Source organism: Pelagibius sp. (genome assembly GCF_965249265.1).
GTDB lineage: Bacteria > Pseudomonadota > Alphaproteobacteria > Kiloniellales > Kiloniellaceae > Pelagibius.
On sequence record NZ_OZ252224.1, the window covers coordinates 4,916,573 to 4,974,243 of the forward strand.

At 59.3% G+C, this 57,671-nt stretch carries 46 protein-coding genes and 1 tRNA gene (2 of these 47 running past the window's edge); 15 read left to right on the forward strand and 32 right to left on the reverse strand.

Annotated elements, in window-relative coordinates:
* From ACP146_RS22905 to ACP146_RS22940, 8 genes are all read left to right on the forward strand, one after another.
* Nucleotides 1–744 carry the 3' portion of an alpha/beta hydrolase gene (locus ACP146_RS22905; protein ID WP_422369071.1) on the forward strand. 420 nt of this gene lie to the left of the window's left edge, so 744 of the gene's 1,164 nt are visible here — the last part of the coding sequence; its start codon lies off the left edge, out of view; it ends in the stop codon at nucleotides 742–744.
* A gap of 104 nt (nucleotides 745–848) precedes the next feature.
* Nucleotides 849–925, forward strand: a tRNA-Arg gene (locus ACP146_RS22910).
* Nucleotides 926–1,179: 254 nt separating this feature from the next.
* Nucleotides 1,180–1,491: a hypothetical protein gene (locus ACP146_RS22915; RefSeq protein ID WP_422369072.1), complete on the forward strand. Its 312-nt coding sequence runs from the start codon at nucleotides 1,180–1,182 to the stop codon at nucleotides 1,489–1,491.
* Nucleotides 1,492–1,864: 373 nt separating this feature from the next.
* A complete protein-coding gene (locus ACP146_RS22920; RefSeq protein WP_422369073.1) occupies nucleotides 1,865–2,119 on the forward strand; it encodes a hypothetical protein in 255 nt (84 codons plus the stop codon).
* A 605-nt stretch (nucleotides 2,120–2,724) separates the two neighbouring features.
* On the forward strand, nucleotides 2,725–3,612 hold the full coding sequence (locus ACP146_RS22925; protein ID WP_422369074.1) for an endonuclease I family protein: 888 nt from the start codon (nucleotides 2,725–2,727) through the stop codon (nucleotides 3,610–3,612).
* A gap of 1,138 nt (nucleotides 3,613–4,750) precedes the next feature.
* Complete coding sequence (locus tag ACP146_RS22930) at nucleotides 4,751–4,954, forward strand: hypothetical protein (protein ID WP_422369076.1); 204 nt, start codon at nucleotides 4,751–4,753, stop codon at nucleotides 4,952–4,954.
* A 112-nt stretch (nucleotides 4,955–5,066) separates the two neighbouring features.
* On the forward strand, nucleotides 5,067–6,287 hold the full coding sequence (locus ACP146_RS22935) for a tyrosine-type recombinase/integrase (RefSeq protein ID WP_422369077.1): 1,221 nt from the start codon (nucleotides 5,067–5,069) through the stop codon (nucleotides 6,285–6,287).
* A gap of 19 nt (nucleotides 6,288–6,306) precedes the next feature.
* Nucleotides 6,307–7,560, forward strand: coding sequence for a helix-turn-helix domain-containing protein (locus ACP146_RS22940; protein ID WP_422369078.1), 1,254 nt, complete (start codon nucleotides 6,307–6,309; stop codon nucleotides 7,558–7,560).
* An 816-nt stretch (nucleotides 7,561–8,376) separates the two neighbouring features.
* Here ACP146_RS22940 and ACP146_RS22945 read toward each other — a convergent pair.
* The gene (locus ACP146_RS22945; RefSeq protein ID WP_422369688.1) at nucleotides 8,377–9,306 is read right to left on the reverse strand and encodes a tail fiber domain-containing protein; all 930 of its coding nucleotides are present in this window, start codon (nucleotides 9,304–9,306) and stop codon (nucleotides 8,377–8,379) included.
* Nucleotides 9,307–9,508: 202 nt separating this feature from the next.
* Complete coding sequence (locus ACP146_RS22950; RefSeq protein WP_422369079.1) at nucleotides 9,509–10,309, reverse strand: hypothetical protein; 801 nt, start codon at nucleotides 10,307–10,309, stop codon at nucleotides 9,509–9,511.
* A gap of 102 nt (nucleotides 10,310–10,411) precedes the next feature.
* Between ACP146_RS22950 and ACP146_RS22955 the strand changes: the two genes are divergently transcribed.
* Nucleotides 10,412–10,855, forward strand: coding sequence for a hypothetical protein (locus ACP146_RS22955; RefSeq protein ID WP_422369080.1), 444 nt, complete (start codon nucleotides 10,412–10,414; stop codon nucleotides 10,853–10,855).
* 205 nt (nucleotides 10,856–11,060) lie between these two features.
* On the opposite strand, the gene ACP146_RS22960 is transcribed toward ACP146_RS22955, so the two are convergent.
* A complete protein-coding gene (locus ACP146_RS22960) occupies nucleotides 11,061–12,002 on the reverse strand; it encodes an AAA family ATPase (RefSeq protein WP_422369689.1) in 942 nt (313 codons plus the stop codon).
* 774 nt (nucleotides 12,003–12,776) lie between these two features.
* Nucleotides 12,777–13,007, reverse strand: a complete 231-nt coding sequence (locus ACP146_RS22965) for a helix-turn-helix transcriptional regulator (RefSeq protein ID WP_422369081.1) — start codon at nucleotides 13,005–13,007, stop codon at nucleotides 12,777–12,779.
* A gap of 169 nt (nucleotides 13,008–13,176) precedes the next feature.
* On the opposite strand from ACP146_RS22965, the gene ACP146_RS22970 reads away from it, so the two are divergent.
* Complete coding sequence (locus tag ACP146_RS22970) at nucleotides 13,177–14,193, forward strand: hypothetical protein (protein ID WP_422369082.1); 1,017 nt, start codon at nucleotides 13,177–13,179, stop codon at nucleotides 14,191–14,193.
* 8 nt (nucleotides 14,194–14,201) lie between these two features.
* On the opposite strand, the gene ACP146_RS22975 is transcribed toward ACP146_RS22970, so the two are convergent.
* The 4 genes from ACP146_RS22975 to ACP146_RS22990 all read right to left on the reverse strand — a co-directional run bounded on the left by ACP146_RS22975 (nucleotide 14,202) and on the right by ACP146_RS22990 (nucleotide 17,771).
* Nucleotides 14,202–14,852 (reverse strand): hypothetical protein, encoded by a 651-nt coding sequence (locus ACP146_RS22975; RefSeq protein ID WP_422369083.1) that lies wholly within the window; start codon nucleotides 14,850–14,852, stop codon nucleotides 14,202–14,204.
* A gap of 2 nt (nucleotides 14,853–14,854) precedes the next feature.
* Entirely contained in the window at nucleotides 14,855–16,165 is a 1,311-nt protein-coding gene (locus ACP146_RS22980) for a hypothetical protein (RefSeq protein WP_422369084.1), read from the reverse strand.
* The gene (locus tag ACP146_RS22985) at nucleotides 16,162–16,416 is read right to left on the reverse strand and encodes a helix-turn-helix transcriptional regulator (RefSeq protein WP_422369085.1); all 255 of its coding nucleotides are present in this window, start codon (nucleotides 16,414–16,416) and stop codon (nucleotides 16,162–16,164) included. The genes ACP146_RS22980 and ACP146_RS22985 overlap by 4 nt, the downstream gene beginning before the upstream one ends.
* A gap of 104 nt (nucleotides 16,417–16,520) precedes the next feature.
* The gene (locus ACP146_RS22990; protein WP_422369086.1) at nucleotides 16,521–17,771 is read right to left on the reverse strand and encodes a tyrosine-type recombinase/integrase; all 1,251 of its coding nucleotides are present in this window, start codon (nucleotides 17,769–17,771) and stop codon (nucleotides 16,521–16,523) included.
* A gap of 557 nt (nucleotides 17,772–18,328) precedes the next feature.
* Between ACP146_RS22990 and ACP146_RS22995 the strand changes: the two genes are divergently transcribed.
* On the forward strand, nucleotides 18,329–20,467 hold the full coding sequence (locus tag ACP146_RS22995; RefSeq protein WP_422369087.1) for a DUF4114 domain-containing protein: 2,139 nt from the start codon (nucleotides 18,329–18,331) through the stop codon (nucleotides 20,465–20,467).
* A gap of 95 nt (nucleotides 20,468–20,562) precedes the next feature.
* Here ACP146_RS22995 and ACP146_RS23000 read toward each other — a convergent pair whose 3' ends face one another.
* From ACP146_RS23000 to ACP146_RS23030, 7 genes are all read right to left on the reverse strand, one after another.
* Nucleotides 20,563–22,509, reverse strand: a complete 1,947-nt coding sequence (locus ACP146_RS23000) for a hypothetical protein (RefSeq protein WP_422369088.1) — start codon at nucleotides 22,507–22,509, stop codon at nucleotides 20,563–20,565.
* A gap of 9 nt (nucleotides 22,510–22,518) precedes the next feature.
* A complete protein-coding gene (locus ACP146_RS23005; RefSeq protein WP_422369089.1) occupies nucleotides 22,519–24,021 on the reverse strand; it encodes an MBOAT family O-acyltransferase in 1,503 nt (500 codons plus the stop codon).
* 62 nt (nucleotides 24,022–24,083) lie between these two features.
* Nucleotides 24,084–25,286, reverse strand: coding sequence for a tetratricopeptide repeat protein (locus tag ACP146_RS23010; protein ID WP_422369090.1), 1,203 nt, complete (start codon nucleotides 25,284–25,286; stop codon nucleotides 24,084–24,086).
* Between the two features lie 4 nt (nucleotides 25,287–25,290).
* Nucleotides 25,291–26,568: a hypothetical protein gene (locus ACP146_RS23015; protein ID WP_422369091.1), complete on the reverse strand. Its 1,278-nt coding sequence runs from the start codon at nucleotides 26,566–26,568 to the stop codon at nucleotides 25,291–25,293.
* 188 nt (nucleotides 26,569–26,756) lie between these two features.
* Complete coding sequence (locus tag ACP146_RS23020) at nucleotides 26,757–28,379, reverse strand: glycosyltransferase (RefSeq protein WP_422369092.1); 1,623 nt, start codon at nucleotides 28,377–28,379, stop codon at nucleotides 26,757–26,759.
* A complete protein-coding gene (locus tag ACP146_RS23025) occupies nucleotides 28,363–29,976 on the reverse strand; it encodes an HlyD family secretion protein (RefSeq protein ID WP_422369093.1) in 1,614 nt (537 codons plus the stop codon). Before ACP146_RS23025 ends, ACP146_RS23020 begins: the two co-directional genes overlap by 17 nt.
* Before the next feature lie 27 nt (nucleotides 29,977–30,003).
* On the reverse strand, nucleotides 30,004–31,404 hold the full coding sequence (locus ACP146_RS23030; protein WP_422369094.1) for a nucleotide sugar dehydrogenase: 1,401 nt from the start codon (nucleotides 31,402–31,404) through the stop codon (nucleotides 30,004–30,006).
* Between the two features lie 482 nt (nucleotides 31,405–31,886).
* On the opposite strand from ACP146_RS23030, the gene ACP146_RS23035 reads away from it, so the two are divergent.
* Nucleotides 31,887–33,338, forward strand: a complete 1,452-nt coding sequence (locus ACP146_RS23035; RefSeq protein ID WP_422369095.1) for a mannose-1-phosphate guanylyltransferase/mannose-6-phosphate isomerase — start codon at nucleotides 31,887–31,889, stop codon at nucleotides 33,336–33,338.
* 10 nt (nucleotides 33,339–33,348) lie between these two features.
* Nucleotides 33,349–34,113, forward strand: a complete 765-nt coding sequence (locus tag ACP146_RS23040; protein WP_422369096.1) for an HAD-IIB family hydrolase — start codon at nucleotides 33,349–33,351, stop codon at nucleotides 34,111–34,113.
* Between the two features lie 6 nt (nucleotides 34,114–34,119).
* On the opposite strand, the gene ACP146_RS23045 is transcribed toward ACP146_RS23040, so the two are convergent.
* From ACP146_RS23045 to ACP146_RS23110, 14 genes are all read right to left on the reverse strand, one after another.
* Nucleotides 34,120–35,541: a sigma-54-dependent transcriptional regulator gene (locus ACP146_RS23045; protein ID WP_422369097.1), complete on the reverse strand. Its 1,422-nt coding sequence runs from the start codon at nucleotides 35,539–35,541 to the stop codon at nucleotides 34,120–34,122.
* Nucleotides 35,534–38,416 (reverse strand): PAS domain S-box protein, encoded by a 2,883-nt coding sequence (locus tag ACP146_RS23050; RefSeq protein ID WP_422369098.1) that lies wholly within the window; start codon nucleotides 38,414–38,416, stop codon nucleotides 35,534–35,536. The genes ACP146_RS23045 and ACP146_RS23050 overlap by 8 nt, the downstream gene beginning before the upstream one ends.
* A gap of 318 nt (nucleotides 38,417–38,734) precedes the next feature.
* Nucleotides 38,735–38,971 (reverse strand): hypothetical protein, encoded by a 237-nt coding sequence (locus ACP146_RS23055; protein WP_422369099.1) that lies wholly within the window; start codon nucleotides 38,969–38,971, stop codon nucleotides 38,735–38,737.
* 42 nt (nucleotides 38,972–39,013) lie between these two features.
* Nucleotides 39,014–39,295 (reverse strand): hypothetical protein, encoded by a 282-nt coding sequence (locus tag ACP146_RS23060; protein ID WP_422369100.1) that lies wholly within the window; start codon nucleotides 39,293–39,295, stop codon nucleotides 39,014–39,016.
* A gap of 306 nt (nucleotides 39,296–39,601) precedes the next feature.
* Nucleotides 39,602–40,285: a hypothetical protein gene (locus tag ACP146_RS23065; RefSeq protein ID WP_422369101.1), complete on the reverse strand. Its 684-nt coding sequence runs from the start codon at nucleotides 40,283–40,285 to the stop codon at nucleotides 39,602–39,604.
* A gap of 135 nt (nucleotides 40,286–40,420) precedes the next feature.
* Nucleotides 40,421–40,840 (reverse strand): hypothetical protein, encoded by a 420-nt coding sequence (locus tag ACP146_RS23070; protein WP_422369102.1) that lies wholly within the window; start codon nucleotides 40,838–40,840, stop codon nucleotides 40,421–40,423.
* A 50-nt stretch (nucleotides 40,841–40,890) separates the two neighbouring features.
* Entirely contained in the window at nucleotides 40,891–41,301 is a 411-nt protein-coding gene (locus tag ACP146_RS23075; protein ID WP_422369103.1) for a hypothetical protein, read from the reverse strand.
* A 28-nt stretch (nucleotides 41,302–41,329) separates the two neighbouring features.
* Nucleotides 41,330–42,232 (reverse strand): hypothetical protein, encoded by a 903-nt coding sequence (locus ACP146_RS23080; RefSeq protein ID WP_422369104.1) that lies wholly within the window; start codon nucleotides 42,230–42,232, stop codon nucleotides 41,330–41,332.
* A 414-nt stretch (nucleotides 42,233–42,646) separates the two neighbouring features.
* Entirely contained in the window at nucleotides 42,647–43,864 is a 1,218-nt protein-coding gene (locus ACP146_RS23085; protein ID WP_422369105.1) for a tyrosine-type recombinase/integrase, read from the reverse strand.
* Between the two features lie 270 nt (nucleotides 43,865–44,134).
* Entirely contained in the window at nucleotides 44,135–44,611 is a 477-nt protein-coding gene (locus tag ACP146_RS23090) for a hypothetical protein (protein WP_422369106.1), read from the reverse strand.
* Nucleotides 44,612–44,794: 183 nt separating this feature from the next.
* On the reverse strand, nucleotides 44,795–45,667 hold the full coding sequence (locus tag ACP146_RS23095) for a bile acid:sodium symporter family protein (RefSeq protein WP_422369107.1): 873 nt from the start codon (nucleotides 45,665–45,667) through the stop codon (nucleotides 44,795–44,797).
* 158 nt (nucleotides 45,668–45,825) lie between these two features.
* A complete protein-coding gene (locus tag ACP146_RS23100; RefSeq protein ID WP_422369108.1) occupies nucleotides 45,826–46,203 on the reverse strand; it encodes an iron chaperone in 378 nt (125 codons plus the stop codon).
* Between the two features lie 46 nt (nucleotides 46,204–46,249).
* Nucleotides 46,250–46,987, reverse strand: a complete 738-nt coding sequence (locus tag ACP146_RS23105; RefSeq protein WP_422369109.1) for a sulfite exporter TauE/SafE family protein — start codon at nucleotides 46,985–46,987, stop codon at nucleotides 46,250–46,252.
* Nucleotides 46,984–48,093, reverse strand: a complete 1,110-nt coding sequence (locus ACP146_RS23110) for a D-cysteine desulfhydrase family protein (protein WP_422369110.1) — start codon at nucleotides 48,091–48,093, stop codon at nucleotides 46,984–46,986. Before ACP146_RS23110 ends, ACP146_RS23105 begins: the two co-directional genes overlap by 4 nt.
* Nucleotides 48,094–48,294: 201 nt before the next feature.
* Between ACP146_RS23110 and ACP146_RS23115 the strand changes: the two genes are divergently transcribed.
* The gene (locus ACP146_RS23115) at nucleotides 48,295–48,939 is read left to right on the forward strand and encodes a cysteine hydrolase family protein (RefSeq protein WP_422369111.1); all 645 of its coding nucleotides are present in this window, start codon (nucleotides 48,295–48,297) and stop codon (nucleotides 48,937–48,939) included.
* Nucleotides 48,940–49,120: 181 nt separating this feature from the next.
* Here ACP146_RS23115 and ACP146_RS23120 read toward each other — a convergent pair whose 3' ends face one another.
* The 3 genes from ACP146_RS23120 to ACP146_RS23130 all read right to left on the reverse strand — a co-directional run bounded on the left by ACP146_RS23120 (nucleotide 49,121) and on the right by ACP146_RS23130 (nucleotide 52,731).
* Entirely contained in the window at nucleotides 49,121–50,275 is a 1,155-nt protein-coding gene (locus ACP146_RS23120; protein ID WP_422369112.1) for a helix-turn-helix transcriptional regulator, read from the reverse strand.
* 691 nt (nucleotides 50,276–50,966) lie between these two features.
* Nucleotides 50,967–51,980, reverse strand: a complete 1,014-nt coding sequence (locus ACP146_RS23125; RefSeq protein WP_422369113.1) for a DUF1612 domain-containing protein — start codon at nucleotides 51,978–51,980, stop codon at nucleotides 50,967–50,969.
* A gap of 157 nt (nucleotides 51,981–52,137) precedes the next feature.
* Entirely contained in the window at nucleotides 52,138–52,731 is a 594-nt protein-coding gene (locus ACP146_RS23130) for a transglutaminase-like cysteine peptidase (protein ID WP_422369114.1), read from the reverse strand.
* Nucleotides 52,732–53,124: 393 nt separating this feature from the next.
* Here ACP146_RS23130 and ACP146_RS23135 point away from each other — a divergent pair, with 393 nt between their 5' ends.
* A protein-coding gene (locus ACP146_RS23135) for a beta strand repeat-containing protein (protein ID WP_422369115.1) crosses the window boundary here: on the forward strand, nucleotides 53,125–57,671 show its 5' portion. The gene runs 1,186 nt beyond the window's last position; only the first 4,547 of its 5,733 coding nucleotides appear in the window; its start codon is at nucleotides 53,125–53,127; the stop codon falls past the right edge of the window.

The window sequence follows — 57,671 nt, forward strand, 5'->3', positions numbered from 1 at the left end:
GCCCTGCTGCGCCGCCGCCATCCGGGCCTGCCGCTGTTCCTGCTGGGCGAGTCCATGGGCGGTGCCGTGGTGCTCTCCGCCCTGGCCGGCCCCAGCCCCCCGTCAGCCGAAGGGGTGATCCTGGTGGCGCCGGCGGTCTGGGCCCGCTCGACCATGCCGCTCGGCCAGCGCATCGCGCTCTGGACCAGCGCCCACCTCTTTCCCTGGGCCCGTTTCAGCGGCAGCGGCCTGGGCATTCAGGCCTCCGACAATATCGAGATGCTGCGCGGCCTCGGCCGCGACCCGCTGTTCATCAAGAAAACCCGGGTCGATGCCGTCTATGGCGTGGTGAACCTGATGGACGCGGCCCTGCAGGCGGCCCCGCAGATCGACGGCGATGTGCTGCTGCTCTATGGCGCCCGCGACGAGGTGATACCGGCCGAGCCGACCTACAGCTTCTGGCGCAGCCTGCCGCCGGAAGCCGCCGGCCCCAAGCCCTCTGTGCAGCGCTTCGCCCTCTATGCCGAGGGCTGGCACATGCTGCTGCGCGACCTGCAGGCCCGGGTGGTGATCGAGGACATCGCCGCCTGGACCCGCGATCCCCAGGCGCCGCTGCCCTCCGAAGCCGAAGCCTACGCCGCCGAAGTGCTGGCAGGCCTGGCGCAGGAGAACACGGGAGAAAACGCTGGGGAAAACGCCGGAGACGGCGCCGAGGCAGAGGACGAAACCGCCGAAGCCGGGGTCTGCAGCCCGCCGGCCTGCTGAAAACCCGCGCAATGCCGCCGCAAAGCCCTTTGCGCCGGATGACGCAATGCAGTAAGGTCGCCGCGCTCAAAGCAGCGGGAAGCCCTATCTCCGCTTCCCCCAGAGGACCCGTAGCTCAGCTGGATAGAGCGCTGCCCTCCGAAGGCAGAGGTCACAGGTTCGAATCCTGTCGGGTCCGCCAGATTCTCACAATAACTAACTGTTTTTAAAGAAAAAACCGTTCATCCGGTGTGATGTACCTACGCTTATACCTACGTTCGAACTGGTCTGCCTAGGCGTTGAAGATGATGAGAAGCGTTAAAGTCGTTTAAACGCGCGGAACGTGACAAGGAGCATCTCAAGTTTATAACACTCTGATATAGAACACCTTTTAATTGGTCGCGCTGATCTGGCCGGTTAGTATCTGGCTTGTCGATCTTCCAGGAAGCCAGCGCGATGCCGAAGCCCGAGAAGCTCTATGTGTTCAAAGATCTGGTTGAGATGTTCCCGGTCAGCGAAAGGACGCTTCGCCGTGTTGTCGCCGAGCTTGGCTTCAAGCCACCGGTGGGTCGACAAAAACTCATTTTGACCGAGATACAGGTCGAGCGAGTACGAGAAGCTTTGACTTGGCGCTCACCTCCGAAGAAGCCTTCCGCACCTCCGAAAATCAAACTGCCTGTCTCTACCCGCATGGCACGATTGCGGGAGACAAGAGCGATTAGTGAAGAGGTGGTTCGGAGATTGAAGGCAAAATCCGGAAGAGATTAGATCACCGCGAGCAACATGCAGACGCTAGTCCTTGTTGCCACCAATGGTAATGACTATCTTCTTCGACATTGGAACAATGGACCGCGCGTAGTGTGCACAGAGGTAAGGCAGTCAGATGTCTCCCGATGAGTTACAAGAAATTGGCGAACAGCTTTATGGTAAGAACTGGCAAACTGAATTAGCCAAAGAGCTTGAGATTGAGCCGAGGACAGTTCGCCATTACGCTGCGGGAACCAGGGGCATACCCAAGCCCACCGCCAAGCTCATTAGGGTCATGCTGGCTATGAAACTGTAGTGCAATCCATTTCTTTCCATTGACATAGGAACAATGTTCCTACATACTCCTGCTCTGTTGATCGTAGGAGCCTCTCTCATGCAACTCCTTTTGGTAGACGACAACGAAACGACCTGGATGCTTGAAGATCACATTCCAAGCGACAGGGCGGCTTTGCTCTTGCGCCGCGCTGAAGTTTTAAACGCTGGGATCGAAGAGGCGATGCGCCGCGCCGATGCAGGCGATGAAACAGCAAGAGCCCTCTTAGGACATGCCCCACTTCAGCAGATCGCAAGCGCAATGGGTTTCCAGTCCAGCGCAGCGGAAGTCTTGCCGCTAAGCACAGCGAGCTAGGTGATGCCGCGACAACGCACAAAGCGGCGCTCCATCTGGCAAGAGCTTCTATTGCTGCTTGCTGTTCTGCTGACCGGGTACGCATAGACCAGTTTCCAGCGCTGCGGAACGGAGAGTTTAGAGCCGGGGCGGTTGCCGCAGCGATATGCCACCTAGCCCGCCCTGGCTTCCCCAATCACTAAAGCCATAATTCGCCGTTTCCGGCCCGCTGAGACGCAACGCGCTGCCTGCCTCTAGTTTCTCCCACTCACTCTACTCCCCCTGCATCTGAGAGAGCGCCGTAGGGTCAGCGCCGGCCATCCTGATACGCTCGCCCCTTGCCGATCAGCGACAGCCCCCGAGGGGGAGGGGAGACCCCCCGACGGGTCCCATCGCGGGACCGGCCGCAATCGCGGGACCCGCCGTAGGTCTCGTGGCAAGACCCGCAAAAGCCATAATTCGGAATTGGTCCCATCAGACACGGCCAGCGTGGAGGACCCATAAGCGTCAGAAATGTCTACAGAACCCTCGCGTGCTGTGGCAGATCGGAAAATCTACTTATAGACACAATCGGTATAGTCGAGTTGAATGGTTCTTGCTCAATTCATCTGGGCAAGGAGGGGGAAATGAGACTATTTGCACGGGCGGCATTCAGCATCGCTCTGGTCTTGTTGCTGCCGGATCTAGCAGCTGCCGATCAAACCAAAATCCCAAGCTACGCTGCTGCGAAGAAAACCTACTTCTACAAAAAACTCTATCCGGCCGGAGGGTGGACACTCTACTGCGGTGCTCGGTTCAAAGGGCGTAGCGGTATGTCTATAGAGCACATCTACCCCGCGTCTTGGATGAAGGTGACGGCGGGCTGTAAGAAGTCTGACAGGCGAGAAGACTGCCGAAAGAAGTCGAACCGCTTCAACCTCATGGAGGCCGATCTCCACAACCTTTATCCGGCAGTGCCCAGGATCAACAGCACCAGATGGAACCATTCGTTTGGGATAATCCGCGGCGAGGAACGTAAATACTCTACGCCAAGCGATCTGTCTGACATCGGGTCAGAACTCAAAGCCTGTGATTTTGAATTGGATACGGCAAAGGGAATTGTTGAGCCGCGGAAAATCGCACGCGGTAACATCGCTCGATCAGTTTTTTACATGCATCAAGAATACGACCTACCAATCGACAAGCGACTTGGTGTGCTCCTGAGGAAATGGAACGAGGCTGATCCGCCGAACGCTCACGAAACCCGACGCAACGCAAAGATCGAGCAACTTCAGGGTACGAGAAATCCGTTCATCGACAAGCCATCACTAGCAAACAATCTGCGGTTTGCATCAAACGAAGGTGACTTGCCTCCCATTGTCGAAAGAGTGCTAGCGGGACTCGACAAGACAAGCGAGCAAACTGCCCAGCAGCGATGCTGCAAGATCTGCCGAAAAGGCAAGGCATGCGGAAACTCTTGCATCAGTCGCAGCTACACCTGTCGGCAGCCGCCTGGATGCGCGTGCAATGGATGATTGGAAGGAAACGCGTACCAAAGTGGATTTTTCTCGGTCGAGCCCATCCAACTCTCCTGCCGCGCTGTTCTGGGCTCAGCGTTTCGTTGTAACCCTACTTTCTCTCGCCTTAGTCATCACACACAGCCATTTGGCAACCGCTCAGGACAGGCTTTGGGTTACGGCTGACTCGCTAAACCGGCGCTCATGCCCCGCGGAGGTTTGCCCCGTGGTTGGCACCCTTTTCTTCGGAGAATCTGCCCAAGTTCTGGAACAGCGAGGTGAATGGGTGCGTATCACAAAGCACTATCAGGACTTCGGATGTGCGCAACATGGCAAAGCTGAATTCGTAAAGAAGGGAAGCAAAAATTGCCTTCTAGAGCACGGTTACAAAAGCGATGGGAGTTTTGCTGAGTGGGTTCACCGGGGTTTTCTCTCAAATGTTCGCCCTATCGACAAATCACAGCCTCAACTAACTGATCAGCTAACGGACCCACGCATCAAGGGCATCCCAAAGGTCGGTGAGTATGGAAACACTGAGCGAGACATCCTGATTCTTAGAAAAGGCGCCCTCAAAATGATCGAGTCTGGTCGGTGCCAGGAGGTCGAGTATGGAGACAAGAGCAGTTCACGAGCTGGATATTACTACGTTAACTGCGGAGGGCCGCGGAACCTATTCTTCACAGCAGATGATGTTGATTAGGCATGAGGCTGTCTCCGTCCGAATACCGTTTAGAGCGGGCGTCGGGCTTCAAGCCGCACTCCTCTGAAATCAGAAAAACAAGGAACTAAAGGAACAAACCAATGGCAGAGAAGAATGCTACAGACTTGTATCAAGAGGGGTTGAAAGAAGTCGCTAGGCGCGAAGACGGCTCACCGATTGTTCTATCTCCCTACGGTTTTCGTATCATGGAAATCGATGGGGAGAAATTCATCGTCTCAAGAACGAAAGAGGAAGCAGACAGAGTTCTTGAAGAGATTTCCAAGGAGGCTGGAAAACAAGTCGAACCATGTTACATGAGAGATGATGGCGGGTGTCGTGGCAACTGCCCAAACCACCAACCTTGCAGAAACAGTACCCGGCACAACATGTGCGTTTGCGGATGGTGAGGCAGCAACTAGTTTAAACGCTACTTTTCGACCGCGTTGAGACTAGAGAATGATTTCAAAAACAGATGTCTATCGTAGCGCTTCGGTTCTAATCCGCGAGTACGGTGATTTCGCTACCATTGAAACAGCACTGCGCGCTGATGCTTTTTTGGCGCAAGGCAGCATAGCTGGCCAGCGGATATGGCTACGCATCCTGGCGGCAGTGGAAGAGTTGCAGCGCACAGAACCAAAGGAAGACACCAAAGTGCACTAAACAATTCGCTCTATCACCTTCGCCCCGGCGTTCCCTTACACTCGATTCTGCCTGGCCCAACAAGGGAGTCGATACGATCTGCATATCGCTCCCTGAAAACGAGAGGCCAACGATGACCAGAGGCAAGTGCAAAAGCCAATATCGGCGCCGAGGTGGGCTCTACGTAAAGAAGCTGAGCAACACTCCTAATCTCCACATCATGGGTACGCTGCGTATCGGAGAGCGGTCTGAGACGGTCAAATACAGCACTCGGCTGCATCATATGATGCCTGGTGCTTGGGAGGCCGCTGAGACGATGCGTGTGAAGAAGGAAAAGGAGATCCTCGACCGCATCCTCTACAACCGGCCACCGCCCCGGCCAATGGAAGACCTCGTATCTGACTATTTGGCTCAACACGATTACTGCTATCAGGTGAAGTTGATAGCCAAGGAAATTGCAAAAGCCTTCAAAGGCGTTCTGGTGGGTGACTTAGATCGTGCACGCATCGAAACACACTTTAGAAAGCGATTTCGAGAGCACGAGCGTGGTGGTCGCTATCGTCACGAGACAGTTCTTCATGCCATGTTTGCCTTAGCGCAAAGAGAGGGCTCTCTTTATCAAATCCCATACTGGAACAGAGTGAAATACAAAGCACCGAAGAGTGAGAACGCTGTAAAGCGGTTTCATCCTGGAGAGGTCGAGCTACTCATCGAATGCGCCGATGTTCACATAAGGCCTATCATCGCTGTGATGTATGCGACCGGCGCCCGTGCATGGCAAACGATTAACTTGCGGAGAGAGAACGTCGAGCTTGAACGGGGAAGGGGTCGAGTCTTCTTTCTAAGGACGAAGAACGGACATAGCTACGTTCGCCCCTTGCATGACTATGCAGTTGACCAAATCTGCATGTGGCTTCTCCGGCGGCATGACGACTATCCTCAGTTGTTCCTCACCCCTAGCCGCCGACCTTATGTACAGAATGCAAAAGGAGGCGGACATTTCTGGCATGGCTTTCGGTCAGCACGCGACCGATGTGCCGCTGAGTTACATCGTCGCGGCTACCCAGAACGCGCGAGAAGAATGGCCCAGGCGACACCCCACTGGCTACGGCATAGCTTCGCGAACAACCTGCGGCAAATCTACGGAATGGATGCACGCGGTATCGCGGATGCGGGCATGTGGGAGGACGTTCAGAACGTGGACCGAACCTACATTGTCTCTGCGCCTGAGGTGGTCGAGGAACAGGTAAGACGTATGCCTCTTGGTGTGCCTTTAGGAAGCAAGCCATCTTTAGAGCCGGAAGCGCCGCTCGTTTGGCATGGAAGTGCAAGTCTTTCCTGCGACCGCAACTAGCTAAGAAAGAAAGGTCCCAATGCTTCCAATCTTTACAAAGCCGCTTGAAGCCCTAACGAGAGCAGATTTAGACGAACTAGTTCGAGAGCAATACCCAGAGGGCAGTAACGTCGAGTTCAAGAGAGAATTACCGGCTAAGGCAGGCGAGCCAGACCCTTGGATGTCCGGCGGCAGGAAGATTTCGAACTATGCGCGCGACAAATTGTTGGAAGAGGTTGTCGCCTTCGCCAACTCTCACGGAGGTCATCTGCTTATTGGCATTGACGAAGCAGATACCAAGCCGGCAAGCGCAATTTCAATCATGCCACTGCCGAATGCAGCCGATCTTGCCGAACGGCTCAGACTTCAAGCACGAGACTGCATCGAACCGAAAATCTCGCTGTTTCACTCTACTGCGATCAAAACGGACGATGCCGGGAATGGCGTGGTAGTTGTCCGCGTACCAGCATCGAGGTCTGCGCCTCATAGGCACCGGGATCTCAACTGCTACACACGTCGTTCTGACAGGACTGAGAAAATGACGATGAGGGAAATCCAAGACCTCACTCTGAATCTGGAGCGCGGAATAGGCGCGCTTAGATCTGCTTTTGATGAGCGGGCAAACATATATGCAAGTGCCTTTAAAAGCTTTGATAATGTGGACTACAAGAGCATCGGATTTCGGGCAACTGCGCTTCCTCTATCAGAAATCTACTTACCGGGAGTCTATCGACATGAAGCTGGGTTTGAGGCGCCGCGCGTTCAGACTATTAGCATAGATGGAGTTCAGGAAAAACTCTGGCTGCCAGATACTCCTGTGAGCGAGAGGCCGCAACTGCGAGGTACACGCAAGCTATATGAGGATGAAGAGAGTTATCATGCAATTGAGGTCTTCGAGAGCGGATTGGTTGAGCAGAGTTACTTCATGAAAAAAGACTACAATGACTCATATTCAGACAAGATCCACGTGGGTTGGCTGCTAGGTCTCGTTTTGAGTGTGCTCAAGAACGTGGAGCGGGTCAGAAAGTTCGCTGGAGCACCCGATGTTGAGTATGGAATGGAAGTTGAGATGTCAGGGTCTCCAACTTCCGCCCGATTGATGTGGTTCAAGTCAGACTACAATCGAGAATTGGGGCCACTCCCAAAACCATCATTCCAGCTACCACAATATAGCGTCGGTGATTCCTCGGAATTCGCATCCATTCTTACCCTGGTGCTAAAGGATTGCGTTGCCTCAGTGGGCGCTCACGAACCGCTCGAAGAGCTTCGTTTGGTGGAGCCTCAGGATCATTGATTGGCTGTGACAACTAGTCCAACAGGCAGCATTACACAGAAGCTACGCTGCTCTGGAGCCTACGAATTCTGCGCCAAATTCCATAATTATGGCTTTTGCACACAGAAGCCCCCAAAAGGTCCCAGAAACCCTATCGATTTCCGATTGCTCCCAAAAACACTGCAGTTATGGCTTTGAGATATCGACATTCTTGAAACCCCGCAAACAGGCTGCGGTTTTGGCGCTTACGTCAGATCTCGGAGGATATAGTTATTGCCTGTCGAAGTGTTCGCGCGCGCGATGAGCGAGACACCGTGCTACTGCGCATGTCGCTCTGCTACGCGAATAGCTGCAAGGAGCCTTGTGATTGCTTGCTCACGAGATAGGTGAGGGTCTGAGCCGCGTAGATCCTTGATCGCTCGCCTCGCATCAAACGCACCTAGCGTCTCACACCATAGTGTTAAGGTGCCTCCGACAAAGCACAGGACTAGCATCAGAGGCAGTAGGAAAATCCAGCACGCTAGGTAGATAACTGTGCTAAGGAGCCCTCGCTCCAAGGACAGGGCAAACACTGTAAGCGCGATTTGAAAACTGTGGCTAATGAGTTTGGCGCCGACGTACAGCGCTGCAAGACCGAAGACAATAGTAGGTACAGCGGCGAGAAGAGTAGGCCAGTCAGGAGTCGCCGTGCCACCGTTGCTGATACTCAAAGCCGCTTGTAGATCCTCGAAGGTCGAAGACATTGCTGTTTGCCCGAGAGTTTAGGTCGTGTTGCCTTTCGAAAAGGCTATCACAGTAACTAAGAGATGTCTGCTGGGCTAGACCGAAGCGGCTAGACTAGAGGAGGGCCGGCAGAAGGAACTTGAAGCCGCCTGTGCCGCTTACTACAGCTTCAGGCTGGACTTCTTCGACCTCCTGCGCCATCACACCAATCTGTTTGAACGGATGTCCTTTGTATCGATAGGTGTAGACATTCGGTCCGCTGTCGAGTTTGCCGATCTTTTTGATATCGGTCTTGGCGCGCCGGTCTGAAAGCACCGGGACCAGTTCCGCAATCCCTAATCCAAGCCCGCCCAAGCCGCCGAACAATCCGCCCACATCGGCACCCGGCGACCCTGGCAACGAAGTCACGGTGGGTGCTGAAACTCCGCCGGCCAACCTCAGCGCCTCTAGCAGTGTCGAGACCCGGCTATTGAACAACTCGATGCCGCGGTCGATGCCGAACTGCTCGATGATGCGGGGCAGAGCACTCGACTGAAGCCCCTTCACCAGATTGTCGAGCTTCGCACTGTCGAGATTGAGCGACTGGTTCACCGCCTCCTGCTGCCGGCCACGCTCCTGCGCGAAGTTCTGGAAGCTGATGTTCGAGGAGATATCGCCGATCTTGTTCAGCAAGTCTTTGCCGGCACGTCCGAACGCCTGAGCGAAGGGTGAGGAGCCTTCGTTCTGGACCACCTGCCCCGCCGCGGTGAACTGCGACCGAAGCTGGGGCGCGATCACATCGTTGAAGGTCTCCAGTACCGGTCGCGTGGCGCTCTCAATGGTCGCTTTGAGGAACGGATTGCTTTCCGGTGAAAGGAACTGCCCGCCGAGGGTCTGGGTCAGTAGGTTTTGGGATGCGGTTTGGTTCGGTGATGCACCGGCAGCCTGACCAATCTGGTCTAGGAAGTTCTGCTCCTGGCTCGTGACAGGCGCCGTGGTCGGGCCGTCAAAGCTCGGGATGCCCGATAGATTGGGCTGCCGACCGGTGAACAATCCCCGCAACACGCTCGCCAACGGCCCTCGAAGGTTCGCGAATTCCTCCGGGGTTGCGTCTACTACTTGGCTTTCAGAACCGCCACCGCCTCCGAAGAGGTCTGAGACAAATCCCAAGGTGTGAAGTCCAAATATTTTGACTCAATTCAAAGCACCAATAAGGGCGCCTTTACAGTTTACCCGATCACAAGGGCTGGCACACTTTGCTTCGCTTCTATTCTTCAGATTCTGCAAACCAGACCTCTGGCCGTCTAATTTTCCCGGTTTCCTGAAAGTATACGAGATCATCTAGAGTATCTTGGAAAGAGGCTAACAGACTTTGCTTCTCTTCTTCCTCTAATAGGTCGCAGGCGTTCACGCGCACTCTGATCGTTTCTAGGTATGAATCTGCATGATCAATGGAAAAGGCATCTAAGACTTGGCTAGCCGATTGTTGTGCAACTCTCACCTCGTTTGCTGCTGCGTTATAAGCTTCATTCTGGTCTGCAGGAATGACCCCGCGGAAAGCGTCAACCACGGCACGTTTTTCTTGCACCTTCGCATCTAGAACCTTCTTAACCTCAACTCGCGCCGTTCTCACCATGTCGAACGCTGTGAAGCGGCGATAGTCCCTTAAAGCTGCTTCAATGTCTTCTGGTGGCGAACCAGATTTCTCTAGGATGGTCCGCACTTCAGTCACCATTTCGTCCACTTCTCTGCGAGAGAGGTGGCTGCTCATCCGTCCCATGCGCACGCCGCTAGCAATCAACGGTTTTGCAACGACTATTGCTAAGTTCCTGAACTTCTCCGCGATCTCTTGTGCTTCTTCCATCTCGCGCTCCCACATCTCACCTTCGATTTTGAAGGGGCCCTTAAACCGTTTGAACTGAGACAAAAACGTAAACAGGAGCACCAATGCACCCGCCGAGAAGCACGCCAACTGCGCCCCCACTAGATCGCGATAACCCAGGTTCACTCCTGCACCAAACAGAGATGTCGCGATAATCAGCAACGCTATCCGAATGAGAACTTCCATAGATACTTCTGCCTTTTGGTCCAGAACACTTGGCGTTTTCTCAACTGGAAGTAATGTTACACCGTAGCTCCTCATGATTAGAACCGAAAAGGTGCCCGTCAGATGTATCTTGGACCAGCATTCAAACTTATCTTCTCAGAGCGCGCCTTCTTGAAGGCAGAGCTAAATCATGTAGAAGCCCGACGTGCCAAAGGTGAGGCATTTCAGTCGGCAGATGACTTTAGGGATGAGGCACTCACGCGCATCCAAGGCAAGCGCCGCCGACTTCTGAGATCAGCACTTTGGGTGATCGCTCTCGTCGCTGTGGGAGCATTGACAGCCTTGCTCATCAACGCAGCAGCGCCTCTGTCGTGGCTCTGGGTTAAGGTTATCCGAGGTGTGTCCGTCGTCCTCCTGGTCTGGGCTGTCTGGTCGAAGATTGGCGATATCGAGACCTTCAAAGGGGAAACACTGCTGGAACTCACCAGCGAACACCTGTATCGAGTCTTATACAGCGCAGGCGTATTCCTCGGCAGCCTTGCGCTCTTCCTTGAAGGCATCGAATAGGCTCGGCATCAGCCTAACACCGTACGGCTACCGCCGCCTGCAAGCGGCGCGGTGTTGGGTACAGCAACCTCTCGAAGGGGATCAGCAAGGGTCTCAAACCCCCTATGTTGATACTCTTGATACCCTTGAGAACCTTATAATAATATCAATAAGTTGAACCATAACACTAGGGCAAGGGTATCATGTTCTAAGAATGAGCCCCTTCTCACTCAGTCATCGACCAAAACCACCTGTCACCGTCCATCTCAGAGATGATCCCTAGGTCCTTCTTGGCTCGTTTGAGCGTGACTTCGGTGATCCCTTCAGCGTAAGCCGCACTTGATATGGACTTTGCGGGTGCTGGGCCATCTTTCAGCACTCTCAGTAGGAACGCCTTAGCTTCGTCCAACTTGCTTCCGCGGCTTTCGTTGACGGGTGCAACAACCAGATCGTCGGCTTGTGTGCTCACTGCTCCGACCCAACGCAGCCGCGAACCGAGGAAGGTATCCGGAGCTTCAACAATCTCGTAACCGAGTGACAAGCCGCCCTGCGTAGTCGAATGCTTGTAGTGAGCGAGCACATACATTCCTTCAACATCTTTGCCGGCAATCAATCCGCTGCGGACCTTAGCGCCGAAGTCACGTGAGCCCATGCCCGCGTCCATCGCCGACCCGCTTCGAGCCTTCCTGGTGTGGCGGACGATCAACACTGCACAGCCATGTTCACGAGCAATTAAATCGAGGCGGTCGAGGATCTCTCGAACCTCATTGGCGCGGTTGATGTCGAGCTTTCCACCGACATACGAGACAACTGGATCGATGACAATCAGATCCGGTTTCCACTCTTCTATAGTAGCGTTGAGCCTCTTTGCTCCAATGCTGTCGAAAAGCAAGCCGCCTTGATAGATGCGGATGTTATCGAGGTTCGCACCCTGCGCCATGAGCCGCGGCTTGATGGTATCTGCAATGTCGTCCTCAGTAGCAAGGATCAAAACCCGGCGTGGCTCTCCCACCTTGCGCTGTCCAGGCAGCTTCTTTCCCGTGCTGAGCTTTGAAGTGACTTCCACAGTAATCCAGGACTTTCCTTGCCCAGGGTCACCATCCAACATCGTCAACTTTCCGCGCGGGATGTACGGATGCCATAGCCAAGCCACCCTCTGCGGCGTCACGGTTGAGGGATCAATTAACTCCAATGGTTTTGGTCCGACAGAGCGTTGGGAGTTAGGTTTCTGGGGTCCAGATCGGGTACAATGCTTTTGTCTCTTCAAAGGTCCAAACTCGTCACGTGGACCAATCCAGATCCGCCGCAGCGGATTTCAATGCTTCATCTCTCAAACCACTTCACGGCCCTCCTGCATAACAAGGCTCAGGAGGGTTGTTCTTTTGCCAGACCACAGACACACTACGGGGCACCCGATCGTTCCGGCGCTCCGTCATAACTGCACCGAACATTGCAGATAGGACTACTCCAGCCATAGCCCACACCTTGGATGGCACTTCTCCTGCCTTGTCGCAGGACGCGCACCTAAACGGCGAACCATGTAGGCAGGGTGTCTCAGATATGGCGACGTAACCTGAGCCAATCGTCATTGTAATATGAGTGCTATCGACGGCCGGGAAGGTCAGGTGGATCTCGCGCCGGGCTGGATGCGCAGGAGCTAGTCGAGAGGCTTCGGCAGGCAGCAGGTACGCAAGTTGGCGGATAGCAGCAGTGGTCAATCGCCTAGGCACATGCAGAAATCGCCCACGGGTTGGTGGTGGCGCCGCAGCTTGAAAGCGCTGGCTTGTCTGCTTATCTTGATTGGTGGTCAGTGGTTCAGTGTCGTCTTGCGCCCCTCTCGTTTCGTCGGCGAGAGGGGTTTCATTTATGCTCATGTCACTTCACGGGTGTTTCCTTAATGCAGCAGCCAAATCGGCCTCTTCACGGATCTAGCTGGCCCTTCTCAGGCAGCAACCGCTCTCTGTTCGCGGCAGTTCCAAATCCACTTTTCTAGATCGGCCGACATGACGAAGACTCGTGTGCCAATTCGCGTACACACCGGCCCTTCGCCCTTAGAAAGCATTTCGTAGAGAGTTGACTTTCCAAGCCGACAACGCCTCGCGGCCTCCGGAATGGTCAGAAGCTCCATAGAAATCGGTCCTCTATCTGGTCCGTAGCGTTCCATCCCTTTCATTGTCTCCAGAAGGTCCGGGGGATGCAAACTCGCGGCTCTCGAAGCAGCGGTCACGCCAGCATCGCTAGCGATCAGTCCTTCAACCCGTGATTTTGCTGCCGTTATACCTCCTAAACGCTATTCTACGTTATAGATGAGAAATCAACTCCGAGTCGCGATTGGGTTGGGCTTGAAAATGAAGGAAGTACCTGCCGTTAAGGATCATAGCGCAGCTTGGTGGTGGGGCTTGCTGAGCCAAGTTCCCATCGGCGTGTGGTTAGCTGTAGGAGGAACTCTCATTTTCTCGCATACGGCTGTATGGGGGTGGGGCGCATCTGACTCTGTGCACAAGTGGTTCGCGGAGCGTACGCAGCAAGGGAGTATCGCCGAAACCCAAAGCCTACGTTCTCAGAACAGTGAACTGAAATCTTACGTCCAGCGTTTGGAGCATCAGCTTCAAGAGAATGAAGCAACGGCGGCTAAAGAGGCTACTTTGAACGCAGAAGCGTTGGAGAAGGTAGAGGCAGAACTAGACGAAGAGGAAAGGCTTGTTAAGCAACTGACTGAACAACACGCTGAGGCTGCAGCTCAACTCAATGTGGCAAACACCGAGATCGAACAGTTATCGGCTGAATTGGAGAGTGCGAAGGCGGCCAAGCCATCTGATGATGTCCAGGTAACGCTTGATCAGGCACGAGAGAGAGCAACCAGCCAAGCAGAAAGGGCATCCAGAGCGATGGCAGGGTTAGCGCAGTCCAAGATAGAAAATGATCGCCTACGGGCACAGGTCGCAGAACTGAATACTAAACTGCAAGAAGTCAACGGCGCGAATTTGGCGAATAAGAGTTCCGACGGTAAACCAAGCCCACCAAAGCCCTCACGACAAGCGCAGCAAATCATCGATGCAACAGAGATGATGTCCTCGGGGCAAATCGCAGGATTCTTAAAGAAATCAATACCTAGAGTTCAGGGAGGGATTACATGTTGGGAACTCTACGACATGATCGCAGACATATACTTGAGCAACAAACACCTGATAGTTATCGACGCAGTCCCCTACTTGCAGTTTCCCATCGACGATGGTTGCATAACACGTCTGAGCAAAAGGATGAGTGCATCTAAAGTTCATGAGGCCATTGACGCTTTGCTGAGCGCTCAGAGCAAAGCCAACGAAGCATCTACCTCAACTCAAAACGGTAGAAACTAGCTACTCTCTCAAAGTCCTATCACCATCGCAGCGCCTTGAGCGGAAGCTGGATCAACGGCCGGACGAAGTATGATGTGTGCGGCTCTCCATTGATCGTTTCCTGTCCCACCAAATGCTGCGGGATCATTCGCTCCTGCTGTAGGCGCTGCGGCTCCCGCAATCATCACTGTAGAAGGCGAACCGGCACCACCGGATGCTGCTTGTAGATTGGTGTATCCAGTGGGCATCGTTACTGAACCACTCGCATTGTCATCGTCTAAGGCACCGATGATCACTCTCTGAGCACCATCAGTTAAAGATGTGCTTATCGGTGCGTCTGGCATCCCGGTGGCGCCGCTAGAAGACGCATAGGCTGCATCAAGCGGCGCAACCGTATCAACGCCCCTGTAGACATGAAATGCAAAACATCCGAGGCCAAGATCGGGAAAGCTGATGTCCGGAGATGAACCCATAAACTTGTACGCAACAGCGCCGTGAGGGTCCGACAGACTTTGAAGAACTGTATAGCCGTGAAAAACCTCAAGCTGAAAGTCGTGAAGCTCACTCTGATCTGCGGCCGACACACAAACAACAATGTCATTTTCTTGTAATGTGTTCGCAAAATTGACATCCCCGAGATCACCTTGACTGGCGTTGCCTTCAATGAACTCTATGGCCACGATCAGGCCCCCACCTTCTCAAACACCTTGGCGCCATAGTCCGTCGTGCCGCCGTCCCGGCTCCAGATGACAACTTCCAAGAGGGCGCCAGTTCCCGTAGGCATCACTGGCGCCCCGGCATCCCCAAAATCAATCCCCGTGAAGTTGATTGTGAAGGCGCCTGCTGTTGGCTGCCGGAATTGGATCGTCACCTTTCCGAGCGGACCTGATGCCGGCCAACTGTTGATCGTGATCCCGGTGATGTTGGCCGAAAGCTCGAAGTCGAAATCCGGGCCGTTCTCATAGTTCAGCGTCAGCGTGCCCGCCGCAAAGCTGCCGTTGTCGTTCTTAACCGCATAATCGGCCACCAGCGGACGGATGATCTGGTTGTCCTGCATGTTCAGGTTGCCAGAGACATTGCCACCTGCGCTCGCGTCTCCTGGATCGCCTTTGGCAACCATCTGTTCCCAAAATGCTGGAGAGACATCCGGTGTGTTGCCCTGGTTGCTGTTCTGCAACGAGCGCCAAAAGCTGCCGTCAAACGTCACGCCATCGTTCAGAGAGTAAACTGTGCCCGCGTTGTACGTACCTTGAGGAACGGCACCTGTTCCATCTTGACCATCGTCACCAGCCGGACCCTGTATCCCTTGAATACCTTGAGCACCAGTGGCGCCTGTTGGGCCTTGATCACCTTGCGGACCCTGGATGCCTTGTGGGCCGGTCGCGCCTGTAGCTCCTACCGGACCCTGTGCGCCCTCATCGTTGCCCCGCAGCGTCCACGCAGAGGCTCCGGTCTTTTCGTAGACATCGCGTGTTGCTTCGTCTTTGTAATAATCGCCGATAGAGCCAAGCCCATTTGCCGGAGCACCAGTCCCAAACAAGATCTTTGAGCCGTCCGCACCAGCAGGCCCCGGGTCGCCCTGCACGCCTTGGATACCCTGGTCGCCCTGAATGCCCTGCGGACCCTGCGTTCCGCCGATGGAGATATTCCAGTCTGCGTGTGCGCCAGCGCCTTCGGTGTAGTCCACATCCAGGGTGAGCGTCGTACCGGTGTAGCTGACGACATCGCCGTCCATGATCAGCGTGGTGTCATCGGACGCTGCCCGGAGACGCTGACCGGCTACCCACTGCTTTCCGCTCTGGGTGGTGAAGACCTTTGTGCCGGTCTCGATTGTCAGGTTCGTGGTGGACGTGCCAGAGAGCGCCGCAGCGAAGTTCTGTGCATCATCGCGGGCTGTTATTGCTGCATCACGCGCTGCCTCGGCATCGTTCTTTGCATTGATTGCGGAAGTGGCATCAACGTCGTCCTTCCGCGCCAAGAGAATTTCGGTCATTGGGAAGCCTCGCTAGAGGGTGCTTCCAAACCAGAGATATCTGTGGGGGCTGGAGCTTGAGGGCTGAGAACCGAGTTTCGGTCTTCCTGCTCCGCCATCCACCGCTCTAATGAGGTTTCGCGGAAGAGCGTTCGCCTGCCAATCTTAGTGACAGTTGGGCCGTCTCCAGCCTGAATAGTCTTGTAAAGGGCAGCGCGAGATATTCCGAGAACTTGGCAAGTCTCAGGAACAGACAATAGCTTGTCAGACATTGTGGTGCAGCCTCTCTAGGGCTGTTGCACCGATCCAAGCCCGCAAAGGATGCGGGGTCTCTAATCGACTACGGGTATCTAGGTATGCCTCCTCGTGTTTTCAATCATCCCGCCGAACTGAGTGGCACGACCTTGGCTGAAGCTCGCATTGTCCCTGCGACGCAATACCGTGACCATGCTTCCATGAGCTTCCGACGCCGGTCGAGGAGATCGCGCCGCTGATAAGCTCTCTCTGTCTTCGTGCCATTCTTGTGGGCTATGGCTGCTTCGGCGACCCACCAAGGGAAGTTCGTCTCCTCGGCTGCCCATTCCCGAAATGAGCTTCGGAAGCCATGCACCGTCAGCCCTAATCGTCCCATGTCGCTCTGAAGGTACTTTCGCATAGCGGTATCACTGAGGGGTTTTCCCTGCGAGTTTGGGAAAAGCAGCACATCAGCTTCGGCGTCCTTCAAGTGGTCCAGCCCAGTCAGGATTGCGAGCGCCTCCTTTGTAAGCGGGACTCTGTGGTCGTCACCGCTCTTGGTGCGCTCGCCAGGCACCGTCCAGACATTAGAGGCGAAATCGATTTCCCCGAGCCGGGCGCCGCGTGTTTCGCCGCTTCGAGCAGCCGTCAAGATCGTGAATGCCAGTGCTTTCGCGGAGATCGTCTCGCGCTGCCTTAGATCCTGCCAGAAAGCCGGCAGGGCCTCGTAGGGCATCGCTTCATGATGCTTCACAGGATTCACTCGTCGTATCTGCTTGGGCTTCGGCAGACGGTTTTCTAAGTGACCGCTCCACCGCGCTGGATTTTCTCCTGTCCGCAACTCCCCTGCGGTGGCCCAATTCAAAACCGCTTCAATGCGCTGACGGACGCGAGTGGCTGTTTCGTGCTTCTGGGTCCAGATCGGTTCTAGGGCCTTTAGCACTAAGCCTGTATCTACCTCTTGCACCGGCAGCTTCCCGAAAATGGGATAGACGAAGGTCTCCAGCGTGCTGGTCCACTGCGCCCCGTGCTTTTCGTTCCTCCAGCCAGCTTTGTGAGCGCCAATGTATCTCTCTGCCGCTTCACGGAAGGTGACGCTCCTCGCCGCTGCGGCCCTCGCCGCGGCCTTCTCGGCACGCCGGGCCTCTATCGGATCAACACCGGCGCGAAGAAGCTCACGGCACCTTCCAGCCGCCTTGCGCGCTTCAGCCAAAGTCACATCTGGAAATGCCCCCAGGCCCATCCAGCGGGCTTTCTCATTGATCGAATATCGAAACAGCCATGACCGGCCGCCATTCTTCACCTGAAGATAGAGACCCTGCCCATCGGCATGAAATCCAGGCCCCTTGTGCGGAACCGCCACAGGCGATAGGCGATTTACTGCTCGCGCCAATGCTAACCTCCTTACCTACATACCTACCTACACTCGAAACGTAGGTAGGTGGGAGACTGCAAAATACAAGGGCGGACGCGCTTAGACACTGAGGGGGTGGAAATTCATATATAACAAGGAATTGAGTAGACACGCATGGACGGTAATAGACAACCAAATACACAGGTTTGGAGGATGTCGGGTCCGCCAGATCTCCCGCCTATTGCATTGAACAAAAGCACCTTTCCCTGGTGAGATGAAGGTGCAGCCCACATTGCATCCCACAGTCTGATGGCCTGTCCGCTTGGTGAAGCAGCAGCGCTTCGCAAACTGACAAGGCTTTGCAGAATGCCGACCTCCGTCTTTCGGGATTGCGAGAAGCCCAGGCGGGCAGTCCGGCAAAGCGCCGGAGAAACTAGGTTATTACACTGATTTTATTGAATTTTTATGAGTTCGAAAGAAATGGCATGTCGCTTGCTGATGGATTTGTAAAGGCGCTCTGACGGCAGCTCATCCGATGGGAGGGGCGGTATCGCTGTGAAGCGCCGGCACAACAACATCCGTGAGGGGCAATCGCTATGCCAAGCCTGCCAGCAACACATCCGATCGTCGGAACCTTTGCAGACGACAACATCACCGGCACCCGCCGTTCCGACGTCATCGCCGGGCAGAACGGCCACGACAGCATCACCGGCCAAACCGGGCACGACGAGATTTGGGGTGGCCGGGGGCACGATCAGCTACAGGGCAACAGCGGCAACGACCGGCTCTACGGCTCCGGCGGGCCGACGATCATTTCGGTCTCGACGATACCGATCGCCGACGACTATCCGGTGCGGGTCGTCTTCGAGGGCGAGACCGCCGGCTACCGCAACAGCTTCGGCTACTACAAGATCGATCCCGACACCCGACAGATCTACGACGTCGACATCATCTGGGAGAATGCCTCCCTTTCCGGCAGCGGCGGCTCTCTGCTGGCCGGACAGAGCGACCATCTGCTGGACGTATCGCCCGGCGATCACATCGGCTTTTTCATCGTCTCCAACGGCTTCAGCCACAATGATTTCGCCGCGCTCGGCGAGGGGAGCTACGCCTTCGTCGACGCTGGGGGAGCGCCGGCCACTTTGGACAGCCAGGACCCGAAACTGGTCTTCACTGCAGAGGACGGCGGTGAAACCGAGATCGTTGTCCATCAGTATCACACGGCGGCCTACGGCGAGACTCTGGCGCTCAATCCCGACGGCCTGCTGCACACCGCCGGTATTCTGAAGACCGACAAGGGAACCCTGACCATCGGCTTCGAGGACCTCTACAACGGCGGCGACCGCGACTTCGACGATTCGGTCTTCACCATCGATCTGGGTACGGCCAACGCAAACGTCCTGAACGCACACTACCGGCAGGAACACGGCCTGCCTGACCTCTACGCGGAAGGTGAGGGTGACAACGATCCGCCGCTTGAGGTGGTGGACAACGACACGCTGCATGGCGGCACCGGCAACGATGAGCTTTGGGGCCACAAGGGAAACGACCGGCTCTACGGCGAGAACGGCAACGACGAAATGCACGGCGGCAGCGGCGACGACAGTCTCTTCGGCGGCAGCGGCAATGACGAGATGTTCGGTAACCTGGGTAACGATGTTCTCTACGGCGACAACGGCAACGACCAGATCATCGGCGGCTCCGGAGATGACCTGATCTACGGCGGCGGCAACAACGACAGTCTGAGCGGCAACGCCGGCAACGATACTCTTAGGGGTGGCCTGAACAACGACACGGTGGAAGGCGGCGGCGGCAACGATCTGCTTTTCGGCGACAACGGCCACGACTCGCTGATCGGCGGCAGCGGCGACGACGAGATCTTCGGCGGCGCCAGCAACGACACCCTGGCGGGCGGCAGCGGCAGTGACTTCTTGGCCGGGGATTCCGGCAACGACGAACTGCAGGCGGGTTCGGGCGACGACAGCCTTCAGGGCGGATCGGGCAGCGACCGGCTCTATGCCGGCAGCGGCAACGACATCCTGGACGGTGGAACCGGCAGCGACACGCTGAACGGCGGGGCCGGTATCGACACGGCGGACTACCGTGATTGGACCAAGAAGATCGCTGTCGACCTTGACGCCGGTACCGCCAAGGGCAACGGCACGGACACTCTGATTTCCATCGAGAACATCCTGGCAAGCGACTATGACGACAAGGTGATCGGCAACTCGCGGGAGAATGAAATTCACGGTGGCGGTGGTGCCGACAGGATCGCCGGGCATGCCGGCGACGATACACTTTTCGGCGATGCCGGCGCGGACTATCTGAACGGCGCCAGCGGCAACGATGTCCTGTTCGGCGGCACGGATGCCGACCTGCTGCGCGGCGGCAAGGGCAGCGACGAGATCGACGGCGGCAGCGGCGACGACACGCTCTGGGGCGGTGAAAACGGTATCAATGACGCAACCACCGACCGCTTCTCCTTCGGCCTCGACTGCGGCAACGACAGCATTGCCGATTTCGAAGCCGGTATCGATGTTATCGCCCTGGATGCACTGCTGGTCGGCGAGGGCAGCGACCCCCTGGCCGCGCTCTTCGATACGGCCGAGGGCGCCTATCTCGATCTTTCCGCGCTCAACGGAGAGGCAGGCGAGGGCATCCTTTTCGCCGGCGTTACCATTGAAGACCTTACAGCCGACGACCCGACCGCACAGAGCTGGATCCTCGTCTCCTAAACCTCCAGCTCCCAAGAGGCGGGACCTCCGCGGGTCGGTCTGGAGAGCGTCGCAGCACCCCGCTGCGGCGCTCTCTTCTTTTGCGGCGGAGAGGGTCAAGGCAGAGGCGTGATGGTGAACAGCGGGTTGTCTTCGATCAAGGCACGCAAGGAGGCGAACGACCAGCGCCGTTGCTGCCCGCAGGCGTCCCGGCCGCAATAGGACAGCGTCAAGTCGAGGTCGAAAGGGGCCGCCGGATCGAACAGCAGCGCGTAGGCGAGATGCTGATCGCTGGAGACGCTGCCGGGCAGCCTTCGGGAATAGAGATCCTTCAGTGTATCGGTTGCATAGGCATGCCAGCCGGCGCCGGGCAGCCAACGCGGGGTGCGCGGGCCACGGCCGTCCAGATCGCGCGGCAGAACACTGCCCGCAGCCAGAAGCCTGTCCAGCGTACGCTGCAAGGCTGCCTGCCGGTCCGGGCCCAGCCTGTAAGACAGGCTGGACAAACCCAGCAGACTGATTCCCGCGTGATTGATATCCTCATAGCGCTTCGGCGCGGCGGCCTTCTGTTCGGGGCGGTGCAGCGAAATCTGATCGGCTTTCGTCCAGCCGCGGTAATGGGCCGGCACCCAGTAGCGCCAAAGAGCGCCACCGGAATCAACTTCCCAGCTTTCGACGAAGGAGTCGGCGATGGTGTGAGCGCGCGCGACAAGTGCAGGGTCAGGGAGAAGCTCGCCCACACGCTCAAGCACCACCGCCCACCTCAGGTGCCAGTTCCAGGGCGCCCAAAGTCCGTCGAAGCGAAACGGTGCACCGCGGGGAATACGATAAAGCCCCGCAGTCTGGTCGAAATAGGGTTCGTAGCTCTGCACCAGGCATTGGGCGTTGGCCAGGATCGCCGCCCGCAGCTTGAGCGGGCAACGCTCCCCCAACGCCGCACAGCTCTGCAGCAGGCTGGCTGAGATCATTGCCTGGTTGATCATGAAAGAGACCGGGCTGCGCCGGTCCAACGAGTAGATGCGCGATGCCCAGGCGCAGGGGGGATTGAAGCGGTCCTCGATCCCCTGCGCTTTGTTCTGCCTGTCCAGCGTCGCGGTCATGGCGCCGACGGCGAGATCGGCGAAGACCGGATGCCCACTTTTTCGGAACAGCTCGGCCAGGACCAGCGTCCGGTAACTCTGGCTCCAACTCTGCTTGCCCGCTTCATCCGAAGCGCGTGCCATAGGTTCTCCGAGGGAGTGAAGCAAGGCACCGCTGAGAGCGTGATAGGCTTGTCGGGCGCTTTGGCTGCCGCTTACCGAGATGACCGGTATGGCGCCCGCCGGCCGGCCTAAGGAAAATCCGAGAAACTCATCGGCTTGGCTCGCCAGAACCGGCGTGATTTTGCCGCTGGCAAAGTCGAGCAGCACGACGTCGCTGCCGCGTCGTGGATCACAGAAGACCTCAAGGCCGATGCCGGCCCGAAGCACCTTGGCGCTCAAGACGGTGCAATCGCTGAAGCTGCCGATTCGCGCTGCCTCGGCTTCAATCCGCCCTTCGGTGCTGCGTCGATAGCGAAGGAACGTGGTCTCCCGCTTTTCACGCTCGAAGACCGACACAGTCAGGCTCCGTTCGTCATAGGCCAGCACGGAAACAATCTGCAGGCGCGGCCAGGTCAGGGCCGTCTGCCCATCCTGGATCAGTTCCACCCGCGCTTTCGGGCCCTTGGTGGTGCGCAGATAGACGTGGGACCCCTTGCGGTCCATACGCAGGCCCGAAACCCTGGACACGTCCTCAAGATCGCTGCCGTCGACCAGAACCTCGCCATCGAGGATCACCGTTTCGCGGTACCCGCCGGCCGGCCAGAAGCGCAGCATCTCCTTGCCGCCGCGGCGCATGACCGAGACGAGGCCGGCCCGGCTGACGCCCTTGCTGGTGGAGAGTCCACTCGCCGTGTTGAAGGAGAAATCCCGCCCGCTCTGCGAGATTTCCCAGCCATCGGCAGCAAGCACCGGGCTGCCACCGAGCAAAGCTGCAGCAAAGACGGAAGCGGCAAGCCGCCGCTGCGCCGGTTTGACAACCATGATACCATCCTAAAAGTTGAAGTAGATGAACTCCGTCAGATCATCCAGACGGTAGAGCTGGACGATCGCCGTGACCGCAACGGCGGAGAGTGCTGTCGCCCAACCGCCCGACGGCCGCCAGGCCAGACGCCGGCGGAACCAGGCTGCACCCAGCGCGCCTTTCACATCGATGACGGGCCGGTACTTCTTCAGGAACTCGATGGCGTTCGGGGCCCAGAGGACGATGGCTCCAAGAGCGGCAAACTGGATCCAGGTCGGTGCCGTATCGCTCAGCAGGGCGGCCCAGAGCCGGTGATCGTGATACGGCGTCAGGCCGGCCATGCCCTGCAATATCGCCAGCGCGCCATCGAAACTCTCGGCGCGGAAGAACACCCAGGCCACGACGACGGCCAACAGGGTTATCCCCTGGGCCGATGCCCGGCGCAGCGGGCCGGGCACGACGGACAAGATCGCGGCCTTGCCGGGCAGGCCGGACCAGGCGTGATTCACGATCAGGTAGAAGCCGTGCAGCAGACCCCAGAACACGAAGGTCCAGCTCGCCCCATGCCAGAGGCCGCCCAGCACCATGGTCGCCATCAGATTGACGTAGCGGCGCGCCTTGCCGCGCTTGCTGCCGCCCAGGGGGATGTAGAGATAGTCCCGCAGAAAGCGCGACAGCGTGATGTGCCAGTGGCGCCAGAACTCGACGATCGAGCGCGACTTGTAGGGCGAGTTGAAGTTGATCGGCAGGCGGATCCCGAACAGGCGGGCCAATCCCAGTGCCATGTCGCAGTAACCCGAAAAGTCGAAATAGATCTGAAAGGTATAGGCCAAGGCGCCGATCCAGGCCGCCTCCATCGGGACGCTTTCACCGGCGTCGGCCAGCCCGAAGACGGAATTGACGAGTGGTGCGACGCCGTCGGCCAGCACGATCTTTTTGAACAAACCGATGGCGAACAGGCTGCCGCCGATGGCCAGGTTCATAAAAATCCGCTGCTGGAAAACCGTCAGGCGGAACTGCGGGATGGTATCCTTCTGCAGAACGATGGGGCCGGCGATCAACTGCGAAAAGAAGACGACGAAGAGGCAGTAGCGCGCAAAGTCGCAATCGGCGATCCGCCCCTTATAGGTATCGTAGAGAAAGGACACCTGCTGAAAGGTGAAGAATGAAATCGCCAGCGGCAGCACGATATGGAGCATCGGCAGCTCGGCCCCCGCTACCGCGTTCACATTGGCGATCAGAAAGTCAGCGTACTTGAAGTACGCCAGGGTCGCCAGATTGCCGGCGATACCGGCAGCCAGCACCGCCCTGCTGGCGGTCGCGAGGATCGCCCTGTGAAAACCAAAGTTGACGCCGACCGAGGCCAGCAGCAGGACAAGGTGAAGGGGGCTCCACCAGGCATAGAAGACCAGCGAGGCGGCGATCAGCCACCAGATGATTCCCAGCTCCCAGCGCAGATAGCGCAGCAGGAGGAAACCGAGCAGCGTCGGCGGCAGGAAGAGGTAGATGAACTCCAGCGAGCTGAAAACCATGACACAGGACCTCCGATGACGCTTGCGCCGTGTCGATGCGCCGCGGCTGTTTCTTGGTCGGGCTAACCCCGACTCCGACCGTTCGCCTCCATTGCGAGCAGTTCCTCAAGCAGACTCTGCGAACCCCGGTGACCGAGGGATGCCCCGCGGCGGGCCAGGGTGATGGCCGCAGGCAGGTCGCGCGGTGTTAACTCACCTTCCGCACAGAGACGCGCCAGTTCCTCCATCGAGCCGCCATGCCCCACCTCGACACCCTTCTTGAACCAGCCGACCGCCGCGCTCCGCGGCAGGCCGTGATCCTCCTTCAGATGCAGACGGCCCAGCGCCGTCATGGCGCCGCCGTGGCCCATGCCTGCGGCCCGCCGCAACCAGGTGAGCGCTTCCTGCGCCTTGTCCTCTGCCTCGGCATCGCCCGCCGCCGGGATGGCGAGCATCAGCCGCGCCAGATCGTGCATGCCGCCGGCATCGCCCAGATGGCCCGCACGCTTCAGCCAGCGAAGGGCGAGCTTGCGGTCGGCCTCGACGAACTCACCGTCGCGATAAAGCCGCCCCAGGGTCTTGGCGGCGCTGCCCGATCCCTCGGCGGCCTTGCGTTTCAGGGCTTCTATTGCCCGCTCCGCGAGGCGTTGAGCGCGCTGAGGGTCCGGAGTCATGCCGAAGCGGCCCTTGAAGAGCGCCCTGGCGAAGCGGATTGAAGCCGTCTCGTAACCGGCTTCGGCAGCGGCGCGATAGTGCGTCACCGCCCGGTCGACATTCTGCTCGACGCCGAGCCCGCGCTCGTAGTGCATGGCCAGTTGGACATGGGCTTTGCGATAGTTCCAGTCCAAGGCACGCAGGAACCATTCCACGGCGATGCGGTTGCAGTCCGGGCCCGCCGAGCGCTGGTAAAGACGGCCCAGTTCGAAAGCTGCCTCACCGCGATGGGCGAACTGGTACTGAACCGCCCGCAGCAACATCTGGCGCGCGTGTTCCAAATCGGGCGCAACACCCCAGCCGCGGCTGTAGACCTTTGCTGCGTGGAACATGGCCGTCGGATGCCCCTGCTGCGCATAGCGTTCGAAGATGACCGCCGCCTCGTCCCAGCGTCCGAGCTTTTGGAGTCCGCGGGCCTGACCGAGGGCTTCGGTCACCACCGGATCGACAGGCGCGTTCCGCGCGGAATCGACTTTCCAACTGTCAAGCTGGACAGCGGCAAGGGTCAGGCCGGCACCGGCCATCAGAGCGAGGCAGAGAGAGGTGAGACTGCGATAGCGCAAGCTTGTCATCGGCTCACCTCCAAAGGCGGCAGTGTTGACCCTCTGACATGGTGACCATGCCGTCGGAGAGGCTGGCGGCGACGTCACCGGGCGAGATCGGACAACGCAGGGCACCGCGCCGTTTGCGTGCCTTGCTCTGGCTCGTCGGGTCGTTGGACACCAGTTGAACCAGCTCCCCCACGATCCGCCGGGCGACCTTGGCGTTGAAATGATAGGCATCCGAGAACTGGGACAGATCGCGGGTCATGCCATTGTCGAAGTCAAGGTCGACGACCGGCGCCAGGGCGGCGAGGCGAAGACGAAAGCCGGTATTGAGTTCACCGTGACCGTAGCCAGCCATCCGGGCCTGCATTTCGGTGATGGTCGGCGGGATTACGAAGACCAGTTCCACACCGTTCGCCGCCGACCAGTCTGCGATCTCGGCGATGCGCGACCAAAGGGTCTCGGAGAAAGTGAAGGACTTCCAGTCCGAGCGGCCGTTCTTGCGCACCTGATGTTCGAAGCGGGGCGGAAGTACCCTGTCGACTTGGCTGTCGGTCCAGATCGCCGACCAGGGACCGTGCCCCCGGCCGAGACCCAGGTTGGGCCCTTTGGAAAAAACCGGCATGACTACGGGTTCCGTGACGTCCGGGAGCCGACAGCCGTAACAGGCATCGGGACCCAGAAGCATAGAAAGCGGCGTTTCGCCCGGCGCGCCGTAGTCCGCCGCCTGTGCCGGGGATATGATGCGCGGGAACCAGCCTTCCAGTTCTTGCATTTGCGTGGCGTAGCGCGTTTGCAGATTGCGCCATGCGACCTTCGCCACGAACCAACTGGTATAGTAGTCGAAGGGCTCGCGGGTCAGTTCGACCGCTTCGGGCACTCTGTTCATGCCGCCCTTGTGGTCCGGGTCGAAGCTGCGCAGCTGAATGCCGATGATCAGCCTTTTCAGCGACGGGTTTTGTCTGATGAACAGAAAGGTATCGTAGACCTCCTGAATCGTCGCACCGCCGTAGGCGAAGTTGAAGACATCCTCGTGCCCCAGCTCCCGCCAGTACTTTTCGCGCAGCGCGCGGGCGCGGCTGTCGCCCAGGATGACGGTCGCTGCCCCTTCATTCGGATAGCGCGCCATTTTCCAGAGCGGGTAGTGCGCCTTTTCGCTGACCTTCTGCTTGTTCAGATCGAGATCGACGAGACCGTTCATGTTGTAGGGATCGACGACCAGGTTCAGCACGGCCGGCGCAAGGCCGGCGGCGGCCGCCAGACCCAGTGCTAAAGCATAGAATCGCCCACGCCTTTTGAATCGCGCCATGACTTGCTTCTCCGATATGACCTCTCCCTGTAGGAGCAATCGCCGTGCCAGATCGCGCGAAGCGTTATATTATTGTTTTAGAATGACTATTTTGTTCTGATTAAGGCAGGGTGATTCTGTCTTGGCAAAATGCAAAAGCCGATTTGCAAGGCGGAAGGCCGCTTGCCTGCAGGCTTCCGCGAGGCAGTTCAGTAGCCCAGGATGTCGCGGATGGCCGTCCCGGTCGGGGTCTCGACGAGCTTTGCGTAGTGCAGGGTGGCGAGGATCAGCAGAGTGACGGCGATCGCCGTACACCAATTGGCCATCAGATTACGGGCCGATTCGACCATCGATGCGCCACCCAGGCCAGCGGTCTGGTTGCCGCGGTTCGACCAGCGCTGTTTGGAGAGGCGGAAAATGCAGTAGACCTTCACCGAAGCGTTGATCAGTTGGTTCAGATAGAGGATCCAGGGATAGGTCATCTCGATCCGCCGGGAATAACCGAACAGGAAGAGCGAAAGCAGCATGCGGCTGACGGCAATGAAAATCAGATAGGAAACCAGATATGAAGGTCCCTGCAGCAATGTCGCGGCAACGGCCAGAACCGGGCTGACCAGCATGGTCCACATGGAGAGCCGCTGGTCGATAAGGCACCACCAGATGAACAGAGGCATACGCTGTGGGCCCAGCTTGATGGCGCGCGCGCCGTTGCGCAGCATATTGCCCGACCAGCGCCGGAAGTTTTGCACCATACGGTCCATGCCCGACCCTTCGATCACCTCCACCGTATAGCCCAGCGCATCGGGAACGTAGCGCATCTCCGCCCCTTGCTTGAGCATGTAATACCAGGTGCTCTTGTCGTCCCCGGAAAGAAAGCGGAAGTCGCCCCAAAGCCAGTGGTTCAAGTGGTCTGCCTCCAGCAGGCGAATGAATTCAAGCTGCAGCAGATGGCGCGCGCGGAAGACCGACATGCGCCCGGTCAGGGTCAGTACGCGGCCGGAAAGGGCGTGGGACTGCATGGCCAGACGGCGCTGGGCGAAGCGCATCTTCAACCAGGTTTCGATCCAGCGTGGACCGATGCAGATTACCTCTTCATCTGTGGTGCAGGCCTGCAGATCCGGATAGAGCTTGAACAGAGGCATGCAGCGGCTGACCGCGCCCTCAGCCAGGATGAAGTCGCCGTCCATGAAGACCACCAGATCGTCCTCTTCGACCGGCAGACGGCTCATTGCGCGCAGCACCAGACCGATGGCGGCGCGCTTGCCGGGGACATTCTGACGGATGATCCGCAGGGTGATGTCCAGGCCGGCGGCCTCGCGCCTGAGAAAATCGATGACGATGTCCTCGTCGAAGCGCACCGAGGACCCGAGCCAGATGGTCCCCGGCACGCCGGAGTTCCGGACCTCCCTGATGATCGATCGCACCACCATTTCGGTGATCCGGCGGTGCTCCTTGTAGGTCGTCATCATGAAGTGCAGATGGCGCGGCCGCCAGCCCGAGGCCCAGATCTCCCGGCCTTGCCGACGCATTTTCGGATAGACGAAACGGCCGTAGATATAGGCACGCAGCGCATGGACGAACCACCAGCCGTAACGCCAGACGCCCAACGCGCCGATTACCAGCGTGATCTGGCGTGTTTCAATATCCCAGATACTGTTCGGCAGTATGATCGCCCCAAGCAGGCAACAGGCGAAGTAAAGGGCGATGCTGAAGAGCGCCGCAGGAGTCCACTTCCGAAGACCGCGCGGCCAGTCCGTCGGCTCGTCAAGATTGGCGACTCGGTCGAGAGCCGGCACCCGCGGATCAGGCGGTCCGTCAGATGGGCTCGGCATCGCGATCGCCTGCGGGCAGCGGAGGCGGGGCAGTGAGGCCGGCATAGATGTCGTTGGTCAGCCGTCGCCTGAAGATGACCACGGCGGGCAGGCCCGCTGACACCTCCATACCGTCGGCCTCGTCCAACTCGAGCCGTAACGAGACCGCGGCAGTGCGGTCCTGCCGGTCGCGCCAGATGTAATGACCGTTTTCGGGATCGACGAAAGCCGAGTTACGGTCAATGGCAACGACCTGAGCCGGAATGTGGCGGTTTAGCGCCGGCAGGAAGACCTTGGCATGGTCATTGAGGCCGACCATCAGGACCTCGTCCTGATCGAGAAAGGCAGTGACGGTCAGGTCGCTGTCCTGCTCGAGGAGGAGGAGAGGCGCGTTCTTCACAATGCTTGTGTCCGCCGCCTGGAACAGCGAGACGATGCGACCGTCAAACGGCGCCCTGATCACTTGGCGCGCCTGCCTGGCCTCCAGAGCAGTCAACCGCATCGCGGCCGTTTCGAAACGGCTGCGGGCGGCGCTGATGTCGACAGCAAGCATGTCGAGATCGGTGACGAACTCCTTGTGATTGTAGTGGCGCCGGGCCGACACGGCATCCATGGCCGTCGTGCGCTCCAATTCCAGTTCCGTCTCTCTCAAGCCTGCAGCAGCCTTGGCCTGGCGGTTTACCGCCTCGTCGAGCTTGGCCGCGGTGACATGCCCCTTTTTCGCAAGGCTGCGCATACGGGCCAGATTGGCGTCTGCCGCCTTCAAGGCTTCTTTTCGGGCCTCTATGCGCGCGACGACAATGTCCCGGTCGGTACGGTTGACGATTCTGTACAGTTTCAGGCGCTCTTCTTCGATGCGGTACTTCTGCTCCGCCCGCCAAAGAGCCTCCCTGGCTTCGATGTAGTCGATGTTCGCTTCGCTTACGCGCGCACCAAGGGCCAGGTTCTCAATGCGCGCGATCTCCTCGCCCTTGCGGACCCTGGCGCCCGCCGTGAAACGAACCGGGCGCAGTATGCCGTCCACCGGCATCTTCAGGGTCTGCAGAGGCGCCGAAATGACAGCGGACTGGACTTCCAGGCGCATGATGTTGCTGTAAAGCAGAATACCGAGATAGCCGAAGACGCAGGCGCCGAGAACGAGGTAGAAAGCCGACATCAAGACGGTCTTAACCGGCCAGCGAACCATTGATGTCTCACCCTTTGGATTGACATCCGGTTGCGTCGAGATCGGCGTGACCGGCACGTCGATGCGGCAGATGGCGTCGTCGACGCTTGCCATCTTGCCGCGAATCAAGTCCTCGATGAAATGGCTCATCAGATCGCGGGCGCGCTCCGACAAGTCAACAAACTCATAAGCAATGCTGCGGTCTTCGCTCACTACGCGGACAACACGGCCTTCGACCTCAAAAGAGATCTCGAAACCCTGAAACGGCAACTCCAGATTCATTGTGGTTACCGTACCCTCGGCAGGCAGTTCTCCATCGAAACCGGAAATCAGAAACCCGCCGAGGCTCCAATCCGCACAGCGATAGCGCTGGCCTTCCGCAAAGGTCACCAGCAGCGGCGCGGCGACGCGATGATGCCGGCGTTGACTCGGCTTTTCCCGCAAGATTCTCATGTTCGGACCTTCGCTGCCGCTGGACCTCTACCAGCAGAGACCGTGATAGCTCGCCTCCTGAGGGGGTGTGGCAAAGAGCCGTACAAGGTCCACCAGATTCACCTCTTCATCACGATCGGTGGCAGCCTGCCGGAAGGCCGGTGTGTTGTGGGCCACAATGATCGTGTCCGCCCCGTCCGTTGCGTCCTCCAGGCTCGCGCACAACAGCCGGGGAAGCTCCACGAACAGATGGCGCAGGTGCGGGCGTGCATGGTGCATGTAGGCAAACTGCTCCGGAGAGTTGCCCATCTGCGTCAGGTTCGGATCAAAGCAACGCACCTCGCAACCGGATTTCAGAATTGCCGACAGCAACTCCAGTTGCGGGCTTTCGCGCAAGTCATCCGTTCCGGCCTTGAAGCTCAACCCCAGCAGTGCAACACGCTTTGTTCCCAGGGAACGCACAAGCTCCAGAGCCTTGCGGATATGATCGTCATTCGACCTCGTCAAGCTGGAGATCAATGGCAGATTGATCTCGTTCACCGAAGCCAGATGCTCCATCGCCCGCACCTCCTTCGGCAGGCAGGAGCCCCCGAAGGCAAACCCCGGCTTTAGATAATAAGGTGAAAGGTTCAGCTTCGTATCACGCACGAAGATATCCATTATCTCGTGGCTGTCGATCAACAGCGACTTGCAAAGCCGCCCGACTTCGTTGGCAAAAGTAACCTTGGCCGCGTGCCAGGTGTTGTCGACGTACTTCACCATCTCAGCGGTGGCGATGTCGACCAGCAGGGGTTCAGCGTCGACGTCGGCATAGAGATCTGCCAGCATCTTTCCGGCCCGCGCGTCGGAGGCGCCGATCACCGTCTTCGGTGGACTGTGGAAATCCGCAACCGCAACCCCCTCGCGCAGAAACTCCGGATTGAAGCAGACGCCGAAGTCTTCGTTGAGACGCTTGCCGGAGGTTTTCTCGATGGTCCGCACCACTTCGCCCATCGTTGTGTCGGGCGGAACACTGCAGCGCAACACCACAAGGTGATAATCCTCCTTGTCGCGCAAGGCGTTGCCGATATCACGGGCAACACCGCGAATTGCGCTAACATCGCAACCGCCATCTTCGGCCGTCGGCGTTCCAACCGAGATGAAGGTGATATCGGTGTTGGCGACAGCCCAGGCAGCGTCGTAGGTCGCATTCACCAGACCTTTCAGAGCGCCCGCCAGCAGCAGCGCGTCCAATCCCTCTTCGACGATGGTGCATCGGCCTTCGTTTATGGCCTCGACTTTGACGGGGTCGCAGTCAATGCCGATCATGTAGTGTCCGAGATTGGCCAGGCATGCCATCGAGACGGCACCCACGTAGCCAAGGCCGAAGACGCTGATCGAAGGCTTCGCCCTTGACGCAAGGATCGCGTCGAAACCTTGGCTGGTACGGGAAAGCAGCGGCGCGTTCATGATCTTTCTCCACAAGAAACGGTGCTTCTTCCCCGGGTACTTCAAAAGCCGTGCCAAGAGCTGGGAGAAAATATAATTTAATTATATCAATATCTTATGGGTGGGTGTGCAAACCGCCAGAACCACGACGTATCGAAATGGGAAGACGGGCGGCTGCAATCCGCAAGGACTTCGCAAATCGCATCGTTAGGCGCCCTTCGTCCCGGAATCCCAGGTGTTTGGTCCAACTGCCGGCAACGCAGCGCAATGTGACGGTGCCAAGCGCCAGAGGTCGCGTGCTGCAACGCTTGATTTCGCGGAATGAAAAAAGTTGGAACGGCAGCTCCACACGCTGCGCTCCATTAACCTTAATCAATTTATCTAAGCATATGAATTAAAACGCACACTGCAAAACTCTGCGGAGCGAGGCAGAATTGGCAAGCGAATTGCCTCTTTCGGAGCGTGAGCGCCTCTGCGCTTCCAATCCCAAGGAGGTAAATTTAATGACCAAGGCCACCATCACCCCCGTCATTCTGGCCGGCGGCACCGGTTCCCGCCTTTGGCCCCTGTCGCGTACCGATCTGCCCAAGCAGTTCTGCCGGCTCGTCGGCGACGAGAGCCTTTTTCAGTCGACACTGAGACGGGTAGCCGACAAAGCGTCGTTCAGCCGCCCAATCGTGGTCACCAACGCCCGATACCACGCCCTGGCTCAGGCGCAGGCGGAGACCATCGGTGTAAGGCTTCGGATGATCATCTGCGAAGATGAAGGGCGAAACACGGCGCCGGCGATTGCCTTGGCTGCCCTCGCAGGCGAGGGCGGCGATGATGAACTGATGCTGGTGCTGCCTTCGGATCACAAGATATCCGACGACCATGCCTTTGGGGACGCGCTTCACAAGGCCAGAACACTTTGTGAAGCGACGGACAGCATCGTCGTCCTGGGCATTGAACCCGCCCGGGCCGAGACCGGTTACGGTTACATCAAACAGGGGAAGACCCTGATCGACGGGGCGCGCAAGGTGAGCCGTTTCATCGAGAAACCACCGGCCAGACTGGCCGAAGCCATGGTTTCCCAGGGTGGCTTCCTTTGGAATGCGGGCATCTTCTTTGCCCGACGGGGCCGCTTCATCGAAGAGCTGCGTCTTTGCGCACCGGAGCTGACAAAAGCTGTCGGACTCGCCATTTCGCAGGGTGGCTGGGAATGCGGCGCATTCCGCCCCTCGGCAAAAGACTATGCAGCGGTGGAGCCGATCTCCTTCGACCATGCGGTGATGGAGAGGACAAAGAGAGCTGCCGTTGTTGCTGCAGACCCCGGATGGAGCGATATGGGTTCCTTTGCCGCCCTGCATGAAACATCCGACCGCAGTCAGGATGACAATGTCTTTGTCGGCGACGTTCTGGCACATGGCGCCACCGGCTGCCTGGCCGTTTCGAAAGACAGGCTGGTCGCTTTGTCGGGCGTTAATGACCTGATTGTGGTTGTCACCGACGATGCGGTCCTCGTCACCCCGCGCAAAGCCTCACAGGGCGTGAAAGAGGTCGTCACGCACCTTGAGTTGCAGGAACGGCCGGAGCTGGCGGTTTCCGGTCAGGGGAACGAGAGACCCTGGGGTCACTTCGCCTCCCTCAACCGGGGCAAAGGCCATCAGGTCAAAACGATCAAGGTCAATCCCGGCGGACGCCTCTCCCTGCAATACCATGACCGCCGGGCAGAACACTGGATCGTCGTATCCGGCACCGCCAGCGTGACGCTGGGCAAGACTGTGCGCAGTGTTTCCGCTGGTGAGCATGTGCATGTGCCGAGGGGAGAGGTCCACCGCCTGGAGAACCTGACCGAGGAACCGCTTGAAGTTATCGAGGTTCAACTCGGCGACTATCTCGGCGAGGACGACATTGTGCGCCTTGAGGATGCCTATGGCCGTGGGCGCGCGGGCAATCCCACGCTTGTGGCTTGAGGATGGGGCGATGAAGAGGATCTACATTTTTGACGTCGACGGCACCCTGACCGCGCCGCGGCAGCCGATGGACAGTGCCTTCGAACAGACATTCCTGGCATTCTGCAGGGAGCATCCGGTCTATCTCGTGACCGGCAGCGACCGGCCCAAAATGGAGGAGCAACTGCCGGGCAGCGTGATTGCTGCAACGCGCGGCGTGTTCACCTGCTCGGCGGCCGAACTCTGGGTCGGCGACACGGTGGTCTACCGCCGCTACCACGATTTCCCGGAACAGGTCATCGGCGCTCTCGAAGACTTCATCAATGAGAGCGTTTATCCGCATCGCTTCGGAAACCATGTGGAACACCGAACCGGTATGACAAATGTCAGCGTTCCCGGGCGCAATGCGAACCAGCTACAACGCAACGCCTATTTCACCTGGGACGAATACGCCAACGAGCGGGCGGATTTCATTGAGCGCTTTAAGACGGACTTCCCTGACTATGATGCCTCGGCCGGCGGGCAGATCTCAATCGACATCACGCCCCGCGGTTGGAACAAGGCGATGGCGCTCAAGGTTCTGAAGCAACGCCATCACGGTGCTCGCTTTACGTTTTTCGGTGACCGCATGGTGGAAGGCGGCAACGACTGGCCCCTCGCCTCTGCGCTTTGTGACGACTCACCAAACAATCGCTCGATCCCGGTGAACAGCCACGAGGAAACCCGACAAATCCTCGCCGTCATGCTGAACAGCGGCCATGCGGAACTGCCACAGCTGATCCGGCAGCATCATTAGCGCTGGCTAGTCCGCCCAGGCCTCGCGCTTGCGATAAATCGTTGAGGGGCTGACGTTGAGAATACGTGCGGCCTTCGGGACACTGCCGTCACAGCGGTCGATCACTGCCTCGATCAACTTGCGCTCGTTTTCGGCAAAACTGCGGTCCAGCGCCAAGGTGATCGAAGCGTCGCCTGAGAGAGGAAGTTCGGCATTGCCTTGCGGTTCCGGCATAATACGAACCCCTTCGGTCGGGCCCGGCGCCGCGCCGCCGAGACCCTCGTCCGCCAGACCCAGCATGTCGGCAGTCAGCACTTTGGCGTCGTTCAGCACCACCGCACCTCTTATGACATTCTGAAGTTCGCGTACGTTTCCCGGCCAGTCATGGGCCATGAGGCGCGTTTCGGCCTCAGGAGAGAAGGCCTTGAATGACTTGCCGTCATCGCTTGCGTATTCGGCGAGAAAGGACGCTGCAAGTTCCAGGATATCTGCGCCACGCGCGCGCAAGGCGGGCAATCTCAAAGGCACGACATGAAGACGGTAAAAAAGGTCTTCGCGAAAGCGCCCCTCGGCGACTTCGAGGCGCGGCTCTCTGTTGGTCGCGCAGACGATACGCAGGTTGACCGCTGTCGCCTTGTCGCTTCCGACCGGCTGAACCGTGCCGGTCTGCAGAAAGCGCAGCAGTTTCGCCTGAAGAGAAAGGTCAAGCTCGCAGATCTCGTCGAGGAACAGCGTGCCGCCGTCGGCACTTTTGGCGGCCCCGACCCGGCTTTTGGTGGCACCGGTGAAAGCGCCCTGGACATGGCCGAAAATCTCCGACTCGATGAGGTCTTTTGGGATTGCCGCGCAGTTCAAAGCAATAAAGGGCTTCTTGCTGCGCGGCCCGGCCCGATGAATGGCCTCGGCGCAGATCTCCTTGCCGGTACCGCTTTCGCCGGTGATAAAGACGGGAACTGTTGAGCTCGCTACCGACTCGATAGTCTTGTAGACCCCGAGCATGACCGGCGAACTTCCGACGAAACCATGCCGGCGAATCTCGTCGACGCTGCCGCGGACATCATCAACCACCTTCTGCAGAGCTTGTCGTTCGACGGCATTAGCTGTCGTCGTGACAAGCCGGCTTTCTGAAACCGGCTTGACGACAAAGTCGTAGGCCCCGGCGCGCATCGCCTCGACAGCCGTATTGATCGAGGCGTCGGAGGTCACCACGACCACCGCTGTGGGTATCGCTTCCTCACCGATCACCCTCAGGACGTCGAAGCCGGTTAGATCGGGCAGTTGAAGGTCCAGCAGAGCAACCCGGTAGAATCCGCTTCGCAATTTCTCCAAAGCCTCGGTGCCGGACTCTGCAGTATCGACATCCAGCCCGGCGTTGCGTAACCACTCGCTATAAAGAATCAGCAGAGAGCCGGTGTCTTCGATAATCAGAATTTCAGGATGATCAGGCATCGCGTAGAGTCCGGGGGCTCTCGTCTCCAGGGGTTCGTTCTTGTGCGGGGGTGTCCCCGAGGTATCGTATGACGCGTTCGCACTCGGCAATCACCATTGCCGTGTCCTCTGCGGTCGTCTCGCCGCTTTCGGCCGCTGCCGGACCGTGGAGCCGCCGCACCGCTTCGGCGAGACTCTCGGCGCCGAAAGTCTCGCTTATGCTTTTCAGTATATGACAGGCACGGCCGACGGCGTCGAAGTCGCCCGCCGCCCTGGCCTTCGCAAGCGCATCGCACTGGGCACCGACGTCGGCAAGAAACTGATCCAGCATCCTCTTTCTCATCTCGGCCGTCTGGGACAACAGCAGGGCATCGAGCACGCTGCGGTCGAAGGGGTCGGCTTCATCCAGCGTGTTGCTGCCCAACGGCAGGGATCCAGCGATCTGCTGCAGGCAACTCACCAGCTCGCTGCGGGCAACCGGCTTCGTAATGACATGGTCCATGCCTGCCGCAAGGAAGCGTTCGCGATCTTCGGGCAGGGCATAGGCGGTCAGGGCGACGATGACAAGGGTGCCGGCGGGCGGCGGCATCTGCCTTATCTTCTCAGTCGCGTGAATGCCATCCACCTCGGGCATCGAGATATCCATAAGGACTACATCGTAGCTGTGTCTGCGGACCGCTTCGATCGCTTCCTGACCGTTGGCGGCAATGTCGACCACGCAATCCATCCCTTCCAGCATCATGGTGGTGACAAGCTGATTGGTAACGTTGTCCTCCGCCAGAAGCACCCGCAGGGGGCGCACCAACGTGGTGTCGAGACCTTCCTCGTCATCGTCCTTCGGCACGGCAGCCCGGTCGGCAATTGTCATGGGTACGGTGAACCAGAAAGTGCTGCCGGTGCCCTTGGAGCTCTCGCAGCCGATACTGCCGTCCATCGCTTCAACAATCGCCTTGCTGATCGCAAGACCCAAGCCGGTCCCGCCGAGTTGACCGGCGGCGCCCGGGTCGAGGGTGGTGAATTCAGAGAAGATCAGTTCCCTTTTGTCGTCGTCCACGCCAGTCCCGGTGTCGGCGACCGAGAAAGTCAGATCTACGGTGTCATGGTCAATCGGGTTTGACGCGATCGAAAGAACGATCGACCCGGTCTCGGTGAACTTGACCGCGTTCGAAGCGAGGTTCAGCAGAACTTGGCCGAGACGTCCCTGATCGCCGACACAGGCTTCGGGAACCGACTCGCCGATCTGCGTCGACAAGGTCAGATTTTTCTGCTCAGCCAGGGGTGTGATCAAACTGCGAACGTTACTTACAACATTTTCCACGAGGTAAACTTCCCGATCGAAGACCATGTGGCCGGACTCGAGTTTGGAGAAGTCAAGAATGTCGTTGATGATCGCGAGCAGAGACCGGCCGGATTGCCGCGCCGTTTTGATCAAGTCAAGCTGACCTGCGTCCATTCGGGAGTCGTGCAGGAGGTTGAGGATGCCGAGAACACCGTTCAACGGAGTGCGAATTTCATGGCTCATCATGGCCAGGAACTTTGCCTTGGCGAGACCGGCAACCTCGGCACGTTCCTTGGCTTCGACAAGAGTTTTAGCGTCCTCCTTTTCAGCCGTGATGTCGCGGACATAGCCGATGAAAATCGGCCCCTCCGGACCGGCCGCCTCCTGGATCGCCAACTCGACCAGGATCTCTTCACCGCCGGAGCGTTGGGCCTCGATCTCAATCTTCTGACCGATGACCGGCCCGACTCCCGTCTCAATGAAGGTCTTCATGCCCTGGCGGTGGGCAGCCCGATATCGATCGGGCATGATGACTTCTTCCATCATGGACCCTACCGCTTCACTCCGGCTGTATCCGAATATGACCTCGGCGGCAGGGTTGAACTCCAGGATCACCCCGTGATGATCGATGATGATGATGGCATCGAGCGCGGCGTTCACCGTACGCGCCAGAAGCTCCTGCGAACGCCGCAGTGCCTCCTCGCGCTCTTTCAGCGCGGTGATATCGACACGAAAGCCGACGGTCTGACCGCTTTCGGTGCGCCGTTCGATGATGCGCAACCAACGTCCGTCATCCAGCTTCTGCTCAATCCCCGATCCGGGGTTGCGGTGCGCCTCCATGCGCGCGGCAATCCAGGCTTCCAGATCCGCTTCGGCTTCGACGTATTGGCCGTTCTCTGCGCCGAATCGAATGATCTCTTCGAAGGTCACGCCCGGCTCGATGAGCTCGGCGCTGGTTTTGTAGATCTCCTTGTAACGGGAGTTGCAGATCACCAGCCTGTCGTTGGCGTCGTAGAGAACGAAGCCGTCCGGCAGGGCTTCGATCGCCTCGCCGAGCCTCGATTCCGCCTCGCGGGCCTTGCGCTCGACTTTCCGCCGGGCCGTGATGTCGCGCATGATGCCCGTGAACATGCGCTTGTCGCCGGCGAGAAACTCGCTGATTGAAAGTTCCAGCGGAAAGATCGCGCCGTCGGCCCTTCGCCCCAGCACTTCCCGCCCGGCACCGATGATCCGCGACTGACCGGTCTCCAGGTAATCGAGGATATGCCAGTCGTGCTTTTCGGCATCCGGCACCTGCATGAGCAGCGAGGCGTTGCGGCCCAGCAACTGCTCGCCGGGATAGCCGAACATCCTTTGGACCGCCGGATTGACGGACTCGATGACGCCCGTTTCGTCGATGGTTATGATCGCGTCGACCGTGTTCTCAAGGATCGTCCGGATCCTGGCTTCGCTTTCCTCGGCACGGCGCCGGACCTTTTCTGTCTCGGCAATGTCGCGTCGATTGCGGCGCAGCAGCAGCACCAGCAGGAGGACGCCGGCAAGCGCAACAAGGCTCACGAAGATGGCGACCGGCGCCGCCTCGGCGAGCGCTGAGATCGCTGCGGCGGCAAACGGCATCAGCAGGCGTTCCTGCCGATAGCGAAAGCCCCTTCGGCGCGCGCAACTGACAGGGGCGCCGGGCTCCTTTTGGCTGTCATCTCCACCTGCCCATTAAGGATCCACTCTTCAACCTAGTCTTTCTTACGTTATTAACCCGTTTAGATTGGTTAATGAAGCAAATCCGGAGGCACGGTCAAACGTAGCGACCCCACCTTCCTCGGTATCGGCGGAACCGGCGATGATGTGCCAGCAGGTGATCTCTGATCGATCGACCTTGGATACGGAAACAATACTGGAACCGGCTCCAGCAAAGCCAGGGCGAGACAAGCCGAGGCGTCAGTTCATTGATAGGCGCCGCAGGCCCTTTGCCAAGTGGCGTGCCAAGCGGGTATCGCTGCCATCGACAGCGGCACCCTCTTCTATCATCTGCGCTACTTCAGCCGCCATCTCAGCTGCATCTGCGTATGACTCGATCGGCCATTCACACATGGCGCGCCGCAGAATACCAAGCGCCTCGACAGCCTCTTCCGGCCAACCTTGGTCAGGATCGAAGTCAAAGTTTGCCTTCACCATTTCGATGCAGGGTGACGTCCCATATTAGCCTCCTTTCTTAGATCAGCGGGTGCGGTCCGCGATGATGCTCAGGCCCGTCCTGACGATTATCTCAGCAGCGCGCTTGTTGATGCCGAGCTCGTCGCGGATCTTGCGGGCGGCCGTAGCCGTAGTCAGGCCTTCGGCAGACGCCTGAGAGATGATCGCCTGTACCGCCGCCTTGGTGTCGGTATCCATCTTGCCCAGCAAGGGCGCCAACACCGGGTGTCCGGTCACACTGGTCCGGGCCGCTGCCAAGTGGCTGGCGGTAGTGCGCTTGCTGATGAAGTCGACGGTGATGATCATGTTTGCCATACAATAAAGATAGGGTGCCCGCGCCCTGGAAACAATCAATAATATCAGATACTTAATTATGATTTTCACTCATCATTTCCGATGAGTTTGCCTCATAGTCCTCTGATACCCCGCGCTGCACGACTTCAATTGCGTCAAGCGTGTCAATGAACCTGCGGACCTGCTTTGCAAGCACCGGGTCCTCCGGCAACAGTCCCCCAGGTTCGAGCGCAGCGAACAGAGCCTGGCCGACTCGTTGCGGATCCAGATCAACGCGCTCGAGTCGCTGAAGCCGTCGCAATCGGCTAGAGGTCATCGTCATATCTGCTCTACTGCCAGACCACCGGAGATCACGACGCTGCCCACCAAAAACCGGCCAAAGACCAGCGGTCGAATGCCGCCCTGCTCGGTGGTATTGACAGGTCCGTTTGAAATGAAGCTCGGCCTTTGATCAGGCGCCTCGCGCTCCGAATAGTCTCCAGCGGATGGCTGCGGAGAGAGTAGTTGAGTGATGCCACCTAAGGCCAAGGCAGCACCGAATAGCGCGATGTTGCCGTAAGTGATGGCCGTGCCGAACACAGGGAGGATGAAAGCCGGCGCAGCCAGTCCAGTGGCCGCGGCGGACCCGGCAGCAGCGCCACCAGCGGCTCCGGCCCCAGCCGCACTGGCACCACCAGTCGCCGGCGCCAATGCAACTGCTGCAACCAGAATGATCGCGCCGAGGATCGCCTTGCCTATGCCACCTTCCTTTGCGCCGGCAGCGACCGGGATGATGTGCAGATCATTACTGCCGAGTGGCATGTGCAGCATCTCCGGCGGAAGGGGGAACCCAGTGTCTGGATCGCCGCGAACGACACGATAGTAGCCGTCAGCGATGTCGTGGCGGAAGCTCGGAAAGTTCGCTATGAGCAGCCTAACGGCAGCGTTCGGTGAGTCGACGGCCAATTGGAAGCAGTCACCGTACTTTTCCGCCAAGTGTCCGTACAGGTGGACGTTACGCATGTGGATCCTCCTTGGAGCCCGCTATGTGGTACGGGCTGTGGGGCGTGTTCGACCGGTTGAGCAGAAAGCCGCGTAACCTCAATACGCTATCGTCGTCATGTGGCGGAGATAGCCTCCGCCTGGGCGCTTTGATGGTCATCGGCCTGTCTCTGCTGCTGCTTCCAGGGCCGCGATGCGTCCCTCGAGGGCTGCCGTTTCATACGCAGCCCGCCAACGATCAATGAGACCTGAAAGCTCAGACCCTTCAGAAGCGGTAAGGATCCCGCTGGCCACCGCCGAGACGATGGCGGCAATCGCCACTGGCGCGTCATCGGCACTCCGCAAATTGGGAAGGTCGATCGCAAGCAGTCTGCCCTTTGGAGCCGGGCAGACCGCCCGCATTATGGCGATACCAGCCTGGACGTCGCCGTCCTTCGCAGCTTTTACAAGGCTACTGACCACGGCTTTTGCCTCGCCGTCGAGCAACTTTTCGACGGCAAGCGTCGTTCGATTACGGGCGCCTCGAGGGCGACCACCTGCCCCCTTTAGAAACCGTCCTTTCGCGTCTCGTTTCATTTATATCAGCCCCTAGATCAGCGCTATTTTGCGCCCACCAATCAAGAACGTTAGATGAGCGCAGAGGATCGGCTTCGAGCGCTAGAGATCAATCCATCAAGCTGTCTCAGGCCGGTTTGAAGACGCTGACTCCGGCTAAAATCATTCTTTCCGATACTGACGCTCGCTTCCGCCAAAGCTTCGCGCCCAGCCAGGGCAGCCTCTATATCCACTCGTTCGAAGTCGTTGCCGAGCTTTCGAAGCTGACTCTTCTTGCCGGCCTCTGTCAGTTCACTGCTGGCTCTGGCAACTTCAGCTGCAGCTGAGAGTTTCACCATCTCTTCATACAACTGCACCAGGGCATATCCTGCCGAACGCACGGCAACGGAATCGTCGCCGACGGCCCACGTCGATAAGCCGGTTTTCTCGTCAATTGTGCCAAGGACAGCAGTGCGGCGGAGATGTTCGTCGGAGGCTGTCATAGCAATTCTCCTAATTGGAAGTGTGAAACTACCGCTCTGCATCAGCTGCGAGGCGGCGGAGGGCGGATTTGACGTGAGCATCGGCAGCAATTCTCGCGAACTGTTGGTTGGTAAGGACAACTCTCTTTTTGCCCAATCGCCAGTTCCTGAAACGGTCATCCTTGATACCCAACGCGCGGCACACAGAAGCCTGCCAGCCGGAGTAGGCGGTTTCGTCGCAGACTAAGTTGCAGGCACTCTTGAGATCGTCTTCGCTAAATCCCTGGCGTTCAAACCAATTGAAGGGGACCACTTCGGACAACGCGTCGACGGTACCAGTGACCTGTGTCCCTTCTTCCCGGGGTTTTTCTCGGTGTTTGTCCTGAGGTTTAGTGCCAGAGGAATCAGGGTATCCCCTATGCCGAAAATCGGACTGTCCCTCATCAGAAAGCCGGATAGTCAGAGGAGTATTTTCGGACTGTCCGTTTTTGCCGTGACGGTTCGAATTCTTCGTGACTGTCCGTTTTTTTGCAGAGGGTGGGACCGGCAGGAAATCGACCGCATCCGGATCAGCTCCCGGAACTGCGGAAACCTCCATGAACGCGCGCGCAAGATCCCACCTCCAGAGAAACTCGGCTGGTGCTTGCCCGGCCGTTTGGGGTCGGACAATCTCGCATAGGCCGCTGGCTTCCAGATCCTTTAAGGCTCGGGTATATCCATCGCGGCTCAGCCCGGCTTCGCGACCCAAGTGGCGGTACCCCCATTGGCACTTCCCAGTCAGCCCATTGGCACGCCAGCAAGCGGCAATCCCGACCTTCAGCCCGCCAGCTGTGAGGTTTGCAGCCAGCAGCAAGCGGTTCATCGCGAAACGAATGTTGCGCGGCGCCACCCAGTTCGCCATGTTCGGCGTGCCGCCTTGGTTGAAGCGCTCTGAGCCATCCTTCAGCGACATTGGGATCTACTCAGCTGCCGTTGTGGCACCTACCGCGGCAAGGCGGCGCACCGACTCGACAGTCACGAGCGTGCGTCCGCCAATCTTGCGGCGCTCGAGTCGACCGAGAGCGAGGAGCTTCCAGGCTGTAGATCTGCCAACGCCAAGCGCGCGCCCAGCGTCATCGACAGGGATGAGAAGAGGTTCGATTCTTTGAGGGGTGGTCATTGTGGGCGTCTCCAGAAATGCCGCCCACACAAAAAAGGGTCGGGCGACGCATAGTTGCGATCGCATCCGACCCCCCGGGTCTCAGCTCACCGAGCTGCCCCCTAGCTCAATTCATGCCACCGGCGTGAACCGAGTGTCGGGGGTGATGACATGCGATAAATAACATTCTCCGGATGATTGTCCAGCTTTATCCTACATGAGCTAACCTCATGCAGAGCGATGCCTCTTCGACATAGAAACAACATTGCCCTTGTCACCAGCAATGTAAGAGGCCCAAGCGTCCATCAACTTGCGCCGCTTCTCGAAGAGATCGCCTCGCTGGTAGGCTGCCTCGGTCTTGTTGCCCAGCTTATGGGCCAGCGCTTTCTCCGCGACCTCGCGTTGAAAGCCAGTTGCCTCAGCTACCCAATCTCGAAAGCTCGATCTGAAACCATGCATCGTGATGTCTAGTCCGGCCCTGCGCAGAGGCTGGGTTAAAGTCATATCTGAGAACGGTCGGCCTGGCCTGCCTTCGAAAATCAGAGCATCATCGTCCAGCCGACGACGCAGCTCCTGCATGCGCTTCAGAATCTCAATCGCGCGGTCACAAAGCGGCACGCGATGAGCGCGCTTCGCCTTCATGCGTTCGGCCGAGATGTTCCAGACCCGCCCATCAAAATCAACCTCACACCACTTGGCACCGCGTGACTCGCCTGAGCGCGCCGCGGTGAGGATCGTGAACTCCATCAGCAACAGAACCGGTTCGCCGCTCTTGAGGGTCTCTTTCATTCCGCTCACAAAAGCCGGCACCTTCTCCCAGTCAAGTGCTGGCAAATGCTTTTCTTCTTCTTTTGGGTGCTCGCCGAGATCACGCGCGATAGACCGGCTGTTGGGCACATCGGTACGTCGCCACCTCCTTACATGCGCGATGTCAAGCACAATGCAAATCCGCTGAAGTGTTCGCCGCGCCGTTTCCGGCTTAACAAACCAGATGTTCTTAAGCGCTGCGGAGATTAGTGCCGCATCAATCTCATCGACAGACAAGCTGCCGAGGCGTGGGAAGACATAGGTTTCGAGGGTGGTAATCCACTGTTTGGCGTGTTTTTTGTTCTGCCACTTCCGAGGATTTTCCTTGAACTCCTTGTGCACTGCACGGGCGGCTTCCTCGAAGGTGCGAACCCTCTGCCTCTCCCGCCGACGCTCGGCCACCGGATCGACACCAGCCCGGATCTTCTTGCGCATCTCGTCGCGCTGGTCGCGAGCGTCAGCAAGCGAAACGTCAGAAAGGCTGCCGAGGCCGATGTCGCGGCGGCGGCCCTTGAACTGAACCCGGAGAATCCAGCGCTTGGCGCCGTGCTTGTCGATGAGCAGCATGAGACCACCGCCGTCAGAATATCGGCCAGGTTCCTTGAGGGTCTGGACCCTCCTTGCTGTCAGCTTTGCCATACCCGGACCAGCCTCCCTCGCAGTCTTCATCCCACATTCCGTCCCACACTTTTACACGGACTGTGGTATTCGGCCATAGACTACTGTAGACGAAATCTGGATATAACATTATGAGAAAACTTCATAATTTAGACCGAAGTGAATTCTCGCGGACTACAGTTATGCGGATGTCGGGTCCGCCAATCTCCCGAAAATGATCTTGCGAGAGTTGCCTCGCCGGGGCGGTCGGGCCGATGCCGATTTCACAAACGACCGGTCACTGGGCGCCGGTCACTCCGTTGAGGCCGGGGGCGGAAAGCGCCACGCCAAGACCAGCCCGGTTGCGAGCAAAAACACATAAGGCGTGATGACGTTGGGTTGGAAAGCCACCCCAAGCCAATGCCCGACGCCTGTCCAAAATCCGCCCAGTGTTTCGAACCAACTGGTGTAGATCTGGAGCGGCTTAAGGTCGGTACATCCGTCGCTCAGGCATTTCTCTATGTCCTTGGTCCGTTCCCCATGGAGATGTTGAGAGAGTTTCCAGAAACTCTCCGTCAGCCAGAATGGGATGGCCGATAACCCGGCAACAGCGACACCAACCCGGCCGGCCGAGGATACCGGTTTTGTATAGGCGGCGATGAGCGCAGCAATCCCGAACGTCACGCTCCAACTCTTGAACTCGATAACCTGCTTGTTGAAATCCTCTATGGTTTGCTGAAGGAACAGATATTCCTTGAGGATGCAGTTGGCCTCAACGCAATCGATCATCAGTACCGCCTTTTTGGGTGTCGAGACATGCCGGGTTGCAGCTACGCAAACAGGCCGATGGCAGACCGGCACTTTTTATCGCAAAGAACGACCCGGATCACAAAGACACTATCGATCCTGTCCATTCCTCCCGATCAAGGAATGGACGACCCACGGCCCCGGTGGTTTCGACCCGTCCGGCCCTTATGCCGCAGCCTTTGCGGCGCGGTACATCATGTAGCCGCCGGGCAGGGCGCCCAGGTACATTAGGATGCCGTACATAGCGGCGGGCAGGGCGATAACAGGCAGGGCCTCCGGCCCGGCGTGGAGGATGCCGGCCAGGGTGATGGCGACGGTGCTGTTCTGAATGCCGGTTTCCATGCCGATGGCGGCGCGGTCGGCGACCGGCAGGCCGATGAGGCGGGCGATGATCCAGCCGAGCGCCAGCAGAGAGAGCACCATCAAAGCGGTCATCGGGGCCAGGGTGGACCAGTTGGCGACCAGAACGTCCCAGGACGCGGCAACCGCACCGACGACGATGACCACGAAGAGCACCGCGGCGATGACGGAAAGCACCGGTTCGATGCGCGCGGCGAGCGCGCTGGCTGTGGCGCGGAGAGTCATGCCGAGCGCCACCGGCACTGCCGTGATGGCGAACATCTTCAGGGCAAGGCTGGTAACGCTGACGGTGACGTCGCCGGCATTCAGGAACAGTCCCGCCCAGAACACCACCAGCAAGGGCACGGTGATGACCGACAGCAGGCTGATCAGCCCGGTCAGGGAGATGGAGAGCGCCAGCGTGCCGCCCACCAGCTTGGTCAGGATGTTCGAGGTGACGCCGCCGGGGCTGGCCGCCAGCAGCATGAATCCGAAGGCAAGTTCGCAGCTGACCCCGAAGGCGATGACAAAGCCATAGACCGTGACCGGCAGCAGGACGACCTGCGCAAACAGCCCGGCGATGACGGCGCGGGGCTGACGGATAATGCGCCCGAAATCCGCGACCGTCAGGCCGAGCCCCAGGGACAGCATGATGATGCCCAGAGACAGCGGCAGAAAAACTGAAACAACCAAATCCACAACACGATTCCCAGTTACTTGCTGGCGGCGAGCGTCATATCGGTGGCTGGAGCCATTTTGTCAAACGGGATAATGCGTTCTCCTGCCGCCCTCCAAAAAGGCGGAGTTGAACAGGTCAAATCTGCCAGCCGCGTCAAGACCCGAACAAAGAAAGCCATTCAGCAACCGATATCCTCCCCCTGATCGCGAAGCGCCACGGTTCGCTCAATGAAGGCGGCAATCCCGGTGTCGGCGGGATTCACAGACTTACTGAAACGGATACATCCTTTGCCGACGCTCAAGCCCGCCAGCAGGGTTCCATCGGTGTCGATTTTGTCGGCGTCGCCGACATAGAGGCTGACATAGCTCTTTTGGGCATTCAGGTGGAATACAGCGCCCCGCGCGTCGCTGTAGCTCAGCATTTTGTAATTGATGCCTTCTTCGAGCCGGGGCGCCGCCGACTTGATCAGCGCCCTCAATTCCTCAAGCGTCCTGCGCCGCCAGTCCGGGTCAAGTTTGTCCATGTACTCATCCGGCGTCTTTACGTCGTATTGCATCCGCACTCCTTCGATCGTTTCGTGTGCCGTTGTACGATCATGGCCTTCACAGGATGCTCTTCGCGATCAGGATCACGGCGCTGGCGCCGGCGATGACGAGCATCAGGTTGCGGGCGAAGCTGTCGGAGATGTGGGCGCGGCTGCGCTGGGCGGCGAGATAGCCGAGGGCGAGACCCGGCAGCAGCGACAGGCCGGTCATCAGCTGCGGCCCCCTGAAGATGCCCTCCAGGTAGAGGGAAAACAGCGAGAGCAGGCTGGCGATGACGAAGATGAGGGCGATGGTGGCGCGGGCCCTGGCGTGGTCGGCGCGCTGATACAGCACCGCCAGGGGCGGGCCGTGAATGCCGGAGATAGTGCCCATCAGGCCGGCGACGAAACCGCCGGCGCCATAGCTGGCCCGCGAACGCGGCGGCGCGGCCACGAGCTGACCGATGGCGATGGCGGCCAGGACGATGCTGCCGAAAACGAGGCCGAACCACGCGGGACTGAGGGCGCCCAGCAGCAAGGCTCCGGCAATCGTGCCGATGCACAGACCCGGCAGCAGGCTGGAGAGGCCCTGGCGGTCGATGTGCCGGCGGTCCACCGCCGCCATGGCGATGGAGAGAAACAGCATGGCAAAGAGCGAGGGCCCTGGCGCGTAGGCGAGGTCGATGAGCACCAGCAGGGGCACCGCGATCATGGCAAAGCCGATGCCCGCCGCCGCCTGCACGAAGGCGGCGAAGCAGACGATGAGATTGACCAGCAGCAGTTCGGCCGTCTCGCTGGCAAGCAGGGAGTCGATCACGCGGCAGAACCGGAAGGACTGGCGCCAGAAGATGGGGCGCCGGAAGATGGGGCGCCAGAAGATAGGGCATCCGTAAGCTGGTCCGCATAGGCAAAGAGCGCGGGCGTGCCGCCGCTGTGCAGGAAGACGACGCGCCGGCCGGCCAGGGCCCCGGCTTCGGCAAGCTGGATCAGACCGGCCATGACCTTGCCGGTATAGGCCGGGTCGAGGACCAAACCTTCACGCTCGGCGGTCCGGCGGATGGCTGCGACCGTTGCGGCGTTCAGCCGTCCATAGCCGGGGGCCAGCACATCATCGGAAACCCGGATATCAGATTCCGGAATGACGACCGGCAGGTCAAGCAGGCGGGCGACATCAGCGCAGCGCCGCAGGACCCGCGGCTGCTGTGCCGCCGCCGGGCGCCGCACGCAGATCCCGCGCACCGGCGTTTCCAGGCCGAGGGCACGCAGGCCGAAAAGCAGGCCGCTGTGGGTCGCCGCCGAGCCACTGGCCAGGACGATCTCGTCGACCGGGCCCTGCTCTTCAAACTGCCGGGCCAGCTCCATGGCCGCAACGACATAGCCGAGCGCGCCCAGGGGCGGATGATCCACGCCCAGCGGAATGATGTAGGGCTTGCGGCCCGCGCCGCGCAGCTTGTCGGCTATGGCTGCGACCGCGGCATCGGCGCCGGCTTCGTCCTCGCCTTCGGGAAAGCTGTGCAGTCTGGCGCCGAACAGGCGGTCGAGCAGCACGTTGCCGTTGTTGCGATGGAGCGGCGTGACATCCGGCACCCGCTCCTCAAGCTGGATATGGCATTCCATGCCGAAGCGCGCGGCCATGGCGGCCGCGGTGCGCACGAAGTTCGATTGGACGGCGCCGGTGATCAGCACCGTATCGGCTCCCGCCGCCAGGGCGGCGCCGAAATAGAACTCGAGCTGGCGCACCTTGTTGCCGCCAAAACCGAGCCCGGTGCAGTCGTCGCGCTTGGCCAGAAGGGAAAGCCCGAGGTCGGCGCCCAGATTGGCAAGCGGCTCCAGCGGCGTCGGCGCATGGGTCACCGCAACCCGCGGGAAACGGGCCAGAGCCTCCTCAAGGTTGTCTTCGGCCGATCTTTTCGCTGCGCTCATGGAAGAGGGTCCTGCTGTGCTGGGCTGCCTGGGTTGGGCTGACTCTGTTGGGCTGACTCTGCTGGGCTGCGCGGGCGGCGTCCGGCCGGGGATTTCTCGAACATCATTGCAATGCCCCGTCAGGCTATACAACACTATCCGTTCAGCAGATCCGATCACTTTCAGCCAGGCGCCGCAAGCGGTGTCGAGGGAGAGCTTGCCATGAAACATATCGATGCCCAGCGGAACTGGCCGCTGCATCCCGCCCAAACCGCCGTTCTGGTGGTTGACGTGCAGGGCAGCGAAGTGCAGCCCGAGCTTCAGGCGCGGGAGCCCTACTACGCCCGCAGCGTGAAGGAGGAGATGCTGCCGGCGCTGACCCGCCTTGTCGACGGCGCCCGGGCCGCCGGCTGCGAGATCGTCTATACGGTGATGGAGGCCCTGACCCGGGATGGCCGCGACCGCAGCCTGGATTACAAGCTCTCCGGCATGTTGATTCCCAAAGGCTCGCCGCTGGCCGAAATCCTGCCCGAGGCGCGCTGCCAGGACGACGACATCGTCCTGCCCAAAACCTCCTCCGGCGTCTTCAACTCGACCACCCTGGCCTATGTGCTGCGCAACATGGGAATCACCAATGTCGTGGTCGCCGGGCTGATGACCGACCAATGCATCGACATGGCGGTCCGCGACGGCGCCGATCTCGGCTTCTACATGGTCTGCGCCGGGGACGCCTGTACGACACGCAGCCGCGAGCGCCACGACCAGGCGCTGAAAGCCTTCGGCGGCTACTGCCGGGTTCAAACGGTTAGCGAGGTTCTGGACGACATCACGCAGGCCGGTGCAGAAGGCCGGAAGCGCGCAGGCTGAAGATCCCCGGGCGTTTCGCGGGAGGCCCTATGGTCCGGCGTTCGATGAAATGGTGCTGGAGGCACTGGTGTTCGGGGAAATGGCGCGGGGCCGCGCCTTAGAGCAGATCCGAGCTTGATGGGACCGCTTGCGCGATCCATCAAGCCGGTGAATCTGCTCTATCTTTTAAGTGTCGAGCGGATCAGCGCGAGCCGGGAAGAATGGCCGTCAGTTCGGCGCGGCGGTGAATGCCGAGCTTGGCGTAGATCCGCTTGCGGTGGGTTTTCACCGTGTTGAGGCTGATGCCCAGGGTCTCGGCCACCTCGCCTTCGTCGCGGCTGTTGACCAGGGTGGTCGCGACCCGCCATTCACCGCGGGTCAGGCCGAGCGCTTTGCCCCAGTCGCCGGTGGTTTGGGGCCGCAGGGCATCGGGATCACTGATGGTGACCAGGGCCGTGGCCATGACTTCGGTCGTCCAGTAACTCTCAAACTCAAAAGGCGTTACCTCCGCCATGTAGGGACGGCCGCCTGAGGTTCTCTCAAAAGCAATGGCGGCGGGCTCGGATGCCCTGTCCATGGCGTCTTCGCTGATCTGGCGCGCCAGCGCCTCACGCAGCTTTTTCTGCCCCTCGGGCCCGCCGGCGATCAGCCGGTTGTTGCGCACGGTCAGGCCGTCATCGGCATCACAGATGGCCTCGGCCAGCGCGTTCATGCGGACCACCCGGCCGTTGCGGTCGACCAGAAAAGCCGCCCGGCCGATCTGGTTCAGGGCATCGAAAGCGGCATCCATGGTGGCGCCCATCTGGGTGATCTGGCGCTCCACCTTGAGGGCCCTCATGATGTGCGTGGTCAGGGAATCGAAACGCGCGAGTTCCAGATCGTCCAGCGGCCTTCCCTGCTCACTGCGGTTCAGCATCACCTTGAGCTGAAGCTTGGCATCGAACCGCGACGTGAAACGCGTGAGATGGAAGCTGTCGGCGCGCTTTGCGAAGTCCTGATAGTACTCGCTGCGGGCAAAGTCTTCCGGATCGCAGACCTCCTGGAGCCGCATGATCGACGGCGCAAAGGCGATCGGCACCGACAGGCGGAAGGGATCGATGCGATGATAGTAGTTGAAATAGAGATCGGGAAGCTCGTCCAGATCGCTCGACATATGAACCGCCACGGGCTCCGGCGTAATCTCCGAGGGATCGAGCCGGATCTGCGAGAGCTCGCAGCGTTCCAGCACGATGGCGGCGAAAGAAGCATCGAAAGCCGATGCAATCGACCGCAGCGCGGACTCCCAGGTTATCTCGCTGGTCGATGCGCGATAGACTTGCTCGACAAGAGCATCAAAGGTTTGACGGTCTATGACCATGGCCCGGTCTCACGCAAAGCAGGCGACCTGGCAGGCGAAACGAAAGCGCGCCCATGACCAACGGCGCCGGCGAAGGAATCCGTCTTGCGGACCCAAGGCAGCGAAGCCGAAGTCAGTTTCAAGGCGCGTTCTACCAAACCCTTTTCTCCCCTTAGGCAAGCTAGCTGCGACTGGCGGAAACCAAGTCACCCTGAGGGGTGATTAACCTCGAACAGTTGCAACCAAACCTAAACAGAAAGGTCGAAGACCTTTATTCAAGCGACCTCTTCGATTTTTTCGGGTGATGCCGGTTAGAGGCTTTTGAAGACTTGCCCGAGCCACTCCGAGCGATGCCTCTTTTCCGAAAACGTGGTCTCTCGTCTCCCTGCGATGACCTTTTTCGAACGGGCCGAAGGCTCCCCGACAGAACGATCGACCTATGGTTATTATAAAATCCAGCGGAAGTTGATTCAATTCAATTTCCACTAAAATAGCTCAAAAACAGCGAAAAATACCCGAATAAACCTGTATCTCGTTCTCAATTTAAATATATTTTGCGGCTAATATACCCTATTAGGGCAAAATATCAGACTCCTTCAAAAATCTACTTACAAATTCAATGTAGGTACCCGGAAAGCCGCATTCAAATTAGGGCAAATTGCCCATCGCCGTACCGCACCCTCTGTCGGCGACTGCGGCGGCCGGTCCGCCGCTACACCAGACTGTAGGCGCGGTTGCGCCCCTTGCCGGTTACTTCCTCCACCACCCCTTCGCGGATCAGTTCTTCAAGCAGCCAGGATGACCCCGGCGAGGTGAGTTCGAGCCGTTGCACGATGAATCGCGTGGAAATGGCCGGATAGTTCAGAAACAGCCAGGCGAGGCGCGGCAAGCGCGAAGCGGCGCGGCGCTGTGCCAGCAACTGCACCAGCCGCCCGCGGCCGCGGTTGAGCGTATGGTGGTTGTCGAGGCCTGCATTTGCGGCCACCTGGACCACCTCGCAGAACCTTTGAATCCAGACCCCGAGGCTGTCTTCATCGCTCAAGCGGCGCTGTGCTTCACGCAGGCCGATACCCAGACAAACCGTCAACCCCTTTGTCTTGCCCCAATGCCAGAGCAGAACCGAAGCGAGCACCAGGCCGATCTCGTCATCGTAGTCATCCAGCGGCGCCGTACGCCGCCAGACGCGCAGCGCCACCGCCGCCGCCGGCAGAGGGGGCGTCGATTGCAACTCCTCCACAACCGCGAGCCAGCGCTCCAGACGCTTGCGTTTTTCCTCCAGCTTGTCATCCCCGTCCGGTGTCGCGTCGGCCTCCGCCTCTTCGCCGAGACCCTCGTTCGGGTCCTCGTGGAGGCATTCGACCATTCTGGCTTCCAGGGCGAGAATGCCGTCGACGGTCAGGGTCTTCCCCGGCCCCGCCCTGGCGATGCGGCGACGCAGGGAAAGCAGCGCCCGGGCCTTGTGCCATGCCGGCGTCGCATCGTTGGGCGCCGTATTGGCATCGACCAAGGCAAGGTCCTGCAGAGCGACCGTCTGACCCTCCAGTTGCAGCAGAGCCGCCGACTCTTCAAAATCCGCCCGGCATATCCAGGAATGCCGCAAATCACTGGACAGCAACTGCTGCTCCAGGCGGGCCAGCCGATCCTCCGCAAGACTCCAGGCGCGCGCAAAAACTTCCCAGGGCAGACCGGTCTCAAACTGGGCCGTTGCCCTTTCCTGCTTTCTCACCAGCAGTTCCCCGCGCAATTCGCGGCCAAGGCGACTGCCGTTTTTCTTCGGAGGCTGTGGTGTGATCTGCATAACTGAATCTTTCCGGGGCAACTGTTGTACGGACTTCCGACTCTCTGGTTTCAATTCCTCTGGCTTCACTTCCCTTGGATCGGCGTCAGGCGTCGATCTTGCGCCACAGTGCGAAAGGGCTGCCGGGCGCCTCGCGCGCAACCCAGCGGTAGGGCAGCGCGCGCCAGGGCATGACGGGCAGACGGCGATTGTCGAGGGCGTAGACCCCGCGATCGGTATGCGCCAGAAGCACCGCATGACCCTGCCCGGTTTCGGCATAACAGGTCGCCAGGGTGAGCGCGCCGCGCGGCCAGCCGAAACGCTGTATCAGAAGCTCCAGCTTGCGGATGGCGAAATCCTCGCAGTCTCCGGAACGGCCGGCCGGCAGCCAGACGTCCCTGTTCTCGGGCGTAAAGAGAACCTCCTTGTTCACCAGCCGCTGCACATAGTCGAGCTCGGCTTCGCGCAGCTTGGTGGAAGCAAGCCGCTGCGGTGACACCTTGCCCGGATGCAGGGCCGGAAAACGCTGCACAAGACGCAGCCAAGCCGGCGGCGCGTTGACGAACTCCCCGCTGCCGATCGGTGTCGAGAGCGGCAGCGGTTCGGGTAAGGCAACCAGGTTCGCTTGCGACTGCCGCGGTAAGATCGCGGTCGCCGCGGAGGCCGTCATGGCGGCCAATAAGAGCCTTCTGGTCAGCATACTTTGCTCCACTTCCTTGTTTGCTGGAGGCCGTCCTCTCTCCGGAACCGCTCCGCGCCCTGCCCGAATGCATCGGGCCTGCGCGTTCCGTTCCGCCTCCTCCGGCAATCTCTCCGGGACCTCTCTTCTGGCCCAAAGCATCACTTCGAGACGCAACCTTAGATTTATTCAAAGTTTGCCTCTCATTCCCAAGAACACTCTTACGCAAAGTCAGCACCCCTGCCGTCACCCCAAGGGGTGAAGCTAGAGAATTGTGTTGATTAGTGTTTTCGGACAATCTGATGATTATTAATCAGATAAATTCACCCCTAGGGGTGATGTCGATACACAACCTTTGCTTTACATCAGTCGCCAATTGGGGGTCGGCGGTTCAAAAAAAGGGAGCATGGTCAAATGGGGTCGATGGACATTAACGAGCGCTCGGAGAGCGGCTCGACGAATCAGCATGCGGACAACACTGCAGTGGAAGGCGCGACGGGGATTTCCCTGCTCGAAGGTCAGGCAGAGGCACCGCTGACGGTCAAACAGCCGGCTGCCGGCGAGACCCTCGAAGTGCCGGGGGAGGCCGGAGCGGTTTACCTTCTCGACTTCGATCCGGCAGATGCGCGGATAACCGTCGAGGGACAGAATCTCGTCCTGACTTTCGATAGCGACGGCGACGGCAGCGCCGATTCACGGATCGTCTTCCTGGAACTCGCCGGCATGGCCGATGGATCGGACGCCCCGGTGTTTCAGATCGCCGGGGTCGACTACGACATCGCCGGGCTGGTTGAAACGGCGCTGGCCTTCGCGCAGGAACGCGGCGAAGACGCCGGCGAAACGGGCCAGAGCCCGGCAGGGCCGACGCTGGAAACCGCCGGCGGCGCTAGCCAACCGGCTTTGGGCGGCGGCGCAACGCAGTACCAGGATAACACCGGAAGCACCGACTTCAGCGGGGGCAGCGATGCCCTGAGCGGCGTTGGCGGATCGTTGGGCGACGACGTCGGCCCGGAGGTCTCTTCGGGCACGGTGCTCTCGGGTCTGCCCGTCGTGTCCGGCGGCCGGACGGAGATCGTCAGCACACCGGAAAGCAGCGACGGCGGCGGCGGTGACACCGTAGAGATCATCACCGGCGAAGTGGTCGACGGCTACATCGCCAACGCCACGGTGTTTCGCGATGCCAACGGCAACGGCCAACTGGATGACGGCGAAGTTTCGACGATCACCGACATCAACGGCAACTTCACCCTGGAGGGCGGCAGCGGGCCGCTGGTGGCTGTCGGCGGCACCGACGTTTCCACCGGCCTGGCCTTCGAAGGCGTGCTGAAGGCCCCGGCCGGCGCCACGGTCATTACACCCCTGACCACACTGGTGCAGCAGTTGGTCGAAGACGGCGACCAGACCGCCGAAGAGGCGGAAAGCGCCGTTAAAGCAGCCTTTGATATCGCCGACGACTTCGATCTGTCGAATACCGACCCGATCGAAGCGGCCGCAGGTGGCGATACTGCCGCGCTGAATGTCGTGAAAGCCGGCATCCAAGTCGCCAACACCGCGACACAGGTTCAAGCCGCTCTGGAGGGCGCAGGCGCCACGGACACCGAAGCTGCCTCAGACGCCGCCTTTCAGGCCATCGCCGAACAGGTCGCCGAGCAAGGTGCCGACACCAATCTTAGTGACCCAGATCAGATTGCCGGCACCAACGAAACTGTTGGTATTCTGGACAAAGCAGCGAACAATGTGGAGGACGCATCATTCGATGGCGACGACGTCGCCAATGCGACTTCCGTAATCACCGCCACTAATACGGCGGTCGAAAACATCGAGATTGACGAGGACAGCGATGCAACCGAGGTGCTGACCGACCTGGCCCAGGTTGCCCAGGTTGCTCAGGAGGAGGCAGCCGACGCCATCGAGAACGCGGTCGAGACCGGTAACGACACCCAGGCAGGAGATGTCGGAAACTTTGGCGAAGACACCTTCATTTCCGGCGAGGCAGAAGATGCCAACGTCGGCAGCGTCACCGGCTCCGACACGCTGACCGATGGCGACGACGAGTTTGCCGCCGATCCCGATGCCGAGTCTGGTATCAGCATCGACGGTCTCGGCGGCAACGATCTGCTCACCGGCGGAAACTTCAGCGACGCCATTTCCGGCGGTGCGGGCAACGACACCATCAATGGCGGCGGCGGCAATGACGTCCTGCTGGGCGGCCCCGGCGACGACTCGATCAACGGCGGTGACGGCAACGACGACATCGTCGGCGGGCCGGGCAGCGACACCATCGACGGTGGTGACGGCACGGATACCGTCCGTTACGACGCCGATGTCGGCGGCTTCACCTTCGCCGGTGGCGACGATGGCGCGATCCTGATCACCGAGACCGCGAGCGGCGACACCGACAGCCTGACGCGTGTGGAGAACATCGCCTTCACCAACAGCAACGTCCTGCTGGTCGGCGAGGAGCAGCCCTTTGAAACCATCCAGGACGCCATCGACGCGGCCGAGCCGGGTGACACGATCCTGGTGGAGAACGGTGATTATGGCCCGATCACCATCGACAAGTCTCTGACGCTGCTGGCGATCGGCGACGACGTGACCATCACCGGCGACGGGGTCAATCAAGGTGCTGCCGTGCGCATCGAAAACGGCGTCGACAACGTGACCCTCGGCGGCCCGGCCAACGGCTTCGAGATCGAAACCGGCGACGGCGATCTGGCGGCGGTCTATGTCGTCGGCGATAACGAAGGCGTCGTGATCGAAGGCAACGATCTTAGTGGCGGCACGGGCCATGCCCTGCTGACCGGCGGTCAGATCGACGGCCTGACGGTGCAAGACAACGAGCTGCAGGCCAACGGGCCGCTGGCCGTGGCCTACAATAACGGCGAGGCCAGCCTGGGCGCCGACAAGGCATCCAGCGACGTCCGTTTCATCGACAACACGCTTACCGGCGGTGCCAATGCCGGCCTGCTGTTAGGCGTCGAGGCGGACGACGCGGTCATCACCGGCAACACCTTTTCCGGCGAGTCCGACTTCGCCAACCTGGAAATCTTCGGAGCGAACGCCGTAATCACCGGTAACGATTTTCAAACGGCAGGCCTCGTGCCGGCGATTCGCGACAGCAACGACAACTATGACGATGCCGACCTGATCGCCGACAACGACTTCAGCGGCGGCGGAGTACCTGTGCTGAGCCCCGGCACTGCCATTGCCATCAACGCCAATGAGCTGACAGGCGTTACGGAGCTGGATGTCTCCGGGCTCAGTGCCGCCGCCGTGACGTTTACGAGCCTGGGCGAGCTGACACAGATCACGACCTCCAGCGGGCAGAGTCTGGAGCTAGACGGCAGCCAGATCGACGGCATCTCTGAAGTCGACGGAACACTGAGTATCGTCGGCGGTGTGGCGGTCAACGTCGTCAACGCGGATCTGGTGCTGCCTAACGATGGGAGCGCGCCGACAGTGAACAACCTGTTGGCTCTGGAGTTCGAGGGGCTGGCGGCCACAAACTCCCTGATCCCAGAAAACCTGACGGTGAACGGCAACCATGCGAGCGCCTTCGCCGCCTTCTGGATTCCCTTGGATCAGAACTACGTCGGCGCCAACGACTACTTTGATCTGGACCTTAATACCGCCTTTGCCTATCTCGGCAACGACTACGCGCGCTATCTGAATGCCGGCGGCGAAGCCTTGCTGGACCTGGTCAAGGTCACGGACGATCCTCGTCTGCAGACCTTGCACGACAACCTGCTTGGCAACCTGGGGGATGGGCCAATAGAAAGTCGTTTCCCAGATGAAGATCCGCGTACACCCGCGGGACAAGCTTTCGGCAACCGCCCCTATCACGCCGGTTACGTGGACGAGAACGGGCAGTATACCGACATCCCGGCGGCTTCCGCCACAATCGGTTGGGACCTGGCTCACGGCATCACCTATCCCGACGATCTTCCGGCGCCTTACGGTGTGCTCGACGACGCCAATACCTTGAACGGTGACGCCAATGATGACTACTTCTTCGGCGGTGGCGGCAACGACACCATCGACGGCGGCGACGGCGACGACACTGCGACCTATCGTGGTGACCGCTCGGACTTTGAGATCGTCGCCACTGAAGACGGCGGTTTCACGCTGACCGATGTGAACCCCGCCGACGGCGACGAGGGCAGCGACACCCTGATTGATATCGAGAATATTCAGTTCGGCGACGGAACGCTGCGCTTCGGCGCAACACTGGCCCGGGCCGTACCGGAAGACGGCGACGGCAACGACGGCTTCCATCCCGGGTCTGGTAACTCCGACGTCAACTTCACGATCCATGACAATACGGAAGCCAAGGTCGAAGCAGCGATCAAGGCGACGGCCCGGTATCACGGCGACCTGGACTCCGAAGGGAACGTCTACGAAGCGACGCTCGGTTTCAGCGACCGGGATGTGAACGGCCTGCATGACGAGAATTCGGACGTCGGGTTTTGGAACTTCAACTACAGCGTTGTCGACTACGGTGACGGTGCAGATGTCGCCGGGAAATACGACATCGCGATCACGGCTGACTTCACGGATATCAACGGAAACACCGTCGAAGATGTCATGGTCTTCAATCCGCTGCATCCGGCGCTCGAAGCGTATTACACGGACGATAGCGGCCAAACCGACGGGGTTCAGAACTCCCAGAACCTGACCTGGGCGGGCACAGACGACTACAACGCCACTGTGCCCGGCGTTTACACCGTCGTGCTGACGGTCACGGACAAAGTCACCGGCGAAGTCGTCGCGGAGACGGAGATGAAGGTCGAAGTTTCGGCCGATATCGTGGTGGGTAATGTCGAAGGCGACGATTACACCACAATCCAAGATGCCATCGACGCGGCTCAGGACGGCGATACGATCTATGTGCGCGCCGGCAATTACGACGAGACGGTAACCATCAATAAGCTGGTCAAACTGTATGGCGCCTTCGGTGATGT

What these genes read in the sequence shown, in the direction of transcription:
- ACP146_RS23000 (WP_422369088.1), bottom strand. Translation starts at nt 22,509, where the DNA reads ATGGTTGTCAAACCGGCGCAGCGGCGGCTTGCCGCTTCCGTCTTTGCT.
- ACP146_RS23030 (WP_422369094.1), bottom strand. Translation starts at nt 31,404, where the DNA reads ATGAACGCGCCGCTGCTTTCCCGTACCAGCCAAGGTTTCGACGCGATC.
- ACP146_RS23070 (WP_422369102.1), bottom strand. Translation starts at nt 40,840, where the DNA reads ATGAAACGAGACGCGAAAGGACGGTTTCTAAAGGGGGCAGGTGGTCGC.
- ACP146_RS23130 (WP_422369114.1), bottom strand. Translation starts at nt 52,731, where the DNA reads ATGCTGACCAGAAGGCTCTTATTGGCCGCCATGACGGCCTCCGCGGCG.
- ACP146_RS23055 (WP_422369099.1), bottom strand. Translation starts at nt 38,971, where the DNA reads ATGGTGAAGGCAAACTTTGACTTCGATCCTGACCAAGGTTGGCCGGAA.
- ACP146_RS22920 (WP_422369073.1), top strand. Translation starts at nt 1,865, where the DNA reads ATGCAACTCCTTTTGGTAGACGACAACGAAACGACCTGGATGCTTGAA.
- ACP146_RS23085 (WP_422369105.1), bottom strand. Translation starts at nt 43,864, where the DNA reads ATGGCAAAGCTGACAGCAAGGAGGGTCCAGACCCTCAAGGAACCTGGC.
- ACP146_RS23075 (WP_422369103.1), bottom strand. Translation starts at nt 41,301, where the DNA reads ATGACAGCCTCCGACGAACATCTCCGCCGCACTGCTGTCCTTGGCACA.
- ACP146_RS23025 (WP_422369093.1), bottom strand. Translation starts at nt 29,976, where the DNA reads ATGAGAATCTTGCGGGAAAAGCCGAGTCAACGCCGGCATCATCGCGTC.
- ACP146_RS23120 (WP_422369112.1), bottom strand. Translation starts at nt 50,275, where the DNA reads ATGGTCATAGACCGTCAAACCTTTGATGCTCTTGTCGAGCAAGTCTAT.
- ACP146_RS22935 (WP_422369077.1), top strand. Translation starts at nt 5,067, where the DNA reads ATGACCAGAGGCAAGTGCAAAAGCCAATATCGGCGCCGAGGTGGGCTC.
- ACP146_RS22930 (WP_422369076.1), top strand. Translation starts at nt 4,751, where the DNA reads ATGATTTCAAAAACAGATGTCTATCGTAGCGCTTCGGTTCTAATCCGC.
- ACP146_RS23045 (WP_422369097.1), bottom strand. Translation starts at nt 35,541, where the DNA reads ATGCCTGATCATCCTGAAATTCTGATTATCGAAGACACCGGCTCTCTG.
- ACP146_RS23115 (WP_422369111.1), top strand. Translation starts at nt 48,295, where the DNA reads ATGAAACATATCGATGCCCAGCGGAACTGGCCGCTGCATCCCGCCCAA.
- ACP146_RS22965 (WP_422369081.1), bottom strand. Translation starts at nt 13,007, where the DNA reads ATGAAAGGGATGGAACGCTACGGACCAGATAGAGGACCGATTTCTATG.
- ACP146_RS23065 (WP_422369101.1), bottom strand. Translation starts at nt 40,285, where the DNA reads ATGCGTAACGTCCACCTGTACGGACACTTGGCGGAAAAGTACGGTGAC.
- ACP146_RS22950 (WP_422369079.1), bottom strand. Translation starts at nt 10,309, where the DNA reads ATGGAAGTTCTCATTCGGATAGCGTTGCTGATTATCGCGACATCTCTG.
- ACP146_RS23080 (WP_422369104.1), bottom strand. Translation starts at nt 42,232, where the DNA reads ATGTCGCTGAAGGATGGCTCAGAGCGCTTCAACCAAGGCGGCACGCCG.
- ACP146_RS22955 (WP_422369080.1), top strand. Translation starts at nt 10,412, where the DNA reads ATGTATCTTGGACCAGCATTCAAACTTATCTTCTCAGAGCGCGCCTTC.
- ACP146_RS23010 (WP_422369090.1), bottom strand. Translation starts at nt 25,286, where the DNA reads ATGACAAGCTTGCGCTATCGCAGTCTCACCTCTCTCTGCCTCGCTCTG.
- ACP146_RS23110 (WP_422369110.1), bottom strand. Translation starts at nt 48,093, where the DNA reads ATGAGCGCAGCGAAAAGATCGGCCGAAGACAACCTTGAGGAGGCTCTG.
- ACP146_RS23060 (WP_422369100.1), bottom strand. Translation starts at nt 39,295, where the DNA reads ATGATCATCACCGTCGACTTCATCAGCAAGCGCACTACCGCCAGCCAC.
- ACP146_RS23040 (WP_422369096.1), top strand. Translation starts at nt 33,349, where the DNA reads ATGAAGAGGATCTACATTTTTGACGTCGACGGCACCCTGACCGCGCCG.
- ACP146_RS23035 (WP_422369095.1), top strand. Translation starts at nt 31,887, where the DNA reads ATGACCAAGGCCACCATCACCCCCGTCATTCTGGCCGGCGGCACCGGT.
- ACP146_RS22925 (WP_422369074.1), top strand. Translation starts at nt 2,725, where the DNA reads ATGAGACTATTTGCACGGGCGGCATTCAGCATCGCTCTGGTCTTGTTG.
- ACP146_RS22995 (WP_422369087.1), top strand. Translation starts at nt 18,329, where the DNA reads ATGCCAAGCCTGCCAGCAACACATCCGATCGTCGGAACCTTTGCAGAC.
- ACP146_RS23020 (WP_422369092.1), bottom strand. Translation starts at nt 28,379, where the DNA reads ATGCCGAGCCCATCTGACGGACCGCCTGATCCGCGGGTGCCGGCTCTC.
- ACP146_RS23090 (WP_422369106.1), bottom strand. Translation starts at nt 44,611, where the DNA reads ATGATCGATTGCGTTGAGGCCAACTGCATCCTCAAGGAATATCTGTTC.
- ACP146_RS23050 (WP_422369098.1), bottom strand. Translation starts at nt 38,416, where the DNA reads ATGCCGTTTGCCGCCGCAGCGATCTCAGCGCTCGCCGAGGCGGCGCCG.
- ACP146_RS23015 (WP_422369091.1), bottom strand. Translation starts at nt 26,568, where the DNA reads ATGGCGCGATTCAAAAGGCGTGGGCGATTCTATGCTTTAGCACTGGGT.
- ACP146_RS23100 (WP_422369108.1), bottom strand. Translation starts at nt 46,203, where the DNA reads ATGCAATACGACGTAAAGACGCCGGATGAGTACATGGACAAACTTGAC.
- ACP146_RS22915 (WP_422369072.1), top strand. Translation starts at nt 1,180, where the DNA reads ATGCCGAAGCCCGAGAAGCTCTATGTGTTCAAAGATCTGGTTGAGATG.
- ACP146_RS23005 (WP_422369089.1), bottom strand. Translation starts at nt 24,021, where the DNA reads ATGGTTTTCAGCTCGCTGGAGTTCATCTACCTCTTCCTGCCGCCGACG.
- ACP146_RS22940 (WP_422369078.1), top strand. Translation starts at nt 6,307, where the DNA reads ATGCTTCCAATCTTTACAAAGCCGCTTGAAGCCCTAACGAGAGCAGAT.
- ACP146_RS22980 (WP_422369084.1), bottom strand. Translation starts at nt 16,165, where the DNA reads ATGACCGAAATTCTCTTGGCGCGGAAGGACGACGTTGATGCCACTTCC.
- ACP146_RS22985 (WP_422369085.1), bottom strand. Translation starts at nt 16,416, where the DNA reads ATGTCTGACAAGCTATTGTCTGTTCCTGAGACTTGCCAAGTTCTCGGA.